Source organism: Micromonospora zhanjiangensis, from assembly GCF_042650605.1.
GTDB lineage: Bacteria > Actinomycetota > Actinomycetes > Mycobacteriales > Micromonosporaceae > Micromonospora_J > Micromonospora_J zhanjiangensis.
Map to the genome: position 1 here is coordinate 1 of NZ_JBHSBN010000027.1, position 56,128 is coordinate 56,128.

Annotated in this window: 55 protein-coding genes and 1 pseudogene (1 of these 56 cut by a window edge); 36 read left to right on the forward strand and 20 right to left on the reverse strand. The window is 71.6% G+C overall.

All coding sequences use genetic code 11. The features are described from left to right. The coding region (locus tag ACFOX0_RS27375; protein WP_377551284.1) for a hypothetical protein at positions 1-612 on the reverse strand (612 nt) is incomplete at its 3' end. Positions 613-706: 94 nt separating this feature from the next. Between ACFOX0_RS27375 and ACFOX0_RS27380 the strand changes: the two genes are divergently transcribed. Next, the gene (locus ACFOX0_RS27380; RefSeq protein WP_377551286.1) at positions 707-943 is read left to right on the forward strand and encodes a transposase; all 237 of its coding nucleotides are present in this window, start codon (positions 707-709) and stop codon (positions 941-943) included. Between the two features lie 116 nt (positions 944-1,059). Here ACFOX0_RS27380 and ACFOX0_RS27385 read toward each other — a convergent pair whose 3' ends face one another. The 4 genes from ACFOX0_RS27385 to ACFOX0_RS27400 all read right to left on the reverse strand — a co-directional run bounded on the left by ACFOX0_RS27385 (position 1,060) and on the right by ACFOX0_RS27400 (position 5,787). Next, the gene (locus ACFOX0_RS27385) at positions 1,060-2,274 is read right to left on the reverse strand and encodes a serine hydrolase domain-containing protein (RefSeq protein WP_377551288.1); all 1,215 of its coding nucleotides are present in this window, start codon (positions 2,272-2,274) and stop codon (positions 1,060-1,062) included. Between the two features lie 94 nt (positions 2,275-2,368). Then, complete coding sequence (locus ACFOX0_RS27390; RefSeq protein WP_377551290.1) at positions 2,369-3,931, reverse strand: AMP-binding protein; 1,563 nt, start codon at positions 3,929-3,931, stop codon at positions 2,369-2,371. Between the two features lie 187 nt (positions 3,932-4,118). Then, entirely contained in the window at positions 4,119-5,333 is a 1,215-nt protein-coding gene (locus tag ACFOX0_RS27395; protein WP_377551293.1) for an acyl-CoA dehydrogenase family protein, read from the reverse strand. A 1-nt stretch (position 5,334) separates the two neighbouring features. After that, complete coding sequence (locus tag ACFOX0_RS27400; protein WP_377551295.1) at positions 5,335-5,787, reverse strand: SCP2 sterol-binding domain-containing protein; 453 nt, start codon at positions 5,785-5,787, stop codon at positions 5,335-5,337. Positions 5,788-5,865: 78 nt separating this feature from the next. Between ACFOX0_RS27400 and ACFOX0_RS27405 the strand changes: the two genes are divergently transcribed. The 3 genes from ACFOX0_RS27405 to ACFOX0_RS27415 all read left to right on the forward strand — a co-directional run bounded on the left by ACFOX0_RS27405 (position 5,866) and on the right by ACFOX0_RS27415 (position 9,999). Then, on the forward strand, positions 5,866-6,501 hold the full coding sequence (locus ACFOX0_RS27405; protein WP_377551297.1) for a TetR/AcrR family transcriptional regulator: 636 nt from the start codon (positions 5,866-5,868) through the stop codon (positions 6,499-6,501). A gap of 63 nt (positions 6,502-6,564) precedes the next feature. Next, positions 6,565-7,533 (forward strand): zinc-binding dehydrogenase, encoded by a 969-nt coding sequence (locus ACFOX0_RS27410; protein WP_377551300.1) that lies wholly within the window; start codon positions 6,565-6,567, stop codon positions 7,531-7,533. A 1,158-nt stretch (positions 7,534-8,691) separates the two neighbouring features. Then, complete coding sequence (locus ACFOX0_RS27415; protein ID WP_377551303.1) at positions 8,692-9,999, forward strand: hypothetical protein; 1,308 nt, start codon at positions 8,692-8,694, stop codon at positions 9,997-9,999. A 109-nt stretch (positions 10,000-10,108) separates the two neighbouring features. Here ACFOX0_RS27415 and ACFOX0_RS27420 read toward each other — a convergent pair whose 3' ends face one another. Next, positions 10,109-10,981, reverse strand: coding sequence for a MaoC/PaaZ C-terminal domain-containing protein (locus ACFOX0_RS27420; RefSeq protein WP_377551305.1), 873 nt, complete (start codon positions 10,979-10,981; stop codon positions 10,109-10,111). Between the two features lie 60 nt (positions 10,982-11,041). Then, complete coding sequence (locus tag ACFOX0_RS27425; RefSeq protein WP_377551307.1) at positions 11,042-12,424, reverse strand: 3-oxoacyl-ACP reductase; 1,383 nt, start codon at positions 12,422-12,424, stop codon at positions 11,042-11,044. A gap of 61 nt (positions 12,425-12,485) precedes the next feature. Between ACFOX0_RS27425 and ACFOX0_RS27430 the strand changes: the two genes are divergently transcribed. From ACFOX0_RS27430 to purB, 4 genes are all read left to right on the forward strand, one after another. Next, positions 12,486-13,781 carry an acetyl-CoA C-acetyltransferase gene (locus ACFOX0_RS27430; RefSeq protein WP_377551310.1) on the forward strand — a complete coding sequence of 432 codons (1,296 nt, stop codon included), beginning with the start codon at positions 12,486-12,488 and terminating at the stop codon, positions 13,779-13,781. A 92-nt stretch (positions 13,782-13,873) separates the two neighbouring features. Further along, complete coding sequence (locus ACFOX0_RS27435) at positions 13,874-14,335, forward strand: helix-turn-helix domain-containing protein (RefSeq protein ID WP_377551312.1); 462 nt, start codon at positions 13,874-13,876, stop codon at positions 14,333-14,335. Positions 14,336-14,344: 9 nt separating this feature from the next. Further along, positions 14,345-14,770 carry a VOC family protein gene (locus ACFOX0_RS27440; RefSeq protein ID WP_377551314.1) on the forward strand — a complete coding sequence of 142 codons (426 nt, stop codon included), beginning with the start codon at positions 14,345-14,347 and terminating at the stop codon, positions 14,768-14,770. Between the two features lie 151 nt (positions 14,771-14,921). After that, positions 14,922-16,355 (forward strand): adenylosuccinate lyase, encoded by a 1,434-nt coding sequence (gene purB, locus ACFOX0_RS27445; protein ID WP_377551317.1) that lies wholly within the window; start codon positions 14,922-14,924, stop codon positions 16,353-16,355. 22 nt (positions 16,356-16,377) lie between these two features. Here purB and ACFOX0_RS27450 read toward each other — a convergent pair whose 3' ends face one another. Continuing rightward, positions 16,378-16,833 carry a YbjQ family protein gene (locus tag ACFOX0_RS27450; protein WP_377551319.1) on the reverse strand — a complete coding sequence of 152 codons (456 nt, stop codon included), beginning with the start codon at positions 16,831-16,833 and terminating at the stop codon, positions 16,378-16,380. A gap of 91 nt (positions 16,834-16,924) precedes the next feature. Here ACFOX0_RS27450 and ACFOX0_RS27455 point away from each other — a divergent pair, with 91 nt between their 5' ends. From ACFOX0_RS27455 to ACFOX0_RS27475, 5 genes and pseudogenes are all read left to right on the forward strand, one after another. Then, positions 16,925-17,530 (forward strand): TMEM165/GDT1 family protein, encoded by a 606-nt coding sequence (locus tag ACFOX0_RS27455; protein WP_377551321.1) that lies wholly within the window; start codon positions 16,925-16,927, stop codon positions 17,528-17,530. A gap of 153 nt (positions 17,531-17,683) precedes the next feature. Next, the gene (purS, locus tag ACFOX0_RS27460) at positions 17,684-17,947 is read left to right on the forward strand and encodes a phosphoribosylformylglycinamidine synthase subunit PurS (RefSeq protein ID WP_377551323.1); all 264 of its coding nucleotides are present in this window, start codon (positions 17,684-17,686) and stop codon (positions 17,945-17,947) included. Beyond that, positions 17,944-18,627, forward strand: coding sequence for a phosphoribosylformylglycinamidine synthase subunit PurQ (gene purQ, locus ACFOX0_RS27465; protein ID WP_377551326.1), 684 nt, complete (start codon positions 17,944-17,946; stop codon positions 18,625-18,627). Before purS ends, purQ begins: the two co-directional genes overlap by 4 nt. Then, positions 18,624-21,140: pseudogene (gene purL, locus ACFOX0_RS27470) on the forward strand (phosphoribosylformylglycinamidine synthase subunit PurL); the annotation flags it as partial. The gene purQ and the pseudogene purL, both read left to right, overlap by 4 nt. 415 nt (positions 21,141-21,555) lie before the next feature. Continuing rightward, positions 21,556-22,311, forward strand: coding sequence for a 2-phosphosulfolactate phosphatase (locus ACFOX0_RS27475; RefSeq protein ID WP_377551328.1), 756 nt, complete (start codon positions 21,556-21,558; stop codon positions 22,309-22,311). Between the two features lie 84 nt (positions 22,312-22,395). On the opposite strand, the gene ACFOX0_RS27480 is transcribed toward ACFOX0_RS27475, so the two are convergent. Next, positions 22,396-24,342, reverse strand: coding sequence for a carboxypeptidase regulatory-like domain-containing protein (locus tag ACFOX0_RS27480; RefSeq protein ID WP_377551331.1), 1,947 nt, complete (start codon positions 24,340-24,342; stop codon positions 22,396-22,398). Positions 24,343-24,503: 161 nt separating this feature from the next. Here ACFOX0_RS27480 and ACFOX0_RS27485 point away from each other — a divergent pair, with 161 nt between their 5' ends. The 5 genes from ACFOX0_RS27485 (at position 24,504) to amcA (ending at position 29,327) form a co-directional block, all read left to right on the forward strand. After that, positions 24,504-24,884 (forward strand): sterol carrier family protein, encoded by a 381-nt coding sequence (locus ACFOX0_RS27485; protein ID WP_377551334.1) that lies wholly within the window; start codon positions 24,504-24,506, stop codon positions 24,882-24,884. Positions 24,885-25,014: 130 nt separating this feature from the next. Then, entirely contained in the window at positions 25,015-26,586 is a 1,572-nt protein-coding gene (purF, locus tag ACFOX0_RS27490; RefSeq protein ID WP_377551336.1) for an amidophosphoribosyltransferase, read from the forward strand. A gap of 94 nt (positions 26,587-26,680) precedes the next feature. Continuing rightward, complete coding sequence (purM, locus tag ACFOX0_RS27495; RefSeq protein ID WP_377551338.1) at positions 26,681-27,847, forward strand: phosphoribosylformylglycinamidine cyclo-ligase; 1,167 nt, start codon at positions 26,681-26,683, stop codon at positions 27,845-27,847. Positions 27,848-28,009: 162 nt separating this feature from the next. Further along, positions 28,010-29,113 carry a cyclophane-forming radical SAM peptide maturase AmcB gene (gene amcB, locus ACFOX0_RS27500; protein ID WP_377551472.1) on the forward strand — a complete coding sequence of 368 codons (1,104 nt, stop codon included), beginning with the start codon at positions 28,010-28,012 and terminating at the stop codon, positions 29,111-29,113. Beyond that, complete coding sequence (amcA, locus tag ACFOX0_RS27505; protein ID WP_377551340.1) at positions 29,082-29,327, forward strand: multiple cyclophane-containing RiPP AmcA; 246 nt, start codon at positions 29,082-29,084, stop codon at positions 29,325-29,327. Before amcB ends, amcA begins: the two co-directional genes overlap by 32 nt. Before the next feature lie 189 nt (positions 29,328-29,516). Here amcA and ACFOX0_RS27510 read toward each other — a convergent pair whose 3' ends face one another. Together ACFOX0_RS27510 and ACFOX0_RS27515 are read right to left on the reverse strand one after the other, a co-directional pair. Continuing rightward, positions 29,517-29,732, reverse strand: coding sequence for a DUF3073 domain-containing protein (locus ACFOX0_RS27510; protein WP_377551342.1), 216 nt, complete (start codon positions 29,730-29,732; stop codon positions 29,517-29,519). 314 nt (positions 29,733-30,046) lie between these two features. Beyond that, positions 30,047-31,126, reverse strand: a complete 1,080-nt coding sequence (locus tag ACFOX0_RS27515) for a Glu/Leu/Phe/Val family dehydrogenase (RefSeq protein ID WP_377551345.1) — start codon at positions 31,124-31,126, stop codon at positions 30,047-30,049. Positions 31,127-31,306: 180 nt separating this feature from the next. On the opposite strand from ACFOX0_RS27515, the gene ACFOX0_RS27520 reads away from it, so the two are divergent. Both ACFOX0_RS27520 and ACFOX0_RS27525 read left to right on the forward strand, forming a co-directional pair. After that, positions 31,307-32,146, forward strand: coding sequence for a hypothetical protein (locus ACFOX0_RS27520; protein WP_377551347.1), 840 nt, complete (start codon positions 31,307-31,309; stop codon positions 32,144-32,146). 265 nt (positions 32,147-32,411) lie between these two features. Further along, a complete protein-coding gene (locus ACFOX0_RS27525) occupies positions 32,412-32,621 on the forward strand; it encodes a BldC family transcriptional regulator (protein WP_007073996.1) in 210 nt (69 codons plus the stop codon). Positions 32,622-32,716: 95 nt separating this feature from the next. On the opposite strand, the gene ACFOX0_RS27530 is transcribed toward ACFOX0_RS27525, so the two are convergent. After that, positions 32,717-33,100 (reverse strand): PPOX class F420-dependent oxidoreductase, encoded by a 384-nt coding sequence (locus ACFOX0_RS27530; RefSeq protein WP_377551349.1) that lies wholly within the window; start codon positions 33,098-33,100, stop codon positions 32,717-32,719. Between the two features lie 57 nt (positions 33,101-33,157). On the opposite strand from ACFOX0_RS27530, the gene ACFOX0_RS27535 reads away from it, so the two are divergent. After that, positions 33,158-33,934 carry a class I SAM-dependent methyltransferase gene (locus ACFOX0_RS27535; protein WP_377551352.1) on the forward strand — a complete coding sequence of 259 codons (777 nt, stop codon included), beginning with the start codon at positions 33,158-33,160 and terminating at the stop codon, positions 33,932-33,934. A 22-nt stretch (positions 33,935-33,956) separates the two neighbouring features. Here the strand turns inward: ACFOX0_RS27535 and ACFOX0_RS27540 are convergent, their stop codons facing one another. Beyond that, positions 33,957-34,598, reverse strand: a complete 642-nt coding sequence (locus ACFOX0_RS27540) for an acyl-CoA-like ligand-binding transcription factor (protein ID WP_377551355.1) — start codon at positions 34,596-34,598, stop codon at positions 33,957-33,959. 128 nt (positions 34,599-34,726) lie between these two features. Next, on the reverse strand, positions 34,727-34,999 hold the full coding sequence (locus ACFOX0_RS27545) for a hypothetical protein (protein WP_377551358.1): 273 nt from the start codon (positions 34,997-34,999) through the stop codon (positions 34,727-34,729). A 182-nt stretch (positions 35,000-35,181) separates the two neighbouring features. On the opposite strand from ACFOX0_RS27545, the gene ACFOX0_RS27550 reads away from it, so the two are divergent. Next, positions 35,182-36,039 (forward strand): 3-hydroxyacyl-CoA dehydrogenase family protein, encoded by an 858-nt coding sequence (locus tag ACFOX0_RS27550; RefSeq protein ID WP_377551474.1) that lies wholly within the window; start codon positions 35,182-35,184, stop codon positions 36,037-36,039. Next, positions 36,036-36,773, forward strand: coding sequence for an enoyl-CoA hydratase/isomerase family protein (locus tag ACFOX0_RS27555; protein WP_377551361.1), 738 nt, complete (start codon positions 36,036-36,038; stop codon positions 36,771-36,773). Before ACFOX0_RS27550 ends, ACFOX0_RS27555 begins: the two co-directional genes overlap by 4 nt. Before the next feature lie 113 nt (positions 36,774-36,886). Here the strand turns inward: ACFOX0_RS27555 and ACFOX0_RS27560 are convergent, their stop codons facing one another. Then, positions 36,887-38,239 carry an ABC transporter substrate-binding protein gene (locus ACFOX0_RS27560; protein ID WP_377551364.1) on the reverse strand — a complete coding sequence of 451 codons (1,353 nt, stop codon included), beginning with the start codon at positions 38,237-38,239 and terminating at the stop codon, positions 36,887-36,889. 168 nt (positions 38,240-38,407) lie between these two features. On the opposite strand from ACFOX0_RS27560, the gene ACFOX0_RS27565 reads away from it, so the two are divergent. From ACFOX0_RS27565 to ACFOX0_RS27575, 3 genes are all read left to right on the forward strand, one after another. After that, entirely contained in the window at positions 38,408-38,797 is a 390-nt protein-coding gene (locus tag ACFOX0_RS27565; protein WP_377551366.1) for a hypothetical protein, read from the forward strand. Between the two features lie 106 nt (positions 38,798-38,903). Continuing rightward, positions 38,904-39,626: a DUF2786 domain-containing protein gene (locus ACFOX0_RS27570; protein WP_377551369.1), complete on the forward strand. Its 723-nt coding sequence runs from the start codon at positions 38,904-38,906 to the stop codon at positions 39,624-39,626. Between the two features lie 33 nt (positions 39,627-39,659). Beyond that, on the forward strand, positions 39,660-40,073 hold the full coding sequence (locus tag ACFOX0_RS27575; protein WP_377551372.1) for a VOC family protein: 414 nt from the start codon (positions 39,660-39,662) through the stop codon (positions 40,071-40,073). 132 nt (positions 40,074-40,205) lie between these two features. Here ACFOX0_RS27575 and ACFOX0_RS27580 read toward each other — a convergent pair whose 3' ends face one another. The 4 genes from ACFOX0_RS27580 to ACFOX0_RS27595 all read right to left on the reverse strand — a co-directional run bounded on the left by ACFOX0_RS27580 (position 40,206) and on the right by ACFOX0_RS27595 (position 44,731). After that, complete coding sequence (locus ACFOX0_RS27580; RefSeq protein WP_377551374.1) at positions 40,206-41,564, reverse strand: hypothetical protein; 1,359 nt, start codon at positions 41,562-41,564, stop codon at positions 40,206-40,208. Positions 41,565-41,750: 186 nt separating this feature from the next. After that, positions 41,751-42,131 (reverse strand): DUF2203 domain-containing protein, encoded by a 381-nt coding sequence (locus ACFOX0_RS27585; RefSeq protein WP_377551377.1) that lies wholly within the window; start codon positions 42,129-42,131, stop codon positions 41,751-41,753. A gap of 183 nt (positions 42,132-42,314) precedes the next feature. Then, entirely contained in the window at positions 42,315-42,500 is a 186-nt protein-coding gene (locus ACFOX0_RS27590) for a hypothetical protein (protein ID WP_377551380.1), read from the reverse strand. 44 nt (positions 42,501-42,544) lie between these two features. After that, entirely contained in the window at positions 42,545-44,731 is a 2,187-nt protein-coding gene (locus ACFOX0_RS27595) for an MMPL family transporter (protein WP_377551382.1), read from the reverse strand. A gap of 298 nt (positions 44,732-45,029) precedes the next feature. Here ACFOX0_RS27595 and ACFOX0_RS27600 point away from each other — a divergent pair, with 298 nt between their 5' ends. The 5 genes from ACFOX0_RS27600 to ACFOX0_RS27620 all read left to right on the forward strand — a co-directional run bounded on the left by ACFOX0_RS27600 (position 45,030) and on the right by ACFOX0_RS27620 (position 51,795). Beyond that, positions 45,030-45,725, forward strand: coding sequence for an SDR family NAD(P)-dependent oxidoreductase (locus ACFOX0_RS27600; protein WP_377551385.1), 696 nt, complete (start codon positions 45,030-45,032; stop codon positions 45,723-45,725). Then, entirely contained in the window at positions 45,719-47,326 is a 1,608-nt protein-coding gene (locus tag ACFOX0_RS27605; RefSeq protein ID WP_377551387.1) for an MFS transporter, read from the forward strand. Before ACFOX0_RS27600 ends, ACFOX0_RS27605 begins: the two co-directional genes overlap by 7 nt. A gap of 223 nt (positions 47,327-47,549) precedes the next feature. Then, positions 47,550-48,236: a cyclase family protein gene (locus ACFOX0_RS27610; protein WP_377551389.1), complete on the forward strand. Its 687-nt coding sequence runs from the start codon at positions 47,550-47,552 to the stop codon at positions 48,234-48,236. After that, the gene (locus tag ACFOX0_RS27615) at positions 48,233-49,411 is read left to right on the forward strand and encodes a hypothetical protein (protein ID WP_377551391.1); all 1,179 of its coding nucleotides are present in this window, start codon (positions 48,233-48,235) and stop codon (positions 49,409-49,411) included. Before ACFOX0_RS27610 ends, ACFOX0_RS27615 begins: the two co-directional genes overlap by 4 nt. Positions 49,412-49,449: 38 nt before the next feature. Then, positions 49,450-51,795: an ATP-binding protein gene (locus ACFOX0_RS27620; RefSeq protein ID WP_377551394.1), complete on the forward strand. Its 2,346-nt coding sequence runs from the start codon at positions 49,450-49,452 to the stop codon at positions 51,793-51,795. A 124-nt stretch (positions 51,796-51,919) separates the two neighbouring features. On the opposite strand, the gene ACFOX0_RS27625 is transcribed toward ACFOX0_RS27620, so the two are convergent. Further along, positions 51,920-52,702, reverse strand: a complete 783-nt coding sequence (locus ACFOX0_RS27625; protein ID WP_377551396.1) for a prepilin peptidase — start codon at positions 52,700-52,702, stop codon at positions 51,920-51,922. 476 nt (positions 52,703-53,178) lie between these two features. Here ACFOX0_RS27625 and ACFOX0_RS27630 point away from each other — a divergent pair, with 476 nt between their 5' ends. The 5 genes in view from ACFOX0_RS27630 to ACFOX0_RS27650 are tightly spaced (at most 3 nt apart) and all read left to right on the forward strand, a layout consistent with a single transcriptional unit that may run on beyond the window. Continuing rightward, positions 53,179-53,745 (forward strand): hypothetical protein, encoded by a 567-nt coding sequence (locus tag ACFOX0_RS27630; protein ID WP_377551399.1) that lies wholly within the window; start codon positions 53,179-53,181, stop codon positions 53,743-53,745. Further along, on the forward strand, positions 53,739-54,635 hold the full coding sequence (locus ACFOX0_RS27635) for a hypothetical protein (RefSeq protein ID WP_377551401.1): 897 nt from the start codon (positions 53,739-53,741) through the stop codon (positions 54,633-54,635). The genes ACFOX0_RS27630 and ACFOX0_RS27635 overlap by 7 nt, the downstream gene beginning before the upstream one ends. Next, positions 54,632-55,300, forward strand: coding sequence for an SAF domain-containing protein (locus ACFOX0_RS27640; RefSeq protein ID WP_377551404.1), 669 nt, complete (start codon positions 54,632-54,634; stop codon positions 55,298-55,300). The genes ACFOX0_RS27635 and ACFOX0_RS27640 overlap by 4 nt, the downstream gene beginning before the upstream one ends. Before the next feature lie 3 nt (positions 55,301-55,303). Next, positions 55,304-56,104, forward strand: a complete 801-nt coding sequence (locus tag ACFOX0_RS27645) for a ParA family protein (RefSeq protein ID WP_377551407.1) — start codon at positions 55,304-55,306, stop codon at positions 56,102-56,104. Then, a protein-coding gene (locus ACFOX0_RS27650; RefSeq protein ID WP_377551410.1) for a CpaF family protein crosses the window boundary here: on the forward strand, positions 56,094-56,128 show its 5' portion. The gene runs 1,525 nt beyond the window's last position; the window shows 35 of its 1,560 coding nt (coding positions 1-35); it begins with the start codon at positions 56,094-56,096; its stop codon lies beyond the right edge, outside the window. The genes ACFOX0_RS27645 and ACFOX0_RS27650 overlap by 11 nt, the downstream gene beginning before the upstream one ends.

Consider the following 56,128-nt stretch of genomic DNA (forward strand, 5'->3'; position numbering starts at 1 on the left):
GGAGTCGTAGGCGATGTTGGCGATGCCCATGTCCACGCCGAGAAACCCGTCTGGGTCGATCAGTTCGGGTTCGGGCACGTCGATGGTGGCGTACAGGAACCACATGCCGTCGCGGTGTACCAGGTCGCACTCGCCGACCGGCAGGCTCGCGACGGCTTTGACCTGGTCGGGTGAGCCGGTGAAGGCAACACTTTTGACTCTGCCGTCGACCGTCCAGATCGACACGGTCCGGGCGTCGTGCTGCCAGGACAGCATCCGGGCGTCGTACGGCTGCGCGGCGTCCCACCGGAAGCTGATCGGGTTGGCCTCGACCCTGCGGCGGCGCCTGCTGCCGGGTTTGCCGTACCGGCCGGCCCGCAGGTTTGCCGCGAGGGTCGCGTACGCGTCGCACACCTTCTTGATCACGTGCTGGGCGGCCTGCGCGCCGAGAGCGTAGTTGGTCTTGATGCCCTGGTAGGTGTGCTTGCGCAGGTCGTAGTTGCGGTAGCAGTCGATCTGGCGGGCCGTCGCGGCGACCTCACAGGCGGCGGTGTTGCAGGCGCGCAGGGTGGACTCGAGTGCCGACGCCTGCTGCGGCGTCGGCAGGAGTTTCACCTGCACGACCAGCTTCACGCCGATCACCGTACCGAAGACCCACGACACCCGATGGACACCAGACCCAGACGTACGACGCGGGAAGAGTGTCCTCCACAACCTGCACGCACACGTGGTCTTCGCCACCACATACCGGCGTGACGCACTCACCGGCCAGATCCTCACCCGATGCAACGAGATCACGCGGGTCACTGCCCGGCGACTGCGACAAGAACACGACGCACACCTACCCCGCTACCTGCGGGGCGGCCACCCGTGGTCGCCGTCGTACTTCGCCGGATCATGCGACGGCCCACCCCTCACCGCCGTCCACGACTACATCGACAACCAGAAATATCCCAATTCGTGACGACGTTCCTCCCAGCCCTAAACAGCCGGAGTTCCCGCCTTATGGACTTCGGAAGCGGGCCGGCCCGGGAGGGCGGGGCCGCAGAAGGGCGACCCCGGCCTCCCGGGCCGAGGTGGTCAGCGCAGGGCGAAGGCCGCGTCGATGATGGCGTCGACGATCGGCGGCCGGCCGTCGAGCTTGGCGTCGGTCGAGGTCACCGAGTACGTCAGCCGGAACCGCCCGTCCCGGCTCGCCGCCACGGCGGCCAGGTAGCCGAACCGGGAGCCGGTCTTGATCCAGAGCACCTCGCCGGTCGGCAGCGGATACGCGGTAAGCCCGGCGCTGTAGTGGGCCGGCCCGCCGTCCACGTCGTGCACCGCCGGCAGTGTGAACATCTCCTCGAGCTGCGGCTGCGGCACCACCCGGCCGGCGAACAGCGCGGCCAGGAAGGCGTCCAGGTCGGCGGTGCTGGAGATGACGTTCCCGGCCGCCGGGGTGAAGGTCTGGCTCCACACGGTCGCGTCGACCAGTTCGGTCCGGCCGTCCCGGTCCACCGCCTGGTAGCCGTGCACGTGCCGACCGCGGATCGTCGGGTCGTCGCCGGGCGCGTAGGTGTCCCGCAGGCCGAGCGGCCGGGCGATCCGCCGGTCCAGCTCACGGGCGTACGAGTGGCCGGTGACCCGCTCGATCAGCAGGCCCGCGACGATCGGTCCCATGTTGCTGTAGCGCTGCTTCTCGCCGGGCTCGAACAGGCGCGGGTTGCGCAGGGCCGTCCGGACGATCTGCTCCGGGGTCCACCGGTCGTACCGGTGGGCGAGCTGCCACTCGATGTTGTCGGCGGCGGGCAGGTCGGGGTCGGGCAGCCCGTTGGTGTGGTTGAGCAGTTGGCGGACCGTCACGGTCGGGTAGTCGGCGGGCAGCAGGCCGGGCAGGTAGCGCCGCACCGGACCGTCGAGGTCGACCCGGCCCTCGGCGGCCAGTTGCAGCACCATCGCGGCGGTGAAGACCTTGGTCACGCTGCCGATCCGGAACCGGGCGTCCGGCGGTACCGGTCGGCCGGTACGCAGGTCGGCGACGCCGGAGGCGCCGGTCCAACAGCCGGCGGTGGTGACGATCCGGACCTGGGCGCTGGTCGCGGTCGCGGTGGGCAGTCCGGCGATCGCCTGCCGCATCGGGGCCGGGTCGAGGCTGCCGGGCCGGCAGGTCCGGTCCAGCCGGACGGCCGCGGCCGACCCCGCCCCGGCACGACCGGCCGCGGTGGCGGCGGGCGCGCCGACCCCGGTGACCAGTACGCCGCCCAGTGCGATCAGGGCGAGTAACCGGCTGGCATTTGTGATCTTCTTGGTCCCCATGGGGACACCCTGCCGGCCGGTCGATCCGAGCGGCATCCGGCGGATTCCCCGACCGGACCCGGCACCCGTCCACCTAGGGGGCTCGCCGGCCGGATCAGGGTTGGTGCCGGGGCAGGTCGCGGGCGACGATCTTGCCGGTCGCGTTGCGGGGCAGGAACGGCAGGAAGATGACGTCCCGGGGCACCGAGAAGCGCGCCCGGTACCTGCGGACGTACTCGCGGACGGCCTCGGCGTCGAGCTGCTCGCCCGGGTGCAGGACGAGGTACGCGGCGAGCCGCTGGCCGTACTCGTGGTCCGGTACGCCGATCACGGCGACCTCGCGTACCTGGGGCAGCTCCGCGAGCAGGTTCTCCACCTCGGACGGGAACACGTTCTCGCCGCCGGAGACGATCATGTCGTCCTGTCGCCCGTCGACGAAGAGCAGGCCGTCCGGGTCGATGTGCCCGAGGTCACCGGTGTCCATCAGGCCGCCCTGGCTCTCCCGGCTGGTGCCCGACGTGTAGCCCTCGAACAGCATCTCGTTGCCGACGAAGATCCGCCCCACCTTGCCGGGCGGGACGGGGTTGCCGTACCGGTCGAGGATGGACAGTTGGGTGCCGTGCGGCGGGCGACCGGCCGTGGTGGGCGCCCGGCGCAGGTCGGCCGGGGTCGCGATGGACGCCCAGGACACCTCCGTCGAGCCGTACAGGTTGTAGACGACCTCGCCGTACAGGTCCATGAACCGGGTGGCCAGCGCGCCGGGCAGGGCGGACCCGCTCACCGCGGCCACCTTCAGCGGCGGACGGTCGGCCGGCGGTGGCACCTCCAGGATCCGCTGCAGCATCACCGGTACGGCGAACAGGACGGTGCACCGGTGCCGGGTCAGGGCCCGCAGGACGTCCGCGGGGTCGAACCGCCGTTGCAGCACCACGGTCGACCGCATGGCGAAGGCGAACTGCAGGGCCGCGTACCCCCAGGTGTGGAAGATCGGGGCGGCGATCATCATCCGGTCCCCGACGTGCAGCGGGATCCGGTCGATGATGGACGCCAGCGGGCCGAACCCGCCCGGGACGCGGCGTTGGGCGCCCTTCGGTACGCCGGTGGTGCCGGAGGTGAGCACGATGGTCCGACCGTCCCGGGGCGGCGGGGTCAGCTCGGTGTCCGGCGCCCCGGCCACCAGCTCCTCGTGGCCCCGCTCGTCGACTCGGCGTACGTCCGCCGGCAGGCCGACCATCCGGTCGGTGAACTCGGTGTCGTGGATGACCACCCCGAGCTGTTGCTCCTCCGCGACGACGGCGAGCTGGGCGCCGGACAGACCGGTGTTGATCAGCACACTGTCGGCGCCGAGCAGGGCGATGGCGACGATCGCCTCGATCAGGCCGCAGTGGTTACGGGCCAGCACGCCGACCCGGTCACCGGACCGTACGCCGTGGGTCCGCTGGAGCGACCGGGCCAACCGCTCGGACCGGGTGAGCAGCAACTGGTAGCTGATCTCGCCGTACTGTTCGTCCACCAGGGCGATCCGGTCGGGATCGCGGGCGGCGGCCTGGCGCAGCTCCCCGGCCAGGTTGAAACCCCACCGGCGCAGGGCGTTGAGCTGGGAGACGAGTCGGATCGGCGACCCGGGCTTGAGCATCCCGCGACGGGTCAACGTGGCGACCATGAACGGCAGTTCCACGACTGACGCCCTTTCTGCTGGTCCGACGACCGGTCCGGTCCGGCGACCCGGTGTCGCCGGATCGCGGACCGGACCGGTCGTCCGGGGCGGCCCTGGTGGGGCCGCCGGGTTCCCCTTCCCGCTCCGTCTATCGGAATCGCTGATCAGAACGTTTCACGCCGGGCACGAACCGGTCGAGGAAAACCGGTCAGCGGATCTGGGTGCCGGAGACGGCCCGGGCGATGACCAGCCGCTGGATCTCCGACGTTCCCTCGAAGATGGTGTAGATCTTCGAGTCCCGGTACCACCGCTCGACCGGGTGTTCGCGCAGGAAACCGGCGCCGCCGAGGATCTGCACCGCCTTCTCGGTGACCGCGACGGCCACCTCGCCGGCCTTGAGCTTGGACATCGAACCCTCGCCCGCGGTGAACGGGCGGTTGTTGCGACCCATCCAGGCGGCCCGCCAGACCAGCAGTCGGGCGGCGTCGATCTCCATCTTCATGTCGGCCAGCGCGAAGGCGATCCCCTGGTTCTCGATGATCGGCCGGCCGAACTGGACCCGCCCCTTGGCGTATTCGAGGGCGTACTCGTAGGCGGCCCGGGCGATGCCGATCGCCTGTGCGCCCACGGTGGGTCGGGACAGCTCGAAGGTCCGCATGGCGGCCTGTGAGCTGGCCCGCTGGCCGGACCGGGCCCGGTCCAGCCGCTCCAGCAGGGCGTCCCGGCCGCCGAGCAGGCAGCTGCCCGGCAGGCGTACGTCGTCGAGGAAGATGTCGGCGGTGTGCGAGGCGCGCAGGCCGAGCTTCTTGAGCTTCTTCGTGGCGTTCAGGCCGGGGGTGCCCGGGGGTACCACGAACGCGGCCTGGCCGCGGGAGCCGAGGGACGGCTCCACCGACGCGGTGACCACGTGCACGCCGGCGATGCCGCCGTTGGTGGCGTACGCCTTCTGCCCGCTCAGCACCCACTCGTCGGTGGCCTCGTGGTAGACCGCCCGGGTCCGCATCGCGCCGACGTCCGAGCCGGCCTCCGGTTCGGTGGTGCAGAACGCGGCCACGGCCGGGGAGTCGATGCTGCCGAAACACTGCGGCACCCACTCGACGAGCTGGTCCGGCGTGCCGGAACCGTAGATCGCCGCGACCGCGAGCGAGGTGCCGAAGATGGCCATGCCGATGCCGGCGTCGCCCCAGAAGAGCTCCTCGCTGGCGATGGGCAGGGACAGCCCGGTGGGATCGGCCCAGCAGTTGGCGACGAACTCGAAACCGTACAGGCCGATCTTGGCCGCCTCCTGGATCACCGGCCAGGGGGTTTCCTCGCGGGCGTCCCAGTCGGCCGCGGCCGGGCGCACGACATCGGCGGCGAAGCCGTGCACCCAGTCCCGCAGGTCCCGCTGTTCCTCGTTCAGGTCTAGCGAGAACTCAGTCATGTCAGGCCTTGGGGATGTCGAACAGGTTGGCGATGTTCGCGGCCAGGCCGAGGTCGCCCTTGGCCTTGAGCTTGCCGGTCATGAACATCATCACCGGGTTGGCGCTGCCCGAGACGATCTTGAGGAACTCGACCGGGCCCATGGTCAGCGCGAGCTTGGGGTCGTGCTCGGGGGTCTCCGAGACGCGGCAGGTGCCGTTGTCGATGACCACCTCGTAGGTGTCGGTGCCGCCGTCCGGGCGTCCGGTGATGTTCCAGTGGATGACCGCGTTCGTGGAGCCGGCGCGATCGGCGCGGAACAGTGACGGCATGCGACCGAAGACCTCGCTGAGGATCTTGCCGCGGGCGTCGCCGGACATCACTTCGGCGATCTTGTCGTCCGGGGTGGACTTGACGAGCTGGGCGAACTGCTTGGGATCGACCGAGGCGAAATTGGCCGGATCGAAGTCAGTCATGAGCCATACCTTCCGGAGCGGCAGACGTAGTAGGTTACTGATGCGTAACCTTACGCACGGGTAGATAAGGTGGCAAGGGTGTCGACCACGCCAGCGTTCAAGCGCCTCCCGCGCGCCGTCCGTGAGCAGCAGATGCTCGACGCCGCCGTCCGGGTCTTCTCCCGGCGCGGCTTCCACGCGGCCAGCATGGACGAGATCGCCGACGACGCCGGCATCTCCAAGCCGATGGTCTACGCGTACCTGGGTGCCAAGGAGGAGGTGTTCATCGCCTGCCTGCACCGGGAGGGGACCAGGCTGATGGAGGCCATCGCCGCGGTCGTCGACCCCGACCTGCCGCCGGACGAGCAACTCTGGCGCGGGCTGCGGGCCTTCTTCGGCTTCGTCGGCGCGCACCGGGACGGCTGGGCGGTGCTCTACCGGCAGGCCCGTGGCGAACAGCCGTTCGCCGGCCAGCTCGCCCAGATGCGTACCCGGATGGTCGAGGTGGTCGCCGGGATGCTCGGCCGGGCGACCGCCGCCGAGGGCCGCGAGGTCCCGGCCACCGAGCTGGACGTCATGGCGTACGCCCTGGTCGGCGCGACCGAGTCGCTGGCCGACTGGTTGGCCGACCACCCGGAGGCCGACCCGGAGCGGACCGCCACCCGGATGATGAACGTCGCCTGGCTCGGCGCCGCCGAGTTACTCCGCGGCAACACCTGGCACCCGAGCGGTTGACCTGAACCTCGGTTGAGGTTGCAACCTGGTCCGGCGAACAGCGTTCGAGGATCGGGGGACGGCGTGCGGGCGGTGTGGCTGACGGCATTCGGTGGACCGGAGGTGCTGGTCGCGGGGGACGCGCCGGACCCGGTTCCGGGCCCTGGGCAGGTCGTGGTCGAGGTCGCGTTCGTGAACATCACCTTCGTGGAGACCCAGTTCCGGGCGACCGGTTTCGGGCCGTTCACCGGCGAGCTGCCGATGATCCCCGGCAACGGGGTGGGCGGCACGGTGGTCACCGCCGGTCCCGGGGTCGACCCGGCCGTCGTCGGCCGCCGGGTGGTCACCAGCACCGGCGGCTCCGGCGGGTACGCCGAGCGGGTCGCCGTACCCGCGGCCGGGCTCTTCGAGGTGACCGCCGGCCTGGACCTCGACACTGCGGTCGCGGTGCTCGCCGACGGCCGTACCGCGACGATGCTGGTGGCCGCGGCCGGTCTGCGCCCCGGCGAGCGGGTGTTGGTGGAGGCGGCGGCCGGTGGCGTGGGCACGCTGCTGGTGCAGTTGGCCCGGGCGGCCGGTGCGACGGTGGTGGGCGCGGCCGGTGGCCCGCGCAAGGGGCAACTGGTCCGCGATCTGCGGGCCGACCTGGTGGTCGACTACGCGGACCCCGATTGGACCGATCGGGTGCGGGCCGGAACAGGCGGCGTGGACGTGGTCTTCGACGGGGTCGGCGGGAACATCGGTCGAGCCGCCTTCGAGCTGCTGGACAAGGGCGGCCGGATGCTCAGCTACGGGCTGGCCAGTGGCGAGTGGGCGGGCATTCCGGAGGAGACGGCGGCGGCGCGCGAGGTCACGGTGCTCCGGCCGACACCGACACCGGAGCAACTGCGCGCCCACACGGAGAGCGCGCTGACCGAGGCCGCCGCCGGCCGCCTGCGCCCGGTGATCGGGCAGCGGTTCCCGCTGGACCGGGCCGCCGACGCGCACGCCGCGATCGGCTCCCGCTCCACCCTCGGAAAAACCCTCCTGGTCGTCGGCACGGCAGGACGGTGAACCCCGCGATCAGCAGCAGCGCCTCCCACTCGTTGGTGCTCGCCTGAATGGTCGTGTTCGCCACGGCCAAGGCGGAAGCGGGAACAACGATCATCAGTTCTCCGGCATCCGCCCTGTTCAAGAGGCTGAAGACGGGCGGATGGGCCTTGTGGAGGGCGATGATCGCGGAAGCGTCGAAGACGCGTGGCCTCCGCGGCTGCCCGGCCGGGGCGGCTGGATCGGTCACCGTAACGACTACGATCATCCCGTATCCTGATCAGCACGCTTTCGATCTCGGAGAGAACTCCGATCGTGTTGCCGGACAGGGGAACCCGAAGGTGGGACACCGGGCGGGGTCGGGTCATCAACTACGGCGCTCCGGACAGTGCGCGTCCGAGCGCAACGATTCTGTTGCACCACGGATGCCTCGTCGTGCTGACACGAGCCGACACAGAGGTAGCCGTTCCGGGGGTCGATCTGCAGTGACCAGCCACCCGGGAACGGTACGCTCACGGCCGCCACCAGGGCCGCGAGTAGAGATCGCCATTTCTTGACGCCGTGGGAGGCCGCTGTTTGGTGGAATTTCCATTCTTCGACATTCGGGCGTGCCGTTCCGGTTCGACGGTGCCGAGGGTGAGGGGTCATGGCCGTCGCTCCTGTTCAACGCCGACCCCGAGTGGACGGGCGTCGGGCGCGCCATCTGCGCTGCTGATTGAACGGTAGGGAGCCGGGTGGATCCCGGGAAGATCGATTGCAAGCGCCCTTGTGAGTTGCAACGGCGGTGTTGCGGGACGATCCAGATGGTGCCGGGTTCAATTTTGCGAGACCGGACGAGTGATAGTGAATGAGGATTGATTCATTGGGCTGTCGGCGCGGGTGAACCGATCATTGCGGAAACAACAAACCGGAGATCCTCAGCGAAGGTGACGTTAAGTGGTATCGAATTCACAGTACGTCGCATGGTTGCTACGGGTGAATCGTCGGCATTGCCTGGATCCCAAATTGCGGTCCGGAAAGGGTTTTGCCCAGGTGTACCGGCGGGACGGCGCACGCCCTCTCGCGGCGTCGCACATCACCAGGTGGGAAAACGGCGAGCTGACGCTGAAGCGGTCGACGGTACGCCGATACGAGCACCTACTCGGACTGCCGCCCGACTCCATCATGTCCGTCAGTGACTCCGTGACCCATCTGCTGGCCAATGCCGACACCCCACTGCGGCAGGGCTCGGTCGCTGATCCGGACAGTCAACTCGATCGCCTGTACGACCTGCTCGGACGGGCCGAGACGCCCGGTGCGATGAGTGGTCCGGCGTGGGGTGAGTTGACCGAAATCATCGCCGCCCGACCGCATCTGGTGCCGTACCCACCTCGTCTCTGGCAGACGCTCAGCGAGCAACTGCTCAATGAACTGGTCCTCGCCGAGGGGATCGCCTGGACGCAGCGTCAGTCGGCCATCAGTCGACTGCTCCAACATCCGGTCGGAGCTCGGTACGCGATCGCCACCTGTATCGCGCTCGCCGAGGATCAGTCCTCGGCCGCGGTGATCGAGCCGTTGTCTCTGCTGGACGCCAGCGGCCTGCCGGCGGCGAACCGCTACGTCCTGCAACAGATGGAACATCCCAGCAGCGGACGGGCACGGTTCGGGGCGATGTTGGCGGCTGTCCAGAAGGTGCGACGGGGACATTTCCTACCGGTCGAGCTACCGCGACTGGCGGTGATCATCGCGGAGTCGCTGGACGACGGAACCGTTGGGCAGGCCGAACGCCTGCTCGCGATTGAGGGGGCACGCACACTGCTTCGACGGCTGAGCCCGGACGCGAGGGTGCGGTTGTGCCGGCGGCTACCAGCATTGGCGGCCGCATACGACCGGCCGGACGTGGACCCGGCGACCACGGTGGCCAGCCGGCGGGTCGCGGCGCAGGCGCAGGCGCTGCTGCATGAGAAGCCCGGTCCGCCGGACGAGATCCTTTCCACGGCAATCTGGGAGGCGGTGTACGGCGGCAACCCGGACCGTCGACTGGCCGCCGCCTTGTTGCTCCAGGTTTCTCCGTACCGGGAGCCGGTGGGCCGGCTGTTGGTGGCCGACCTGAAGGAAGGGCTGGGCACGAGGGCCGGGGCGGCGTCCGCCAGCACCGTGTTCGAGACCCTGACCCGGATGGGGGTCGACAGCCACCGGCCACTGATCCGGGAGGTGCTCACCGGGCCGGGATTCGACGCGAAGGTCCGGCACGCGGCCGCTTGGGCCACGCCGCACTGCGCCGGCCGGCAATCCGCACCGGCCTGGCGGCGCATCCTCGCCGCCCAGCGCTCGACCTGGCACCGGGCACCCGGCGGGCTCGGCGAGCATACGTTGACCGGCATCATCTACGGCATCGGCACCGACGGGCACCGGGACCTGCTGACCGAGATCCGCGATTACTCCTGGCTACCTGCCTCGTCCCGAATCATGGCCGCCTGGATGCTGAACCACCGACCGCCCACGGTGTGAGCGGTACCTCGGAGGTCCAGCGGATCGGCTGGCCCGATCGCCCGCCGACGTCGCGATCGCCCGGTCGGGTTGCTCGGGTCGCCAGAAGCCGACCAGGGTGCCGCCGAGGTCAGACCACGGTGCCGGACAGGTGGGGTTTACCGGAGCGGGCGGCGTGTAGGGCGAACCTCCACGACCCGCCCTCGTCCGGCGCCGTCCGGGCCGCGCTGAAGGCGACCGTGGACGGCAGCGGCAGCGGCAGCTTGAAGGTCACGTCGACCGTGTGGGCGTCGGGCAGCCGGCCCTCCAGTGCGGCCAGGCAGCGGGCCTTGCTCCACATACCGTGCGCGATCGGGCGGGGGAAGCCGAGCAGCCGGGCGCCGATCCGGGAGGTGTGGATCGGGTTGTGGTCGCCGGAGACCCGGGCGTAGTCCGTACCGATGCGGGGCTCGACCCGCCAGTGGGCGGAAGCGGCCGGCGGCGCCGGCCGGTCACCCGCGCCGCGCCGCTCGCCGCCCGCGCCGGTGGGCTCCTTGCTCAGGTACGTCGAGACGCCGCGCCAGACCTCCGCCCCGTCGCAGGTGGCGGTGGCCACCACGTCGACCTGCCGACCCCGGTCGTGCGGGCGCAGGTCCTCGGCGCGCACGGTGAAGTCGAGGGTCTCCCCGGCCCGCACCGGGCGGGTCACGGTGATCCGGTTGGCCAGGTGCACCAGCCCCACCATCGGGAACGGGAAGTCCGGCGCGGTCATCAGCCGCAGCGCCAGCGGGAACACCATGATGTGCGGGTACGTCGTCGGCAGGACGTCGCCGAGCCGGAAACCGCAGACCCGGTCGTACGCGGCCAGGTGCGCCCGGTCGACGGTGACGCCGCGGACGGCCAGCTCGGTGTCGGGCAGTTCCCCGGCCCGGCGCCTGCCGCCCAGGCCGGGCACCATGCTCAGCGCCGCCCTGCGGTACAGCGGCCCGGCCGCCGGCATCCGGGGCAGCTCCATGACGGACATTGGCTGTTCTCCGTTCTCGATGTGGCCGGCGTTCCGATGTGGCCAGGACGCGGCGCCGGCTCAGGCGCCGAGCAGGCTCTGGCCGCAGACCCGGACGATGTTGCCGGTGATGCCGCCGGAGGCCGGGCTGGCGAACCAGGCGATGGTCTCCGCCACGTCCACCGGCAGGCCGCCCTGGGCCAGGCTGTTCATCCGCCGGCCCGCCTCGCGCAGCATGATCGGGATCCGGGCGGTCAGCCGGGTCTCGATGAAGCCGGGCGCCACCGCGTTGACCGTGATGTCCCGGTCGGCCAGCACCGGGGCCATCGACCGGACCAGGCCGATCACGCCGGCCTTGGAGGTGGCGTAGTTGGTCTGGCCGCGGTTGCCGGCGATGCCGGCGATCGAGGAGACGCCGATCAGTCGCCCGCCGGGCCGGATCAGGTCCCGCTCCAGCAGTACGTCGTTGATCCGTTCCTGGCTGGTGAGGTTGACCGACAGGACGGAGTCCCACCGCTCGGCGTCCATTCGGCCCAGGGTCTTGTCCCGAGTGATGCCGGCGTTGTGCACCACGACGTCGACCTGCCCGTGCCGGCCGGCGATGTGCTCGGCCAGCCGGTCCGGCGCCTTCTTGCCGGTCAGGTCGAGCTGCACGGCCTCGCCGCCGACGGCGTTGGCGACGGCGGCGAGTTCGGTGCCGGCGGCCGGGATGTCCAGCGCGATGACCGTGGCTCCGTCCCGGGCCAGCACCCGGGCCAGTTCGGCGCCGATGCCCCGGGCCGCCCCGGTGACCAGCGCGACCCGGCCGGCCAGTGGCCGGTCCCAGTCGTCCGGCGCGGTGGCCTTCCCGGGCCCGACCTCGATCACCTGGCCGGAGACGTACGCCGAGCGGCCGGAGAGCAGGAAGCGCAGCGTCGACTCCAGGCTGACCAGGGTGCCGTCGCCGGCCGGATCGGCGCCGGGTGCGACGTACACGAGTTGGGCGGTGCTGCCCCGGCCGAACTCCTTGCCGATGCTGCGGGTCAGACCCTCCAGCGCCCGCTGGGCGGTGGCCTCGCGCGGGCTGCCGCAGGATCCCGGCGGGGTGCCCAGCACGATCACCCGGCCGGACGGCCGCAGCGCCCGGGCCTGCGGATGGAAGAACTCCCAGAGGGCGTGCAGCTTCGTCGAGTCGGTGATCCCGGTCGCGTCGAAGACCAGCGCGGCGCCCTGCGGCGTCCGACCGGTGACCGGGTCGGCCCCGGCGGCGGCCGGGTCGCGCAGCTCGACGCCCATGCCGGTGAGCAGCGTGCCGACGGCGTCCCGGAGCCGGCCACCCGGTGCGGCGCCGAGCAGCACCGGGCCGTCGGTGACCGGGTCACCGGGCCGGTACCGGCGCAGGCGGGGCGGGTCGGGCAGGCCGAGCCGCTTGACGAGGGCCCGTCCGGGCCCGGAGTTGGCGAAGCTCGCGTACCGGTCGGTCATAGGCGTAGCCTACTGGCGAGTAGGTTGGACGCAAGCCCGAAATCAACCTGGAGGTGGCGGGATGGCGCAGGAAGTCCGGCGGGTCGCGGTCGTCGGGGGCAACCGGATCCCGTTCGCCCGTTCCAACGGTCGCTACGCCCACGCGTCCAACCAGGACATGCTCACGGCGGCGTTGGACGGCCTGGTGGCCCGGTTCGGCCTGGCCGGTGAGCGGCTCGGCGAGGTGGTGGCCGGGGCGGTGCTCAAGCACGCCCGGGACTTCAACCTGACCCGCGAGGTGGTGCTCGGCTCGAAACTCGACCCGCACACCCCGGCGTACGACATCCAGCAGGCCTGCGGCACCGGCCTGGAGGCCGCGATCCTGGTCGCCAACAAGATCGCCCTCGGCCAGATCGAGGTCGGCGTCGCCGGCGGTACGGACACCACCTCGGACGCCCCACTGGCACTCAACGAGGACCTGCGCCGGGCGCTGATCATGGTCAACAACGCGAAGACGCTGGGCGGCCGGCTGCGGGCGGCCATGATGATCCGGCCGTTGCAGCCGTTCAAGCCGGAGATCCCGCGCAACGCGGAACCGCGTACCGGGCTGTCGATGGGCGACCACGCGGCGGTCACGGCGCTGCGCTGGGGCGTCGACCGGCGGGCCCAGGACGAACTGGCCCTGGCGTCGCACCAGCGGCTCGCCGCGGCGTACCAGCGGGGCTTCTTCGACGACCTGGTCACGCCGTACCTGGGGTTGGAGCGGGATCAGAACCTGCGGCCGGACACCACGCTGGAGAAGCTGGGCTCGCTCAAGCCGGTCTTCGGCACCCGCGGCGCGGACGCCGACCGGGCCTCGATGACGGCCGGCAACTCGTCGCCGCTCACCGACGGCGCCTCCACCGTGCTGCTCGCCTCGCAGGACTGGGCCCGGCAGCGGAACCTGCCGGTCCTCGCCTGGTTCGCGCACTGCGAGACGGCCGCGGTCGACTTCGTCCACGGTGACGAGGGGCTGCTGATGGCGCCGACGTACGCGGTGCCACGGATGCTCGCCCGGGCCGGCCTGACCCTCCAGGACTTCGACTACTACGAGATCCATGAGGCGTTCGCCTCCCAGGTGTTGGCCACCCTGACCGCCTGGGAGTCGCCGGAGTTCTGCAAGGAGCGACTCGGCCTGGACGGGCCGCTGGGCGCGATCGACCGGTCGAAGCTCAACGTGAACGGCTCCTCGCTGGCGGCCGGGCACCCGTTCGCCGCCACCGGCGGCCGGATCGTGGCGACGCTGGCCAAGCTGCTCGCCGAGGGTGGCTCCGGGCGCGGCCTGATCTCGATCTGCGCGGCCGGCGGGCAGGGCGTCACGGCGATCCTGGAGCGGTGAGCGCGAGCGGGGCCGCGACAACAGCGGGGCTCAGCGGGCCGGTGACCGGTACGCCACGGCGTTGTCGGTCGCCGGTCCTAGACTCACCCACTGTGAGCGCCGCACCGCGTCGAGCCCCCGGCGACCTGCTGGTGCACCTGCGTCGGGCCCGCGACCACATCGACCGGCACTACACCGAGCCGTTGGACCTGGCGACGCTCGCCGCGGTCGCCGGGATCAGCAAGTTCCACTTCCAGCGGTTGTTCACCGTGACCTACGGCGTCTCGCCCGCCGCGCACCTGTCCCGGCGCCGGGTCGAGCGGGCCCAGGATCTGCTCCGGGCCACCAACCTCACCGTCACCGAGGTCTGCCACGCCGTCGGGTTCACCAGCCTCGGCTCGTTCAGCAGCCGGTTCCGGGAGGTGGTCGGCGAGTCGCCGAGCGAGTTCCAGCGCCGGTGGGCGGCGGCCGGTGCGCCGCACATCCCGGGCTGCTTCGTCTTCATGTGGGGCCTGGCCGAGCGGCGAAAGGGATCCGCAAGCGAGGAGAAGTCGCAGGTCAGCGGCGACTTTTAGGCTGCTCGCATGATTACCAACATCTCCATCGCCAGCGTTTTCGTCAAGGACGTCGATGCGTCCAAGGCGTTCTACATCGATGTTCTCGGGTTTGCCGAGCACACCGACATCACCCTCGGTGACTACCGCTGGTGCACCGTCAAGCACCCCAGCCAGCCGGAGTTGCAGGTGCACCTGACCATCCCCGGGCCGCCGATCTCGCCCGACATGGTGGCCGCGATCAACCGGGCCCAGGACGAGGGCGGCATGTTCGGCCTCGGCATGAACGTGGACGACTGTCGCAAGACCTGCGAGGACCTGCGGGCCAAGGGGGTCGATTTCGTCCAGGAGCCGGAGGACCGCCCGTACGGCGTGGAGGCCGTCGCCCGGGACAACTCGGGCAACTGGATGGTCCTGGTCGAGCCGCGGGAGTTCACCCCGGAGCCGCCGGCCTGACCCGGACCGGACCGGACCGCGCCGGGTCGGCGCCGCGCCGCGCCGCCGGCCCGCCGGGAAGCCGCCGACCGCCGGGACTCGGCCGGTCCGCTCGACGTGCGGGCCGGCCGGCCCGTGCGGGGCCGGGAACGCGGTACGGGAGAATGCCGGGGTGACCCAGCGCCCGCAGATCCCCAACGTGCTCGCCCACCGCTACGCGTCCCCGGAACTGGTCGCCCTCTGGTCGCCGGAGGAGAAGATCCGGATGGAACGCCGGTTGTGGCTCGCCGTCCTGCGCGCCCAGCGGGATCTCGGCGTGCCGGTGCCGGACGGCGTCGTCGAGGCGTACGAGCGGGTGCTGGACACCGTCGACCTGGCCTCGATCGCGGACCGCGAGCGGGTCACCCGGCACGACGTGAAGGCGCGGATCGAGGAGTTCAGCGCGCTGGCCGGGCACGAGCACGTGCACAAGGGCATGACCTCCCGCGACCTGACCGAGAACGTCGAGCAACTGCAGATCCGGGCCTCGTTGGAACTGGTCCGGGACCGGGTGGTGGCGACACTGGCCCGGCTGGGTCGGCTGGCGGCCGAACACGCCGACCTGGTGATGGCCGGCCGGTCGCACAACGTGGCGGCGCAGGCGACCACGCTGGGCAAGCGGTTCGCCTCGGCCGCCGAGGAGCTGCTCATCGCGTACGAGCGGCTGGTCGAGCTGATCGACCGCTACCCGCTGCGCGGCGTCAAGGGCCCGGTGGGTACGGCCGCCGACCAGCTCGACCTGTTCGACGGTGATCCGGACAAGGTGGCCGAGCTGGAGCGGCGGGTCGCCGCGCACCTGGGCTTCCGGCGGGTGCTGCACAGCGTCGGTCAGGTCTACCCGCGCTCGCTGGACCTGGACGTGGTGGCCGCGCTGGCGCAGACCGCCGCCGCGCCGTCCTCGCTGGCCACCACGATCCGGCTGATGGTCGGCCAGGAGTTGGCCACCGAGGGCTTCCGGCCGGGCCAGGTCGGCTCCAGCGCCATGCCGCACAAGATGAACACCCGGTCCAGCGAGCGGGTCAACGGCTTCGCGGTGATCCTGCGGGGCTACCTGTCGATGGTCGGCGAACTCGCCGGCGACCAGTGGAACGAGGGCGACGTGTCCTGTTCGGTGGTCCGCCGGGTGGCACTGCCGGACGCCTTCTTCGCCGCCGACGGGCTGTTCCAGACCTTCCTCACCGTGCTGGACGAGTTCGGCGCGTACCCGGCGGTCATCGCCCGGGAGCTGGACCGCTACCTCCCCTTCCTGGCCACCACGAAGATCCTGGTCGGCGCGGTCCGCCGGGGGGTCGGCCGGGAGCAGGCCCACGAGGCGATCAAGGAACACGCGGTCGCCGTCGCGTTGGGCATGCGGGAGAAGGGGCTGACCGACAACGACCTGTTCGACCGGCTGGCCGGGGACACCCGGCTGGGGCTGTCCCGGGGCGAGATCGACGCGCTGGTGGCCGACCGTACGGCCTTCGTCGGCGCGGCGGGCGCCCAGGTTCGCGCGGTGGTGGACCGGATCGCCGAGGTCCTGGCCGCGCACCCGGAAGCCGCCGCCTACCACCCGGAACCGATCCTCTGACCGGCGCGCGCGGCGGACGGACTCACGACCCCCGGGTGGGGGTTTCGCCCGCGGTGCGCAGGGTGGGGCCGGTGGGCGGTTCGGCGATGGCGCCGGAGTCGACCGGCTCCGCGCCGTGCGCCGTCTCGGCCGCCATCAGCGGTTGGTCCGGCGGGACGAGCGCGGGGCTCTGGTAGACGACCACCGCGGTGCCGTACGCGCAGACCTCCATCCACATCTCGCCCACCTCGCGGTGCTCGAACCGCATGCCGAGCACCGCGTTGGCGCCGAGCCGGCGGGCCTCCTCACCCAGCCGGGCCACCGCGTCGGTACGCCACCGGGTCAGGTTCTCCGGCGCCGCCGGGTCGTACGCGCCGCCGCGCAGGTTCTTCACCCCCTCGCGGTAGGGGTTGCGGGTACGGGCCTGGGAGGACACGACCTGGCCGAGGATCTGCCGGATTTCGTATCCAGGGAGACTGTCCGTCGTCACGACCAGCATGATGTTGATGCTGGCAGAGCGGGACCGGCGGCAATGCGAGGAGTGTTCACATCAGCGGATGCTGCGAAACGGTACGGCGGGGACGAGCGGGATGACAGCGGTCCTGGTCGCCCTGACCGCCTTCGTGCTGACCGTGCCGGTGGAACTGCCGGACAAGACCTTCGTGGCCACCCTGGTGCTCAGCACGCGTTACCCCGCGCTGCCGGTCTGGCTCGGCGTCATCGCCGCGTTCTTCGTCCAGTGCCTGGTCGCGGTGGCCGCCGGGGCCCTGCTGAGCAGGTTGCCCCGGCAGCCGGTGGCGCTGCTCGCCGCCGGGCTGTTCGCGATCGGCGCGGTGCTGCTGGTCCGCGGGGCGCGGCAGGCCGACGTCGCCGGGGCGGAGAACGAGCGGGAGTACGCCGACAAGGTGGCCGTGGGCCGCCGCGGCTGGCGGGCCGCCGGGGCCAGCTTCCTGGTGCTGTTCACCGCCGAGTGGGGCGACCTGTCGCAGTTGCTCACCGCCGGCCTGGTGGCCAGCGGCCGACCGGCGGTCCCGGTCTTCGTCGGGTCGTGGGCGGCGCTGGCGGTGGTCTCCGGCGCGGCGGTGCTGCTCGGGCGGTGGTTGCAGCGCCGGATCCGGCTCTCGGTGATCAGTTACCTGGGTGCCGCGGCGTGCGCGGTGCTGGCCGTGGTCACCACCGTCGCGGCGCTCGCCTGAGCCGGCCCGCCGAGCATCGACGACCACGGGTTGTCCACAGGGTTTTCCACAGGCGGGCGGTGCGCCGACCGGTCGCTCTGCCAGGTACGCTGGCTGCGCTCGCCCCGTACCCGGGGGCCGGCACCCAACTGCGTACACAGTCAGGAGTGCCCCGTGCCTCGCGTCGTAGTCGACGTCATGCTCAAGCCGGAGATCCTTGATCCTCAGGGCCAGGCCGTCGCGAATGCGCTGCCGCGGATGGGCGTGAGCGACGTCTCCGCCGTCCGGATCGGGCGCCGGATCGAGATCGAGTTCACCGGCGAACCGGACCTGGAGCGGGCTCGGGAGATCGCCGACAAGCTGCTCGCCAACCCGGTCATCGAGGACTTCACGGTCCGGCTGGTGAAGGCCGACGAACCGACGGAAGCGCATTCATGAGTGCCCGCATCGGGGTGGTGACCTTTCCGGGCTCCCTCGACGACGGCGACGCCGCCCGGGCCGTACGCCTGGCCGGGGCCGAGGCGGTCCGGCTCTGGCACGGCGACGCGGACCTGCGCGGGGTGGACGCCGTGGTGCTGCCCGGCGGCTTCTCCTACGGCGACTACCTCCGTTGCGGGGCGATCGCGCGTTTCGCCCCGGTGATGCAAACGATTGTCGGCGCCGCCCGTGACGGCCTGCCGGTGCTCGGCATCTGCAACGGCTTCCAGATCCTCTGCGAGGCGCACCTGCTGCCCGGGGCGCTGACCCGCAACGAGCACCTGCACTTCCGCAACCGGGACCAGGTGCTGCGGGTCGAGGCGACCGGCACCGCCTGGACCAACGCCTTCCAGCCGGGCCAGGAGATCCTCATCCCGGTCAAGAACGGCGAGGGCCGGTACGTGGCGGACCGGCACACCCTCGACCAACTGGAGGCGGAGGGCCGGGTCGTCGCCCGGTACGTCGATGGCAACCCGAACGGCTCGCAGCGGGACATCGCCGCGGTCAGCAACGCCGCCGGTAACGTGGTCGGCATCATGCCGCACCCCGAGCACGCCGTCGAGGCGCTGACCGGCCCGTCGCTGGACGGCCTCGGCTTCTTCACCTCGATCCTCAAGCACCTGGCGGGAGCGCCGGCATGACGACCCAGCCCGACACGGCCCCGGTGGGCGTACCGGCCCGCGCCGGCACGGACCTCTCGATCGACAGCTACCAGTCGGAGCCCGACACCGTCGAGCGGGCCGCGGCCACCCCGGACGAGCTGCAGCCGTACGCCGAACTCGGCCTCCGGGAGGACGAGTACGACCGGATCCGGCAGGTCCTCGGCCGCCGGCCGACCCAGTCCGAGTTGGCGATGTACTCGATCATGTGGAGCGAGCACTGCTCCTACAAGTCGAGCAAGGTGCACCTGCGGCAGTTCAGCGAGAAGGCGCCGCCGAGCGACCTGATGCTGGCCGGGATCGGCGAGAACGCCGGTGTCGTCCGGGTCTCCGACCGGCTCGCGGTCACCTTCAAGGTGGAGTCGCACAACCACCCGAGCTTCGTGGAGCCGTACCAGGGTGCGGCGACCGGCGTCGGCGGCATCGTCCGGGACATCCTGGCGATGGGCGCCCGACCGGTCGCGGTGATGGACCCGCTGCGGTTCGGCGCGGCCGACCACCCGGACACCGCCCGGGTGCTGCCCGGCGTGGTGGCCGGCGTCGGCGGCTACGGCAACTGCCTGGGCCTGCCGAACATCGGCGGCGAGGTGGTCTTCGACCCCTGCTACCAGGGCAACCCACTGGTCAACGCGCTGTGCCTGGGCGTGCTCCCGGTGGACCGGCTGCAGAACAAGGCGGCCGCCGGTCCCGGCAACGTCGTCGTGCTGATGGGCGCGAAGACCGGCCGAGACGGCATCGGCGGGGTCTCGGTGCTGGCCAGCGCCACCTTCGACGACGGGAGCGAGCAGCGCCGCCCGTCGGTCCAGGTGGGCGACCCGTTCACCGAGAAGCTGTTGATCGAGGCATGCCTGGAGCTGTACGACGCCGGCCTGGTGGTCGGCATCCAGGACCTCGGCGGCGCCGGCCTGACCTGCGCGCTGACCGAGACCGCCGACGCGGCCGGCACCGGCATGCGGGTCTGGCTGGAGCGGGTGCCGCTGCGCGAGCCGTCGATGCAGCCGCACGAGATCCTGGCCAGCGAGTCGCAGGAGCGGATGCTGCTGATCGTCTCGCCGGAGAAGCTGGACGCGGTGCTGGGCACCGCCGAGCGGTGGGGCGTGCTGGCCACGGCCATCGGCGAGGTCACCCCGGCGCCGGCGGAGGGCCAACGCGGCCGGCTCCTGATCACCTGGCGGGATCACGCGGTGGTCGACGTGCCGCCCGGATCGCTTGTCGACGACGGGCCGGTCTACGCCCGCCCGATGCGGGAGCCGGCCGACCTCATCCTGCTGCGGGCCGACCGGGCCGAGACGTTGCCGCGCCCGGTCACCCCGGACGCGCTCCGGGAGACCCTGCTGCGGATGGTCGCCTCGCCCAACCTGTGCGACAAGACCTGGGTCACCGAGCAGTACGACCGGTACGTCCTCGGCAACACCGTGCTGGCCCAGCCCGAGGACGCCGGCGTGATCCGGATCGACGAGCAGACCGGCCTCGGCGTGGCGCTCTCGGTCGACGGCAACGGCCGGTACGCGCGCCTGGACCCGTACAACGGGGCGAAGCTGGCGCTCGCCGAGTCGTACCGGAACGTGGCCGTGACCGGGGCGCGTCCGGTCGCCGTGACCAACTGCCTGAACTTCGGCTCGCCGGAGGACCCGACGGTGATGTGGCAGTTCGCCGAGGCCGTCCGCGGCCTCGCCGACGGCTGTGCCGAGTTGGGCATCCCGGTCACCGGCGGCAATGTCAGCTTCTACAACCAGACCGGCGCCGCGGCGATCCACCCGACGCCGGTGGTGGGCGTCCTGGGCATCCTGGACAACGTCGTCGAGCGGGTGCCGATGGGCTTCAGCCGCTCCGAGAACGGCGCCGAAGACGTGATCTTCCTGCTCGGTGAGACGCACGTCGAGCTGTCCGGGTCGGAGTGGGCCTGGGTGACGCACGAGCACCTGGGCGGCGAGCCGCCCCGGGTGGACCTGGCCCGCGAGCGTGCCCTGGGTGAGTTGATCGCCGAGGCGGCCCGGGTGGGACACGTCCGGGCCGCGCACGACGTGTCCGACGGCGGACTGGCCCAGACTCTGGTCGAGTCGTGCCTGCGGCGCGGCGTGGGGGCCCGGATCGTGCTCCCGGACGCGTTCGCCGGCGGTTCCATGCCGTTCGTGTTCCTGTTCAGCGAGTCCGCCGGTCGGGTCGTGGTGGCCGTGCCGCGTGGCCACGAGAAGGCCTTCACCGGCCTGTGTGCCGAGCGCGGCGTGCCGTGGACCCCGATCGGGGTCACCGACCCCGGCGCCGGCGAACTCGAGGTACGCGGGCAGTTCACCGTCGGCCTCGACGAGCTGCGGTCGGCGGCCACGTCGACCCTGCCGCGACTGTTCGGCGATATCGCCGCCCCGGTGGGGCCGGTTGACGGACCGACCGGACCGGCGACTCCGGCGGATGTTCAGGCCCCGGCTCCGGCCGGGGTTCATGCCTCGGCGCAGCCCTCGACCTCGGCCGAGGTTCCGACCCCGGCGGATGTCGCGGCTCCGGCACAGCCCTCGGCCTCCGCCGGGGTGGCGGACGAGCCGTCGGGCTCCCCGGCGGGGCCGGCTGTCGCCGAATCGACGACCGGGGAGACGCCGGAGCCGGCGGGACCGGCACCGGCCGAGGACGAGCCGGCGGCGGACCCCACCCAGCGGTCGACCGAGCCGGCGGCATCCGGCGAAGCCGGAACCGCGGTGCCCACCGGTGGGCCCGGGTCGGTCGAGCCGACCGGCGGGGCCGAACCGGTGGAGCCGACCGGCGAGGCCGGAGCCGTGGCGTCGGCCGCGCCGGGCACGGTGGGATCGTCGGACGACCCGGCGAAGCCCGTCCCATCGTCCGGCACCGACGCCGGTACCGGCACCGACGCCGGTACCGGCACCGACGCCGCGTCCGATCGAGATCCGGACTGACGCCTTGACCGAGGACGTCTTCGCTCAGCCCGGAGCCGGCGTCCGGTTCGACTGGGGTCCGGCCGGTGCGGCGGAACTCGGCCGGGTCTGCGCCGCCCTGGTGGTCGTCGACGTCCTGTCCTTCACCACCGCGGTCGACGTCGCGGTGGGCCGGGGGATCCGGGTGCACCCGTTCCCGTGGGGCGCACAGGCCGCCGAGTACGCCCTGCGGGTCGGGGCCGTCGCCGCGGTCGGGCGGAACGCGGTGACCGCCGACCATCCGTGGTCGCTGTCCCCGGCGGCGTTGTGGGCCGCGCCGGTCGTCCCCGACCTGGTGTTGCCGTCGCCGAACGGAGCCACGATCTGCGCCGCCGCCAGCGCCACCGGACTACCGGTGCTGGCGGCCGGCCTGCGCAACGCGGCCGCCGTTGGACGGTGGCTGCTCCGCCAGGGGTACGGCTCCGCCGACACGCCGATCGGTGTCGTCGCATCCGGGGAACGGTGGAGCGACGGGACGCTGCGACCGTGCGTGGAGGATCAGCTCGGTGCGGCCCTGGTGCTCGACGCGCTGGCCGTCGCCACCGGCGGCCTGTCGGTGGAGGCGGCGGTGGCGCTCGCCGCCCTCGCCGGCGTGCCGAGCGTGGTGCCGGCGGTCCGCGGTGGTGTCTCGGGCCGGGAACTGGCCGACCGGGGTTTCGCCGCAGACGTCGAGATCGCGACCCAGGTGGGTGCCTCCCGTACCGTCCCCCTGCTGCGCAACGGCGTGTTCACCCCGGCCTGACCGGCCTCGCCGGCCGGGCGGAACGACAGCGCCCCCGTCCGTCCGGAGACGGGATCGGGGGCGCCGCGGGCAGGTTCGTCGAGGTCAGTCGTCCAACCAGTCCAGGGACCGGCGGTTGTTGCCCCGGTTGGCCTGCTCCGGTCGTTCCTGGCGGGTGTGCCCGCCGCCGTCCCGGTCGCCGTAACCCTGCTGACCCTGGTCGTAGCCGCCCCGCTGGCCCTGGTCGTAACCCGACTGGCCGCCGTAGCCGTCACGCTGGTCGTAGCCCTCGTCGCGCTGACCGTAGCCGCCCTGCTGGCCGCCGTAGCCCTGCTGGTCGTAGCCGCCCGCGCCGTAACCGTCGCCGGCTTCGTAGCCGCCGCCCGCGTTCCGGTCGTCGTAGCCGCCGCGCTGGTCGTAGCCGCCCCGCTGACCCTGGTCGTAACCGGGCTGCTGTTGCCCGCCACCGTAGCCACCGCCGGACGGCTGGTAGGCGCCCGTCTCGTACGGGTCGGCCGGCTGACCGTAGTCGTCGCCACCCGCGCCCCCGCCGCCGGTGTAGCGGCCGGTCGGCTCGTCGTACCGCTGGTCGTAGCCGCCCGTCCCGCGGGTCGGGTAACCAGGGGCACCGGCCGAGTTGTAGTCCCGGCCGCCGTAGCCCGCGCCGGAGCCGGGCCGGTTGTCGTATCCGCTGCCGGACGACGGCGCGTTGCCGCCGTAGCCGGCACCGGAGCCCGGCGCGTTGCCGCCGTAGCCGGCACCCGAGCCCGGCGCGTTGCCGTAGCCGTCGGCGCCGTATCCGGCGATCTGGGTGGGTGCGTCGGCGGACGGGCCGTAACCGTCGCCGGCCCAGTCCTGGCCCCCGGCGGCGCCGTAGCCCGGTCGCTGGTTGGGCAGCGGCGCGCCGTACGGGTCGGGGAACTCGTCGACCAGGGGCTGGTTGTGCATCATCGTCGGGGCGTCGGCGAGGGCCGCGCCGCCGACCATCGTCGGATCGGGGCCCATGCCGGCCCGGTTGGCCACCCGGGTCGCGTCGCCGCCGTAACCCCCGCCGCCCGGCGGTACGGCGCCACGCGGGCCACCGGCGCCGGCTCCCGGGCCGTCCGGCTCGTCGTCGTTGTTCTCCTTGCGGCGCATCACCAGCAGCACGATGGCCCCGACACCCAGGGCGACGAGCAGACCGCCGACGATGATCAGCAGCCAGGAACTGAATCCGCCCTCGTCCGACTTCTTGTCGCTCGCGGCCGGCTGGCCGGTGGCGTCGCCGGGCGTCTCGTTGGCGTCACCCGGCGTCTCGGGCGGCTCCTCGGTCGGCGGCTCCGACGCCGACGGGGTGGCGCTCGGGGTGGCCGCGGTGAGCTTCAGGGTGATCTTCTGGTTGTTCAGCACCTGCCCCGCGTTGGCGGAGACGGTCTTCGTGTTGGTGACGTTGCCCTTCGCCGCGCCGATCCTGATCTGGCCCGGGGCGATCGGCTGGCCGCTCGAACCGGTGAACCGGTAGGCGCCGTTGCTGTTGGTCCTGGCCGGGTAGTTGTGCCCGGCCGAGTCCTGCAGGCCCACGTCCGCGTCGGCGACCGGGTCGCCGGTCGCGGCGTCGACGACCCGCCCGGAGACCTCCTTGACCGTCTGGGCCTCCGGCGGCGCCGCACCCTTGACGATCAGGGTGAAGTCGCCGGTGTCCGGCCCGCCGGGGTTGGCCTCGGCGCGCACCGTCACGCGCGAGTTCGCGTCCGGCGCGTTCGCTGCCGCCTTGAGGGTCAGCAACTGGGTGGTGGTGCCCACGTTCGGCGGGACGGTCCCACAGCCGCTGGCGCAGCTCACCCCGTTCGGCAGGCCGGTGAGGCTGATCGTGACCGGCCCGTCGCCGGCACTGCCGTTGATCCGCACCGTCACCGTCGCGTCGCTGCCGGCCTGGAGCGTCACCGAGCCGGGCGAGACGTCGATGCGGGGCTGGGCCGATGCGGCCACGGCCGGCAGAGCGAGCAGGGCACTGGTCGCCAGCGCCACGACCACACCGGCCCGCTGCAGCCAGGCATGTCGGTGTGTTGTCACGGCCACCGCCTTCCGGGTCTGACCTGTCCGGTCGATACGTGGAGACCGGATCGAGTTGCCACCGTACGAATACACCGTCGGCAACTATGCCTTGTCTGGCCGGATCTGCGCGACCCAGGGGCAGCGGCCGTCGTCAACACGACGGGTCGTATCGTCCCGTCGTGTCCTCTCCGTACAGTAAGTCCGCGGCGGTGGCCGCGGTGATCGCGGCGCTCGACGACGGCCGGACTCCCCAGGCCGACGCGTTGCGGGCTGCGGTCCGGGCCTTGTTGACCGAGTTCGCCCGGCGGGTACCCGGCCGAACGGTGGAGGTCCGCGTCCCACCTTATGGCGCAGTTCAATGCGTGGCCGGTCCCCGGCACACCCGGGGCAACCCGCCGAACGTGGTCCAGCTGGATCCGGTGACCTGGGTCGAGCTGGTCACCGGGCGGCTGAGCTGGGCCGACGCGCTGGCTGCCGGTCGGGTGTCGGCCAGTGGGAACCGGGCCGACCTGTCCGCCTACCTGCCGCTGCCGGAGCTGGACCGGATCGACGACCGGTGACGTGGCGGCCGTCGGCTCACACCAGGTGCCGCCCGGTGTTCGCGTACACTGACGGCGACGGTGGTCCCGGTGTCGAGCACTACCCATCCCGCGACTCGACGGCCGGGTTGATCAGCAGAGGGAGCGTCAGGTGCCCCGAGGCGACGGCCGCTTGAACCACGACCTTGATCCCGAACGGCCCGGCCCGCAGGACGCGTGTGGCGTGTTCGGTGTCTGGGCGCCCGGCGAGGATGTGGCCAAGCTCACCTATTTCGGTCTCTACGCTCTGCAGCACCGGGGGCAGGAGGCGGCCGGCATCGCCGTCAGCGACGGTACGGGCGTGGTGGTCTTCAAGGACCTCGGCCTGGTGGCGCAGGTTTTCGACGAGCCGACCCTGGCCAGCCTGCGCGGGCATCTCGCCATCGGGCACGCCCGCTACTCCACCACCGGTGCATCGACGTGGGAAAACGCCCAACCGACCATCCGGGCCACCAATGCCGGCACCACGATCGCGTTGGCGCACAACGGAAATTTGGTCAACACGGCCGAACTCGCCCAGGAGGTCACCGAGCGGGACGTCGAGTCGGACGGTTCCACCTCGGACACCGCGCTGGTGACGGCGCTGCTGGCCAGCCGGCCGGACCTGTCGGTCGAGGCGGCGGCGGTCGAGGTGCTGCCGATGCTGCGCGGGGCGTTCAGCTTCGTCTTCATGGATGAGCACACCCTCTACGCGGCGCGCGATCCGCACGGCGTACGGCCGCTGGTGCTGGGCCGGTTGGAGCGCGGCTGGGTGGTGGCGAGCGAGACCGCCGCGTTGGACATCGTCGGCGCCAGCGTGGTCCGCGAGGTGGAGCCGGGCGAGTTGCTGGCGATCGACGAGAACGGCCTGCGGTCCGTCCGGTTCGCCGCTCCGGAGCCGAAGGGCTGCCTCTTCGAGTACGTGTACATCGCCCGGCCGGACACCACCATCGCCGGCCGGAACATCCACGCCGCCCGGGTGGCCATCGGCCGGCAACTGGCCAAGGAGCACCCGGTGGAGGCCGACCTGGTGATCCCGGTGCCGGAGTCCGGTACGCCCGCCGCGATCGGTTACGCCGAGGCGTCGGGCATCACCTACGGCGCCGGCCTGCTGAAGAACGGGTACGTCGGGCGCACCTTCATCCAGCCGTCCCAGACGCTGCGTCAACTCGGCATCCGGCTCAAGTTGAACCCGCTGCGGGAAAACGTGCGGGGCAAGCGGCTGGTCGTGGTGGACGACTCGATCGTGCGGGGCAACACCCAGCGGGCGATCGTCCGGATGCTGCGGGAGGCCGGGGCGTTGGAGGTGCACGTACGCATCTCCTCGCCGCCGGTCAGCTGGCCGTGTTTCTACGGCATCGACTTCGCCACCCGTGCCGAGTTGCTGGCCCACGGGTTGGACAACGAGGGCGTCCGGCGCTCCATCGGCGCCGACACGCTGGGCTACGTCTCGCTCGGCGGGCTGATCGCGGCCACCGAACAACCGAAGACCCGGTTGTGTCGGGCGTGCTTCGACGGGGAGTATCCGATCGAGCTTCCGGCTGGCAACCTGATCGGCAAGCACGTGCTCGAAGGGGTGGGTCGCCGGGTCACCGACCCGGCCGCCCGATCCGGAGAGGGCGGCGCCGGGACCGACCGGTCCGGCACCGCGACCCGGCCGCTCGTCGCCACTCCCGGCGGCGTCGAGGCACCGCACCGTCAATAGCACCGACCGCCCGGCCAGCAGTGGCAGCCCCGAGTGTCGGGCCACCCCCGACCGCTACCCGACCGGCCGTCCGCGAGAACCAAAGGGGAGAACCGTGACGCACGTGACCGAGCGCAGTGGCGCAGGAGGCGGCCCGACCGGTGGTCAGGGTTCCGGAGGCGGCGACCGCCGGCCCTGGACCGCGGGAACGGGTCGAACCGGCCGTAAGCGCAGCGTGTCGTACGCGGACGCGGGCGTCTCGATCGACGCCGGCGACCGGGCCGTGGAGCTGCTCAAGTCGAAGGTGCGCGGCACCCGACGACCGGAGGTGCTGGGCGACCTCGGCGGCTTCGCCGGGTTGTTCCGGCTGGACACCAAGAAGTACCGCAATCCGATCCTGGCCTCGTCCACCGACGGGGTGGGCACCAAGCTGGTGATCGCCCAACAGCTCAACATCCACGACACGGTCGGCATCGACCTGGTGGCGATGGTCGTGGACGACCTGGTGGCGTGCGGTGCCGAGCCGCTCTTCCTGCTGGACTACATCGCCTGCGGCGAGGTGGTGCCGGACAAGGTCGCCGAGATCGGCGCGGGCATCGCCGACGGTTGCCGGTACGCCGGCTGTGCGCTGCTGGGCGGCGAGACGGCCGAGCACCCGGGTGTGCTGCGTCCCGACGAGTACGACGTGTCGGCCACCGGCGTCGGTGTGGTCGAGGAGAGCGAGCTGCTCAGCCCGGAGCGGGTCGAGGTCGGTGACGTGGTCATCGCGATGCGCTCGTCCGGGCTGCACTCCAACGGTTACTCCCTGGTCCGGCACGTGCTGCTCGGTGCGGGACGGATGCGGCTGGACACGGTGATCGAGGATTTCGGCGACCAGCGCACCCTCGGTGAGGAACTGCTGACCCCGACCGAGATCTACGCCCAGCACTGCCTCAAGCTGATCGCCGAGGCCGAGGTCCGGGCGCTCGCCCACGTCACCGGCGGCGGGATCCCGGGCAACCTGGTGCGGGTCCTGCCCGAGAACGTCGACGCGGTGGTCAACCGGGCGACGTGGAAGCCGCAGCCGATTTTCGACCTGATCCAGGCCAAGGGTCGGATCGAGGACCACGAGATGGAGTCGACCTTCAACATGGGGGTCGGCATGTTCGCCGTCGTGTCGGCCGAGGACGCCGACCGGGCGTTGGCGACTCTCACCGGTCGCGGCGTGGACGCGTGGCAGGCCGGCGAGATCATCGAGGGCACCGGAACGGTCCAGATGATCGGTCAGCACACCCGGGGTTGATCGCAATCTGTTGATCATTTTCCTACCCCTTCGGACTTCACCCGGATAGCCGTCGCCACCTAGCCTGGAGAGAACCGAGGCACGGGGGAAGGTCCGATGGCGGTTGTCCGTTCGGCACGTTCCGCGGCGCAGGTGCGTCCGGAGGCGTACGAGCCTGCCGGGATGCGGGGCATCGCCGACGTGCCGTCGTACGTCGTGATGCAGCCGACCACCCTGTGCAACCTCGACTGCGCGTACTGTTACCTGCCGCTGCGGGCGGTCGACCGGCGGATGCCGGTCGAGGTCGCCGAGGCGGTGGCCGGCCCGGTGAACCGGTGGGCCGGTGCCGGCCGGTTCTCGGTGGTCTGGCACGGTGGCGAGCCGTTGGCGGCGGGGCGGGAGCATCTGGCCGCGCTGGTCGCCCCGTTCGACGACGCGGTCGAGCACCACGTGCAGACCAACGCGACCCTGATCGACGACGACTGGTGCGACTTCTTCACCGAGCACCGGATCCGGGTGAGCGTCAGCGTCGACGGGCCCCGGGAGCGCAACGACGCCCGGGTGACCCGGGGTGGCCACCCGTCGTACGACCGGGTCCTGCGGGGGGTGGAGGCGCTGCGGCGGCACGGGATCGGCTTCTCCGCGCTCTGCGTGGTGTCCCGGCCGGAGCCCGGCCTGGCGGCCGAGCTCTATTCCTACTTTCTCGACCTTGGCTGCGACGTGCTCGGGCTGAACATCGAGGAGATGGAGGGGGTGAACACCCGGGGGAACCGCCATCCGGCGCCGGCCGTGACCGCGTTCTGGTCGGAGTTGACCGCGGCCTGGCGCAGCGACCCGCGGATCCATCTCCGGGAAATCGAGTGGAGCCTGCGGTACGCCGCCGCCGTGCTGGACGGCACCGAGGACGACCTGCTGCCGCGTCACCTGGATCCGATCCCGACCGTCGGTCACGACGGTTCGGTGGTCCTGCTCTCACCCGAGCTGGCCGGTTTCTCCGACCCGCGCTACGGCGACTTCAGCAGCGGCAACGTGCTGACCGACGGGCTGGCGCAGATCCTGGCCCGTCCCGGTGGCACGCCCTGGGTGGCCGAGTTCCTGGCCGGGGTGCAGGCGTGCCGGGTGAAGTGTCCGTATTTCAGCTTCTGCGGAGGTGGCCACGCGGCCAACCGGTACTTCGAGCACGGGCGGTTCGACGGTACGGAGACCGACCACTGCCGGAACAGCAAGATCCGCCTATTGGAGGGAGTGTTGGCGCATGCCCGAGACCACCAGCCGACAGTGGCCTGACCGCCCGTACGGGATCGACGTCGAGGAGTCCACCGGCAATCACGTGGCCGCGCGCGTGCGCGGGGCCAGGACCGGATTCGAGGCGCTGCTGCGCGAGGCCGACGACGCGCGCCGGCATCGGGCCGAGGCGACCGGTGACGGCACGGCGGTGTGTGCCTGGAACCACTTCGAGAACATCCCGACGTTCTACAACTGGAACAACCGGCCGCGCTGACCGGATCGCCCGCAGCATGAGGCGTGGAGTGAGCTCAGGGACCTGCCGTGCCAGGTGGAATCGGACGATCCACCCCGGTCAGGTCCCTGACCTCGCTTCGGGGATGTAAGACGGTTCGACGGTGCGCGTCGCACCACTCGGACATGCGTGAGCACGCGGGTGTTACCGCGTGCTCAAATATGCCTGAGGTCAGCGGGCCGGAGGAGCCCAGTGTCCTGGGCCGTCCTCATCATGATCCTCGTCATCGTCGTCGACATACTCTTTGTAGTCGTCGTCGAAGTCGTGGTCCGACTTGCCGCTGCCGCCGAGTTCTCGCTGCAAGGCGGCGAGGTCGGTGTTCGGGGAGTGGTACTTCAACTCCCGGGCCACCTTTGTCTGCTTGGCCTTAGCACGGCCGCGCCCCATGGCTCGACCCCCTCGCACAGAATTCGGGGCAGCCCAAAGGCGGGCCCCGATGACGTTAGGCATCTCTCGTGGCTCTTACGGTACATGGGGAGGCCCCGGTTCGGCACCTCGGGTTCCGGTCGACCGCGCGTCCGCGTTTCGCGGCGCCCGGTCGTAACAGATTGTAGCCGGTAACGAACTGTTCGCCAATCAACCGTTACCTGTCCGCGCCGGTCCGGGCACCCGCCGGTGCCGGTGATCGACGCGATCAAGGACTCTTCCGTCGTAAATGACCCAAACCACCGCGAAGAGCCCTTGATCAGCGTCGGTGCGGCTCAGCTCAGCCGGATCGTCCGGAGCCGCCCCACCTCGGCCATCCGCCGCTCGGCCAGCCGGTCGGCGGCGACCGCCGGCGGCACACCCTCGGCGTCGGCCAGCCGGAGGATCTGCCGGGTGGTGTCGAAGATCCGGGTGGCCCGCAGCTTGGCCCGCTCGAAGTTGAAGCCCTCGATCTCGTCCGCGACCTGGATCACGCCGCCGGCGTTGACCACGTAGTCCGGCGCGTAGAGCACGCCCCGCTCGGCCAGCAGCTTCTCGATGCCCGGGTGGGCCAGCTGGTTGTTGGCCGCCCCGGCGACGATCTTGGCGCGCAGGGCCGGGACCGTGTCGTCGTTGAGGGCGCCGCCGAGCGCACACGGCGCGTAGACGTCGATGTCGGCGGCGACCAGCGCGGTGGCGTCCTGCACGAGGTCGACCTCGGGGTGGTTGCTCCGGACCCAGTCCACCGCCCGCTCGTTGACGTCGGTGGCCACCACCGCGGCGCCGTCGGCGAGCAGGTGGGCGGTCAGGTGCTTGCCGACCTTGCCCAGACCGGCGACGCCGACCCGGCGGCCGGACAGGGTGGGGGAGCCCCAGAGGTGCTCGGCCGCCGCCCGCATGCCCTGGAACACGCCCCAGGCGGTCAGGATCGACGAGTCACCGGCCCCGCCGTGCTCCACGCTGCGGCCGGTGACGTACCGGGTCTCGCGGGCGATCACGTCCATGTCCTGCACGTACGTGCCCACGTCGCAGGCGGTGTAGTACCGGCCGCCCAGCGACTGCACGAACCGGCCGTACGCGCGCAGCAGCGCCTCGCTCTTGATCTGCTCCGGGTCGCCCCAGATGACCGCCTTGCCGCCGCCGAGGTCCAGATCGGCGAGCGCGTTCTTGTAGGCCATCCCCCGGGACAGGTCGAGGACGTCGTGCAGCGCGTCCTCTTCGGTCGCGTACGGGTAGAACCGGGTGCCGCCGAGTGCCGGACCGAGCGCGGTCGAGTAGATGCCGATGATCGCCTTCAGGCCGGAGTGCTTGTCCTGGCAGAAGACGACCTGCTCATGCCCGGTGGCGGGTGCGTCGGTGTTGGCGAAAACGCCCATGGCTGCTCCTGTTTTGGATGCGCCCTTGTGGGGTGCGGACCTGCGTCTGGCCGGCGGGGTCCTGCCGGTGCTGGTGAGCCTAGTCTCGATCGTTCGCGACCGGCTGCCACGCACCTGTCGATCCCAGATGATCGGACCCGCTGCTGGGAGGTGGCATCCGTTTCGTGGGAGGATCGCGCCGTGCCGTCGCTTTTCGCTTCCTACCTGCGGGTGTACGAGCCCCTGGCCGCCTTCGACCGGGACCGTCAGGTCTACTGGCGGCAGTACGTCACCGAAGGGCGGCCGATCGCCCCCTCCGAAGGTCCCGGCCGGCAACGTACGTCGGTGATCGAGGCCCTCGGCGCCGGCTGGACCCGGCTGCCCGACCTGCCCGAGGAGGCGTACGTCCTGGAGGCGGACGAGACGCTGCTGGTCTGCCCGTGGAACCTGCGGATCCGGGTGGCCGAGGCGGCGCTCAGTGCCCGGGACGGGGTGCCCTCGGTGCTGGCCGACGCGTTCGTGCCGCCGGTGCTGGCCGGACAGGCCAAGGCGGTGGTGGAGGACTGGCGCAGCGGCGCCCGGGTGCTCGAACACGGCGTGCCCAGGCTGCACGAGCAGGTCTCCACCTGGGGCGTACCGCTGCGGTGGTTCGTCTTCGTGGCCGCCGAGGAGCGGGAGCTGACCACCCGACCGGACCGGCGGGTGCTGCGCTACCGCACCGAGATCTCCAAGGCCCGGCGGCGGGCCTCCCGCGGCCTGGCCGTGCTGCGCAAGTCGGTGGGCGACGCGCCGATCACCGAGGCGGTGGAGGAGGGCGCGCGGTGGCTGGAGGAGTTCCACCCGCGCTCGGTGCTGGAGCTGGACTACGGCGGTCTGGTCGACCTGTTGTCGGACGATGCGCTGGCCGAGGACGACTCCCCGGAGCTGGTCGCGACCGGGCTGGCCGGGCTTTCCCGGGGCGACGCCGAGGCCGCCACCGAGGCCTACGAGAAGCTGGTCGCTCGCTGGCGGGCGGTCCAGTTGCTGGAGCGGTGCAATTAGGGCAGACCTGCCGTTCCAGCCTCTGGGAACGTTTCCAAGGCGAGGCCTGCTCGTAGCCACCGGGTCACCAAACGCGATCATGAGTCCGAATAAGGCCGGTTGTGGCGTACAAAATAGCCATAAATCGGTCTTAGTTCATCCGTCTATCCAGGGACGTTCGGCCGTTCGGCCCATGTCGGACATCGGGGACTAGCCGGACCATGGGAGACGCGTCGGCCGGCGGGACCCCGGCCGATGTCTATAGGTACCTGTGGAGGAGTGACCGATGGCATCGCGTACGCACGAACCTGAGCCGCTACTCACACCGGCCGAGGTGGCGTCGATGTTCCGCGTCGACCCGAAGACCGTGACCCGGTGGGCGAAGGCGGGCAAGCTGAGCGCCATTCGCACGCTGGGCGGCCACCGCCGCTATCGCGAGTCGGAGGTTCGCGCTCTGCTGCAGGGGCAGATTCCCCAGCAGCGTCAAGGCGACTGAGCACCGCAGCAATACGTTAGATCAGGGGCGGAGCAACCCGGACGACCGGGCGGCTCCGCCCCTGATCCGTGCCCGCCGGTCCGTCTCGGCGCGGGTCAGTCGGTCAGCTCGATCCGGATCCCCACCGTGCCGGCGGATCCGCGCCGCAGCCGGCTGCCCAGCAGGGTCAGCCGGCCGATCAGGCCGTACTTGCGGCGCAGCAGCGCGCGGGCCCGCTCGGTGGTCTCCGGATCGCAGATCGCCGCCCGACCCTCCACCGGCGGGTCGCCGAGCGGCCGGCCCCGCACGTCGCAGGCGGCCACGCTCACCCGGCCGTCCCGGCGGATCCGCTTGACCTTGCCGGCGTCCGCGGCGGACCAGGCCATCAGTGCCGCACCCTCGCGTACCACCCAGACCGGCGTGGCCACCGCCCGACCGTCCCGGCGGTACGTGGTGAGGAGAAGGTACTTCCCGGCGCCGAGTCGATCGAGGTCGGACATGCGGACCAGGGTACGGCCGGTGCGCGCCCGGTGGCACCGCCGGATAGCGTCTGCCGCATGCTGGGAGAGCCGCGGATCGGCGACGTGTTCGGTGAACTGCTGCGGGACGCGTACGCCGTCGAGACCGGGATCGGGCCGCGCCCGTTGGTCGGTGGCCGGCTGCCCCGACCGGTCATCGAGATCATCGAACGGGACGACGGACTGATCAACGGGGCGCCGGCCGCGCACTACCTCGCCGGCCCGGACGACTGGCAGCCGTACGACCATCGGGCCGTGGACCGGGTGACCGGCAGCGTCCTCGACATCGGTGTCGGCGGTGGCCGGATCGCGCTGCACCTGCAGGCGCGCGGGGTGCCGGTGACCGGCCTGGACGTGTCGCCGGGCGCGCTCGCGGTGTGCCGTCGGCGCGGCGTACGCGATCTGGTGCTCGGCACCGTCGACGAGCACGCGACCGGCGACCGGCGGTACGACACCCTGTTGTTGCTCGGCAACAACCTGGGACTGATCGAGGGGCGGCACCGGGCCGCCGGGTTCCTCGGCGCGCTGGCGGCGCTGGCCCGGCCGGGCGCCCGGATCATCGCGCACGGCACCGACCCGTACGGCACGACCGATCCGGTGCACGTCGGCTACCACGAGTCGAACCGGCGCCGGGGCCGGCTCGGCGGCCAGTTGCGGTTGCGGCTGCGCTACCGGGAACTGGGCACCGACTGGTTCGACTACCTGGTCTGCACGCCGGAGGAACTCGCCGAGCTGGTGCACGGCACCCCGTGGCGGCTGACCGACGTGGACACCGCCGACGCCCCGTACTACCTGGCGACCCTGCGGCTGGCCTGACGGGTCCGGCTGACCCGACCGGTCAGCCGGACGGGAACGGCGGTTCGGCGGGAATGCCGGCGGTCAGCGCGGCGAACGCGCGCCGGCGCAGCGCGGCCAGCGAGCCGGTGCCGTCGCCGGCCGACCAGGCCTGCAACGCCACGTCCCAGGAGGAGACGGCGGCCGTGGCGACCAGCAACGGGTACGGGTCGGTGGCGGGCAGCCCGGTGCGTTCGGCGACGAAATCCTGGAAGACCTGGCGCAGCTCGTTGTTGAGCAACAGGTACATGCCCGTCAGCGACGGCTGGCGGTCCATCAGCCGGAGCCGGGTGATGATCTGCACCTGCTCGTCCTGGTCGAAGTCGAGCGCGTCCAGCACCGCGCCGACGGCCAACAACGGTGACTCGTCGGGCGGACTGGCGGCCAACGCGGCGCGCAGGTGGTTGATCCGCTGGTGCGCCACGTCACCGAAGAGCACGTGCTGCTTGGACGAGAAGTACCGGAAGAAGGTGCGGACGGCGACGTCGGCGGTCTCCGCGATCTCCTCGACGGTGGTGTGTTCGTACCCCTTCTCCGCGAACAGGCGCAGCGCCGCCCGCTCCAGCGCCGCCCGGGTCTCCTGCTTCTTGCGTTCCCGGCGGCTGGTGGGCAACTCGACGGAGACGCCGATCTCGGACGTCGTCACCTGGTCATCGTCTCACGGGGCGACGCCCGGCCGTACCGGTCGGGCACCCGATGTGACGGTGCGCGCACGCCGGCCGACCGCCCGGTCGGCCGGCTGCGCGACCGACCGGGCACGCGACCGTACGGGGTTCAGGCGGTCGGCGGCAGCGGAGCCGGCGGTAGTCCGCCGTCCCCGTCGACCACCTCGTCCGGAGTGCCGTCCTCGTCGATGTCCACCATCGTGATGTCGACCTTGCCGTCGCCGTCGGTGTCGAACTGGAACAGGTCGGCCTTGCCGTCCCCGTCGGTGTCGGTCACCCACACGTCGGTCTTGCCGTCGTTGTTGGTGTCCATCCGGATCAGGTCGACGCGCTCGTCGCCACGGGTCTCGACGGTCTCCTGGGACTCCGGTGCCTCGGTCATCGGCTGGCCTTTCTCTGCGGGGGGTCTGATCGTTGGCGGAAGGTTTGGCAGGCGTTGCTTACTACCCGGTGCGGCCGCACCGGGAACACGCGTCCCGACGGCCGACCCGGGACCCATGCAAACAGGTGCGCGGGCCGCTGCATAGGGTCGGCGGCATGAACGAGCGAAGCGGAATGCCGATGGTGGGCGAGCGGTTCGTCGTCGTCGGCGCCGGCACCATGGGCCTCGGCATCGCGTACGTGGCGGCCGGTGCCGGGTACGGGGTCGACCTGGTCGAGGTCGACGTGGCCCGCGCCGAATCGGCCGCGGTGACGCTCGACGGGCTGTGGGACAAGGCCGTCCGGCGCGGGAAGCTGACGCCGGGCGAGGCGGCGGAGAGTCGTACCCGGGTGGTGGTCCGGACCGACCTGGCCGCGGTGGCCGACGGCCCGGACGTGGTCGTCGAGGCCGTGCCCGAGCGTGCGGACCTGAAGCGGACCGTGCTGGCCGCCGCCGAGGCGCTGCGGCCCGCCCTGCTGGCCAGCAACACCTCCAGCATCCCCATCGCCGAGCTGGCGACCGGCCTGGCCCGACCGGAACGGTTCGTGGGGTTGCACTTCTTCAACCCGGTCTGGGCGATGGCGCTGATCGAGGTGGTGGTCGGGCCGGCCACCACCGAGGAGACCACCGGGGCTGCGGTCGCCCTCGCCGGCCGGCTCGGCAAGGATCCGATCGTGGTCCGCGACCTGCCCGGCTTCGCCACCTCGCGGCTGGGGGTGACGCTCGGGCTGGAGGCGATCCGGATGGTCGCCGACGGGGTGGCCAGCCCGGCCGACATCGACAAGGCGATGGTGCTCGGCTACCGGCACCCGGTCGGCCCGTTGGAGTTGACCGACCTGGTCGGGCTGGACGTCCGGCTGGACATCGCGCGGACCCTGCAACGCGCCTACGGAGACCGGTTCGCCCCGCCGCCGCTGCTGGAGTCGATGGTCGAACAGGGCCGGCTGGGCAAGAAGTCGGGCCGGGGCTTCTACCACTGGGAAGGCGGCGTACGGCGGTGAGCCTGCGGATCGAACACCGCGCCGACCGGGTCGTGGTGACCCTGGACCGGCCGGAGAAGCGCAACGCGATCGACGCCGAGATGATCACCGCGTTGCACGACCTGTGCGGCGCGCTGGAGCGCGAGCCCCGGTTGCTGCTGCTCACCGGCGGCACCGACGGGATCTTCGCGGCCGGGGCGGACATCGCCCAGTTGCGGGAGCGGGACCGGTCGGACGCCCTCGCGGCGATCAACTCGGCGTTGTTCGCCCGCGTCCGGGCACTGCCGCTGCCCACCGTGGCCGCCGTGGACGGCCCGGCGCTGGGTGGCGGCGCCGAGCTGTCGTACGCCTGTGACCTGCGGGTCTGCACCGGGCGGGCGTTCTTCGGCCAGCCGGAGGTACGGCTCGGCATCATCGCCGGCGCGGGGGCAACTCACCGGCTGCCGGCGCTGGTGGGTGAGGCGCGCGCCAAGGAACTGCTGTTCACCGGCCGGCGGGTGGACGCCGCCGAGGCGCTGCGCATCGGACTGGTCAACCGGGTGGTGGACGAGCCCGGCGAGTTGCTCGGCGCCGCGCACGAGCTGCTCGACGACATCGCCAAGGGGTCCCCGCTGGCGCTGCGGCTGACCAAGCTCGCGGTGGACGCGCCCGCAGCGGCGCACCCGCAACTCGACCTGGTCAGCCAGGCGGTGCTGTTCGAGGACGAGGAGAAGCGCCGGCGGATGACCGCGTTCCTGGACCGTTCCGGACGGTGAGCACTGCCGGACGGTGAGCACTGCCGGACGGTGAGCCGGTCCGGGCGGTGAGCCGGGACGACGCCGGCCGGGCACCCCGCGGATGCCCGGCCGGTACGGAAGCCCGTCGTCGGTCAGCTCACGAACTCCACCTTGGCCGCGGCGAGCGCCTTGATCACCTCGGTCGACTCGGCGAAGCCGATGACCAGTACGGCGTCGGCGCCATAGTTCCTGATCTCCTCGGCGCCGGCGGTGAAGTTGACCGGTGGGGCCTTCGAGTCGGCCGGCGGGTCGTAGGTCAGCAGCTTCACCCGGTCGCCGCCGACACCCACCCGTTCCAGCTCGGAGCGGACGTTGCCCTGCAGACCCTCGCCATAGGAGTCCTTCCGGGCCACGATGGCGATCTTCTTCGGCCCGTCCCGCAGGATCACGTCGGCCAGGGCCCGGCCCTGCAGGATGTCCGACGGGGCGGTCCGGAAGTAGAGACCCTTGTCCTCGACCGTGCTGAGCCCGGCGTCCGTGTTGGACGGGGAGAACATGATCAGACCGGCGGCCACCACGTCCGGCAGCACCGCCCGGCTGATGCCGGACGCGGCGGCACCGATGATCACGCTGACCCCGGCGCCGACGTGCTTCGCGACGGTCGCCTTCGCGACCGCCGGGTTGGTACCGTCGTCGCCGTCGACCCACTGCACCGGATCGCCCAGTGCGCCGCCCGCGGCGTTGATGTCCTTGATCGCCAGGTCGGCGGCGGTCTTCATCGGCGGGTAGGCGAACGCCAGGTCGCCGGTCTGCGGCAGCAGCCCACCGATCTTCAGCGGTGAGCCGTCCTTCTTGTCGTTCTTGCCGCCCTGCTGCTTCTTGGCCGGCGGCGGAGCCTTCTTGCTGGCGGCGGACTCGTCACCGGCCCCGACGAACTCGGTCTTGCCGTCGTCGATCTGCCCGTTCAGGTTGAAGTGCAGGGTGGCGTAGCTGGCCGTGGACGGCTCGCCGGCGTCGGTGAAGCCACCCCGGGTGAGGGACGGCCCGCGGTACTCGATGTCGACGCCCTCCCGGGCCAGCTCCAGGCACGTCGCCGCGCTCTCGCAGCGCTCACCGCCGTTGGTGACCCCGTCGATCTGGGCGGCGATGTCCGCCGGCGCGGTCGAGCCGGCCAACTGTGCCGCGAGCGCGCTGATCACGACGGCGTCGTAGGTCTCGCCCGCGTACAGGTAGTCGGTGAGCTTGTTGTTGAGCGCCACCATCCGACTCTTGAAGCTCTGGGGCAGCTGGGTGAGCGGGATCGTCCCCTTCATGCCGTTCAGCAGGCCGGCCTGGTCCTTCAACTCCTTACCGAAGCCGTTCTGCATGTTGCCGTCGCTGCCGTAGAGCCGCACCGCGATGGGTGTTTCCGGCTGCGCCGTGTCGTTACCGCAGGCACTGACGGTGAACAGCAGCGCCGTGCAGGCGGCCAGTGCAACGCCGCGCGGGCCGCGTGATACGAGCATGGGGTCTGTCCTCTCTCCCCGAGGGTCCGTGCGCACCCTAACGTGCCGGCCCTCACCCTGGCGATGGCCGGGCCGCTGTTCAGGGCCGTACGACCGGTTCAGGGCCAGGTCAGGACGGATCCGCGGACTTTGAGATGTCTCTTGACCTGGCGGCATACGCTCTGGCACGTGACGGACGTTCCGCAGCAGATCCTCGACGACGCGACCGCGGTGTTGCACTGTGCGCTGGCCGGTGACAGCGACGCGGTGGTCGACACCTTCGACGCCGTCCTCGACCGGTCGGGCATGGTGGGGGCGTACGACGTCGCCTGGTGCCTGGCCGCAGCGATGGTCGGCGACAACGCCTCCCGGGGTGGTTGCACACTGGACTTTCCGGGAATCGACGAGGCCGACTACGACGCGCGGTGGGTGGCCCGCTTCGTCAGCGCGTACGCCAACTCCGACGTCGACACCGCCGAGGCGTTGTTCGGTGCGGCCCTGGCCGACGGGCAACTGCCCGACTGTCTGCTGACCCTCGCCGGCTCGGCGGTGGCGACGCTGCGCAACCGCCGGACGTGACCCGGCGGCTCTCCCGCGTGGCCGGCGGGACAATTCGCGATCGCGGCGGCCCGGCCGGGCGGGGCGCTGCCGCCGAGCGTAGGCCAGGTGTGATAGCTCTGTCGGCATGTCCGACGCGATCCTGAGTAAGGTCCGCAAACTGCTGGCCAAGGCCGAGGACCCGGCCTGTACGCCGGCCGAGGCCGAGGCGTTCACCGCCAAGGCGACCGAGCTGATCGCGCGGTACGGGGTCGACCGGGCGCTGCTGGCGGCCCGGGAACCGACCAGCGACCCGATCGGCGACCGGGTGATCGACGTGGTCGCACCGTACGCACTGGACAAGACCGGCCTGCTCGCCGGGATCGCCGACGCGCTGCGCTGCCGGTCGGTCCGCCGGCGCGACGGCTCGGGATTCGCCGTGCACCTGTTCGGCTTCGCGAGCGACCTCGAACGGGTCGAGTTGTTGTTCACCTCGTTGCTGGTCCAGGCCGCGCACGGGATCGCCGGCACACCGGTGCCTTCGGGCGAGCACCCGGCGGCGTTCCGGCGGTCGTGGCTGGCCGGCTTCGCCGCCGCGGTGGCCCACCGGCTGCGGGCCGCCGAGGCAGCGGCGGCGGATTCGGCGGGTACGGCCCCGTCGACCGGCGTCCCGTCGGTGGCCCTGGTCCTCGCCGACCGGTCGGACCGGGTCGATCGCCGGGTGGCCGAGGTCTACCCGCGGCTGCGCACCGCCGGCCCGCGCCGGCTGCTCGGGCGGGGCCTGGGGCTGGGCGCCGCCGCGGGCCGCCGCGCCGATCTGGGCGGTACCGGCCTGCGGACCGGCCGAGCCACCCCGCTGACCGGGGGTTGACCTGGACCGGAGTCGACGTCCTAGCCTGCGCCCATGGTCACCCTGAGCGGCGCCGCGCCGCACATCCGGATCGCCCGCCCGTCCCGCGACCTCGCCGCCGCCGAACGGTTCTGGTCCGACGGCCTCGGATTGGACGTGTTGTTCCGCGCATCCGCCGACGGGCCCGGCGAACACGACCTGCTCATGCTGGGCTGGCGGGACGCCGGGTGGCATCTCGAACTGGTCGGTGGCCGGCAGCTCACCGCCGAACCCAGTCCCACCGCCGAGGATCTTCTCGTCGTGTACCTCGACGCTCCGGTGGACGGGCAGCTCGTGGCCCGGCTCGAACGGGCCGGTGGCACCCTGGTCTCGGGCGGTCCGTACTGGGACCGATGGGGTGTCACCCTGGCCGACCCGGACGGGTACCGGTTGGTGCTGAGCACCCGCGGCTGGACCAACGCGCCCTGACCGTACCGGGCGTGGCGCCGCCCCGACCGGCGGTCCGGCGGTGGCGAGTTCGAGCCCACAGCGAAGACGTAGAGCCACTACGTTTTCGCTGTGGGCCCGAAACAGTGACGTCAGCCGGCGGCGCCGCTGGCGTCAGCCGCCGGCCGCGGTGTTCCGCAGCATGGTGCGAATCCACGCCTGCGCGGTGTGCCGGGGTACGTCGTAGTGCGCGGCCACCGCCGTGGCGTTACCGACCCGCTGGTACACCGGCGCCAGGTCGGCCGGTGCCCGCCGGTACGCCCGCTGCTGCCCGCTGGCCGGGGCGGCCTTCTCGGCGGCGCCGGCCTTCCGAGCCGTGGCCGACCGTCCGGTCGTCGCCAGCTTGCTGGTGGCCTTCTTCCGGGCGGGCGCCACCTTGGTCGCGGCGGCCGGCCCGGCGGCGGCCTTCCTGGCCGGGGCGGTCTCGACCTTCTTGATCGGTCCGGTCTTCTTGGTCGCGGCGGTCTCGGCCTTCTTGGTCGGTCCGGCCTTCGCGACCACGGCGGTTCCCGCCTTCTTGGCCACGGCGGTCTTCCTGGCCGGCCCGGCCTTTGGCGCCGGCCCGGCCTTCCTGGCTACGGCGGTCTTGGCCGCAGCGGTCTTCTTGGCCGGGGCCTTTGTGGTCTTCGCCGGCCGGGTGCCGGTGGCCTTCGTCGCGGTGCCCGGCCTACGTGTGGTCGGACTGGCCGCGCCGCCCGCCTTCCTGGCCGTGCGCTTCGTAACGGCGGCCTTCGTGGCCTTCTCCGCGCTTGCCTTCGCTGCCTTCGTGGTACTCGCCTTCGCTGCGCTCGCCTTCGCTGGCTTCACGGCGCTGGCGTCGGCAGCCTTCGCCGCGCTCGCCCTCGTGGCCTTGCCGGCATTTGCCTTCGTGGACCTGGCCGCTGTCGGTGCGGTGTTCTTCGAGCCGGTGTTCTTCCTGGTAGCGGCCCTCGGCGCGGCGGCCTTTGGAGCGGTCGCCTTCGCCGCCCGCGCCGAACCGACCCTCCTGGTGGCCGCCTTGGTGGGCACCGTCACCGCGGCCTCGACCGGGTCGCTGCCGGTCACCGCGGCCTCGACCGGCGCGGCCTCGACCGACGCCGCCGCGTGCGCCGGGGCCTCGACCGGCAGGGCTTCGGTGGGCCGCGGAGCGACGCGCTCGTCGTCGACGGCGTCCACGGACTCGATCGCGGCATCGGCGGCGTCGACGGACCGGGCGGGACCGTCGACCGGGTCGACGGTGGCCTGGATCGGTTGGCCGTCCTCGGAACGGGGCGCACCGGCGAGTTCGTGCTGGACGGGGGACGCCGGGATGACCGCCCGCAGCAACTGGTTGAGGTCGACGGCCGGGAGTTGGTTCACGCCCAGGCCCTCGCCGTCACCGGCGCGGACCAGCAGCTCGGTGATCCGGGTGCCGGTGTCGGTGCTTTCCACCCGTAGCGTGGTGGTGGCCTGACTGGAATCGTCGGGAGCGATGGTGATGGTGTAGGAACTCACGGGGTTTCCGCCTTACGTGTGTCGCCGTCGCCCGGTGACCAGCCCCGCCGAGGTCATGTCGGAATGACGGACATGAGGATGTCGGGCCAACATACCCGCAGGTCAACTCATTTTTCAAAATCTGGATACGGCGTCCACTCCGGACCGGCCGGACCGACTCGCGGATCGGTGCGCCTCGGCGTCCGTCTACACCGGACGATTGTCGTCCGGCAATCGGCGGCGTCCGGCGAAGCCGGGATCCGGGCGGTGGTACCAGGACAGTTCCGGATCGCCCTCCAGCCAGCAGAGCAGCACCGGCGAGCCGTCGAGTTCGGCGGGGAAGTCGACCAGCAGCGGGGCGAGTCCCCGCAACTCGGCTCCGGTCTGCTGGACCAGGGTCATCAGCTCGTCCAGCCGCGCCTGCGCGGCCTTCCACTCGGGCACGCCGCCGAGCGCCGTCGGTGGTCCGCCGGGTCGCAGGGCCGCCGCCAGCTCCGCCGCGTCGGCACGGACCGCGACGATCCGGTCCAGCACCGGCCGGAGCCGGTCCAACTCCGCGCGCGCCTGCGCCGTCGTGAACAGTCCCACCGGCCCAGCCTGCCATCCCCGAGGGCGGGCTGGGCCGGTGGGCGGGACATCGTCAGTTCCGGGCCAGGCCGGCACTCGGCCTCTCGTCGGGTACCGGTCGGTCCGGTGCGACCCGGCGCCGGGTGGTCCGGCCGGCTCGCCAGACGAACAGCGCCGCACCGATCGCCGCCACGGTGCAGGGGGTCAGAGCAGGCGCGGTGCGACGTCGTAGACGAATGCGCCGACCGGCGGTGCCAGGATGGTGCCGCTGGTGAGGTAGAGAAAGAGGAAGAATCCGATGAAGGAGCCGGCGGCGTTGACGAACCGGCCGGCGGCGAGGATCCAGACGACCCGAGGGGCAGCGGCACTGACTCGCGTGAATCTCCCCATGGCGGGAGGTTAGTGGTACCTCCCGCCGCTGGCCAGAGCCCCGATCAGCCGGGTCGACCGGCCAGTGCCGGCTCCGGCTCCGCGTCTGCCGGCTCGACGTCGTCGGACTCCTGCAGCCCGGCGCGCTGTTGGAGGCGCTTGAGCGGGCCGGGTGCCCACCAGACCGCGTCGCCGAGCAGCCGCATCACCGCCGGCACCAGCAGCATCCGGACCACGGTGGCGTCCAGCAGCAGCGCGATGATCATGCCGACGCCGATGAACCGCATCATCGCCACGGTGGCGAAGGCGAAGGCGCCGGTGACCACGATGAGCAGCAACGCGGCGGCGCTGATCACCCGGCCGGTGCGACCCAGCCCGGTGGTCACCGCCTCGGCGGTGGTCGCGCCCTTGGCCCGGGCCTCGACCATCCGGGACAGCAGGAACACCTCGTAGTCGGTGGACAACCCGAAGACCAGGGCGGCCATCAGGATGACGATGCCGATCTCCAGCGGTGCCGGGGTGACGCCGAGCAGGCCGGACGCGTGGCCCTCCTGGAACATCCAGACCAGGAGCCCGAACGTCGCGGAGAGGCTCAGCGCGCTCATCAGCACCGCCTTGACCGGCAGCAGGATCGAGCCGAAGGCCAGGAACATCAGCAGCAGGGTCGCGCCGACCAGCAGCGACACCATCAGTGGCAACCGGTCGACGGTGGCGGTCAGGCTGTCCACGTTCCGGGCGGTGGTGCCGCCGACCAGCAGTTCGGTCCCGGCCGGCGGGTCGAGGGCGCGGATGTCCTCGACCGTGGTGCGGGCCGCGTCGGCGAGCGGGTCGGTGCCGGTCAGGGTGGCGGTGAAGGCGACCACGTCGCCCCCGGCGCCGGCCGGCGTGACGTCGGCGACGCCGCCGACGCCCTTCACCCGGGCCGCGAACGCCTGCGCGGCGGCCCGGTCCGGGGCGCCGCCGCCGGTGCCGCGCAACACCACCTGTACGCCGGTGCCGCTCATCGCGGGGAAGTCCGCCTTGAGGGTCTCGATCGCCTGCCGGGCGGGGTCGCTCTTGGGCAGCACCCGTTGGTCCACCTCGCCGAACCGGACCTGGCCGATCGGCAGGGCGAGCAGCACCAGGCCGGCCACGATCGGGGCGGCCACCAGGATCGGGCGGCGCATGGTGAACCGGGCCAGCCGGGCCCAGCCGCCGGTGACCGGACCGGCCACCTGACCGACCGGGCGGCGACGGCGTACCGAGAGCTTGTCGATGCGCGGGCCGAGGATGCCGAGCAGAGCCGGCAGCAGGGTCAGCGAGATGATCGCGGCCAGCGCCACGGCGGCCATTCCGCCGTACGACAGTGACTTGAGGAAGCCCTGCCGGAACAGCAGCAGGCCGGCGAGCGCGATGATCAGCAGGGTGGCGGAGAACGCCACGGTCCGGCCGGCGGTGGCCACCGTGTTGCGGACCGCCGCCTCCCGGGACCGGCCGGCCGCCAACTCCTCGCGGAATCGGCCCACCATGAACAGCCCGTAGTCGATCGCCATGCCGAGGCCGAGCAGGCTGGCCACGTTGACGGCGAACGAGTTGACGTTGGTGGTCAGGGCGATCGCGTGCAGCACGCCGAGCGAGCCGAACACCGCCAGGCCGCCGACCAGCACCGGCAGGGCCGCCGACACCAGGGAACCGAAGATCACCACGAGCAGGACCAGCACCACCGGCAGGGAGACCGCCTCGGCCCGGGTCAGGTCGGTCTTGGAGCGCTGCGAGGTGGAGTCCTGCAACGCGGCGCTGCCGGCCATCTCGGTGTCCACCCCGGCCACCGACAGCCGGTCCTTGATCTCCCGGTACGACGTCAGCTTGTCGCCGTCGTCGGCCCCGGTCAGGTTGACCACGGCGATGGCGCTGCGCTTGTCCGGCGTACTGAACTGCGGGGCCTTGGTCCGCCAGTACGAGTTGACGCTGCGCACCGCGTCGGGCGGCAGGGCGGCGAGGCTGGCGTCGACCTTGGCGGCCAGCGCCGGGTCGTCCACGGTGCCGGTCTGCGGCGTGTAGATGACCACCAGGTCGCCGCCCTGCGGACCGAGCGCGGCCTGTACCGCGGCGGCGGCCTTGCTGGACTGGCTGCCCGGATCCTCGTAGCCGCCCTCGGTCAACTGGCCGAAGACCCCGAGTCCCCACAACCCCGCGGCCACGATGGCCGTGGTGAGCACCGCGAGAATGCCCCATCGCAGGCGGAAGGCAAGAGATCCCCAGGAAGCGAACACGCCAGGTCCCTTGGTCGTGGTGATTTCGGGTCACCAAGTGGCTTCTGGCAGCGACTGCCGGAAGTGAACGATGTTCACTAACACAGTAGGGCCAACCCGCCGGCCCGCCGTCCGGTGGTGGCCCCGGGTGAGTGAACTAACAATCCGGCGCGGCGATCAGGACGGGTCGAACCGGGACAAGGTGAACGCCGTCAGGAATCCCGCGCCCGAACGTCGATTGGCCGATCATGGCCGCATCGCGCCCGCCGGGGTGACAACCTCGAAGCAGAGGGGACTTCCGGCAGGAAGGGCGGACGGCATGGGCGGGCGGACCTTCGTGGTGGACGGCGGGACCAGCGGCTTGGGGCTCGAGGTGGCCCGCCTGCTCGCCCGGGAGTACCGGACAGTGGTGCTCGGCGACGTGCCGGAGGAGGTGGCGCTCACCGCCGACGCGCTGGACTGCGAGGGGCAGGTCTGCGACGTCTCGCAACCCGACCAGATCGCCCGGGTGCTCGGCGGCGTACGGGCCCGCTACGGCGTGATCGACGGGCTGGCGCACTGCGCCGGTGTCTGGGCCGGCGGGGCATTGCAGGACAACTCGCCGGAGACCATCCAACGTACCGTGACGGTGAACGTGCTGGGCACCGCGTACTTCCTGCACGAGGCGATCGCGCTGCTGCGCGACCAGGGCCGGGGCAACCTGGTTTACATCGGCGCCATCGCCACCGAGATCCCCCGGCCCGGCATCCCGCTCTACCGGGCCACCAAGAGCTTCGGCAGCAGCCTGGTCGAGTCGCTGGCCGAGGCGCAGGGGTCGAACAGCATCAAGGTGATGGAGATCCACCCCGGTCCGATGCACACCCGGCTGCAGGAGCGGGTGGGCGCCGAGTTCCTCGACCAGGTCTACGCGCTGCCGGAGCAGGTGGCGCCCGAGGTGGTACGGCTGTTGACGCTTCAGCCCGAGGATCTGTACGTCTCGGGGCAGAAGGTGCTGCGCGCCGACGGCAGATGGTAAGCGCCGGACCGGCCGCCGCCGAGCCGCCACCCTCGGCCTGGGCGCCGTTGCGGGTGGCCGCGTACCGCAGTCTCTGGTTGGCGATGCTGGCGGCGAACCTGGGCACCTGGATGCAGACCGTCGGCGCCCAGTGGCTGCTGATCAACGAGCCGGGCGCGTCCACCCTGGTGGCCCTGGTGCAGACCGCCAGCATGCTGCCCATCCTGCTGCTCGCCCTGCCGGCCGGTGCGCTGGCCGACACCTTCGACCGGCGGCACCTGCTGATCGTGGTCCAGCTCTTCGTGGCCGGGGTGGCCGTCCTGCTGACCCTGCTGACCGCGGCCGGCCGGATGCCGCCGGCCCTGCTGCTCACCCTGACCTTCGCGTTCGGCGTCGGGCAGGCGTTGACCCTGCCCGCCTGGGCTGCGGTGATCCCGGACCTGGTGCCCCGGTCGCAGTTGCAGTCCGCCTCGGCGCTCGGCGCGATCAGCGTCAACGCCGCCCGGTCGATCGGCCCGGCGGTGGCCGGCGTGCTGATCGCCCGTACCGGGGTGCCGGTGGTTTTCGCGCTGAACGCGGTGGCCTTCGTGATCTTCGCGGTGGCGCTGTGGCGGTGGCGGCCCGCCACCGCCGAGGCGGCCGGCGTGCCGGAGCGGTTCACCGCCGCGCTGCGGGCCGGTGGCCGGTACGTCCGGCACTCGCCGACGGTCCAGCGCCTGCTGCTGCGGGCGCTGGTCTTCATCCTGCCGGCCAGCGCGCTGTGGGCCCTGCTGCCGTTGATCGCCAACAAGCGACTGGGCCTGGGCTCCGGCGGGTACGGCGTCCTGCTCGGCGCGCTGGGCGTCGGCGCCATCGTCGGCGGGTTGCTGCTGCCGACCGTACGGGCGAAGCTGTCACCCACCTGGTTCGTGCTCCTGGCCGGCGTCCTGTACGGCCTGGCGATGCTGGTCGTCGCCCTGGTGCGCAGCGAGGCGCTGGTCCTGCTGGCGCTGGTGCCGGCCGGCGCGGCCTGGGTGACCACGCTGTCCAACCTGAACGCCGAGATCCAGCTCTTCCTGCCCGGTTGGGTACGCGCCCGCGGGCTCGCCGTCTACCAGGTCGTCTTCGCCGGTAGCCAGGCGATCGGCGCGCTGGTCTGGGGGGTGGTGGCGGACCTGGCCGGCCTGGTCGTCGCGCACCTGGTCGCGGCGGCGCTGATGGTGGTGGGCGCGTTGACCGCGTGGCTGTGGCCGCTGCCCGACCTGCGCAGCGTGGAACGGGACCCGGCCACCTTCTGGCCGGACCTGCAGGTGGTGCACGAACCGGACCCCACCGTCGGCCCGATCCTGGTCACCATCACCTTCACCGTGCCGCCCGAACGGCAGGAGGAGTTCGTGGCGGCGATGGAGGCGGTCCGGGCGGCCCGGCAGCGGACCGGCGCGATGCGCTGGGGCCTGTTCCGCAAGGGCGAGGCGCCGGACTGCTTCGTCGAGGTCTATCAGGTCCCGTCCTGGGACGAGCACCTGCGCCAGCACCGGGGCCGGCTGACCAGGGCTGACCAGGTGGCGGAGGAACGGGCCTGGACGCTGGCCTCCGGCACCCCCGAGGTCAACCATCTCGTCCCGGCCGAGGCCGCCCCGTAGCCGGCCCACCGGTGCGGGCTCAGGGGCAGCGTCCGCCCCGGCCACCGCGTCCGGCTCGTCCGCCGCCGGGTGGCCGGCCGCGTCGGCCGGGGCGGCGGCCCTAAGGCATCCGATCCGTCGATGTCAGCCCTTGGACACGTTGAGTAGTGTGCTAGCTGCGTCTGGTAAGTCGTCGCGAAGGGACGCGATCAGACCAGCCCAGCTGGCCACGAATGGAGAACGGATGAACGCCTCCCACTCGTACAGCATGATCGACATTTCGGGACCGATCCATCCGCGTATGTGGCACTACCCGGATCCCTATTTCGCGCCCGAGATCTTCGATCTTCCTCCCGTTGCGTGGCTACCCGAACCGATCTATTCCGAAGCGGTGCGCATGCCGTTGCAGACCGGCACCTATATAGAGACGGCAGCGCATGTACGTCCGGACGGTATGCGGTTCGACCATGTCCCGCTGGAGCGCACGGTGCTGTTGCCCGTCGTCTGCGTACAGGTGCCGAAAGGGCCGGCGGAAGCGGTGGGAGCAGATGAGGTCCGTGCGGTGCTCGCCGGCATCGGACCAGGTCCCTGGGAGGGGTACGGGCTACTGATTTCGACCGGCTGGGACACCCACTGGGACGAGCCGGACTACCTGGACGCCTGCCCGTACTTCGACGACGACGTCATCGACGAGGCCCTTGCTCAGCGCTTCAGCCTGCTCGGCGGTGACACCCCACGTTTCGAGAACCCGGCTGCGCCGTCGGGGCATCTGCGGAGATTCTTCCAGGCGGACGCGTTGTTGCTGGCGCCGTTGGCCAACCTCGGAGCGGTCGGCTCGACCCGCGGTCATCTGATCGCGGCACCATTGCCGATCCGGGGGATCTCGGCGTCCCCAGTGCGTGCCGTCTGGGTGCGAGGACTCGACTCGTGAACCGAGACCGGATGCCCAGACCTCGCCGGACCGTAGGCTCCCCGCGCGCTCTCGGCTGGCTGTCGACCCCGGACAACCTCACGTCGCCCCGGGTTCGCCTCGGCTGGCACATCGCCGGCTGGATCGTCCTGGCGGCTGTCGTGGCCTTCGCCGCCGGGCTGCTGCTGTGGTGGGAGATCGGTGCACCGGCCTTCCGGGGCGGCGAGGCCGTTCCCTTACAGGATCGGCTTGAGCTGACCAAGATCTCGCTCGCGGTGACAGGTGGGGTCGGCGGCATCGTGGCCCTTGTGGTCGCGTACCGCAAGCAGCATTTCAGCGAGATGGAGGAGCAGCGGGAGAAGGTCAAGCTGAGCATGGAGCGCTTCTCGACCGCAGCGCGGCAGCTCGGCGACCCGGCCGCCGCGGTACGTCTGGCCGGTGCATACGCGATGGCGTCACTGGCGGACGACTGGCCGGCGGGCAGACAGACCTGCGTTGACGTGTTGTGCGCATACCTGCGGATGTTCTATGCCGTCGACCCTCCCGACCAGCCCGACATGCAGGCGGCATGGCATGGTGAGCGGCAGGTCCGCCAGACGATCATCAGATTGATCTCATCGCACCTGCGTCGCAACGCGCGTGTCGGCTGGTGGGGCCACGACCTCGACTTCACCGGGGCGGTGTTCGACGACGGCGAGTTCGACGGCGCGGTGTTCAGTGCCGGCCGGGTCTGTTTCCGCAACGCGCGATTTACCGGCGGTTACCTGTCACTGCGTGACGTGACCATGTCCGGTGCTTATGTGTCGTTTCAGGATGCGCAGTTCGTCGACTGTGTGGTCACCTTCGCCGGCGCCGCGGTGACCGCCGGGACGCTGTCGTTCGACGGTGCGGAGTTCGCCAGCGGCGAAGTCGCGTTTACCGACGTGACATTTACCGGCGGTGCTGTCGATTTCGGCGCGATCTTCTGCGGGTCGTCGGTCACCTTCACCGGCGCCCGCCTCGTCGCGGGGCCGCTGGACTTCGCAAACGCGCATTTCCAGAGTGGAACTGTCGATCTTCGCCATATCCACAGCGAGCGATCGGTCGCGTTGCCCGGCACGCTGCCCGCGAACTCGGCGGTGCTGCTCCTGCCGGACTCCGCTACCGGAGACGATCGATCCAGAGCGGCGATAGCCGGCTTCCGCCCGATGACGTAGGGTGCGCTTGAGGTCACGTAGCGCTGGAAAGGTCTCTGATGGACTCGTCGTCGGCCTCCGGTGGCGCTCGGGAGCCCGTACCGGACCCCGGTGGCGCCCAGTCGCCGAAGGAGTTCGGGCAGGCTCTGCGGACGCTGCGGGAACGATGGGCGAAGCTGGCCATCGACCGCATGCGCGATCCCCGCTCGAAGCAGTGCTGGAAGGAGCTACGCCGTGAGTCCATCCAGGCATTCGAATGCGGGATCCGGCAGCCCGCTACGGAAGCAGAGGTGTACGAATTCATTCGCTGCTTCGTCTGCGCGTGTCTCCGCGGCGAGCCGGAGGTCGAGGTGAGTGCTCAGGTCACCCGATGGCAGAACGCCTGGCGGCAGATTGCGCAGTTACCCACACCCATCACCCGGCCGCACGTGCCGCATGAGGTGCCCGCGCCGTCCGCCCGGGTGTTCGCCGGCCGAACCGCCGAACTGGCGACGCTCGAACAACTCCTGCCCGGCGCCCCGGGCGGGTTCCTCTCGGTCGTCATCACCGGGACCGCCGGCATCGGCAAGACCACTCTGGCTCTCTACTGGGCGCATCTTGCCGCCCGCTGGTTCCCTGATGGTCAGCTGTATGTCGACCTGCACGGCTACGGTGACGCGGCCGAGCCGCTCACGCCCGCCGCGGCCTTGAGCCAACTCCTACGCAGCCTCGACGTTCCAGACGAGGAGATCCCGACCGGTCAGGCGGAACTCGAGGTGCGGTTCCGCACCGAAACAGCGGACCGCCAGCTGCTGCTCATCCTCGACAACGCCCGCGATGCCAGCCACGTACGCTCGTTGCTGCCCGGCGTTTCCAACAGCCGGGCGATCATCACCAGTCGACGCGTCCTGCCCGGGCTGGGCGCGCACCTGTTGCAACTCGGGCTCCTGGACCGAGAGGACGCGGCTTCGCTGCTGACCGGAACCATCGGTGTCCAACGTGCGGCCGCCGAGCCGGAAGCGGTGGTGGCGCTCGCCGACCTCTGCGCACGCCTTCCGCTGGCGTTGTCCGTCGCCGGTGACGGCCTGGCCGCCAGGCCTGCGATTCCCGTCTCCGACGCGGTCGCCGAGCTCGCCGACGAACGCGAACGGCTAGATGGTCTCGCCGCCGGCGACCACGCCGACATCCGGCGGGTCCTGGACTGGTCATTCGGGTCACTGGCCCCCGAGCAGGCACAACTGTTGACCCTGCTCGGTCTGCACGAGGCTCCGGAGCTGAGCAGCACCATCGCGGCCGTCATCGCCCGAGTTCACCCGGCGACGGCCCGTCGATTGCTGCGCGGCCTCGTTGACGCGAGTATGATCGAACAACTGCCAGGCGGTCGGTTCCGTTTCCACGACCTGCTGCGCATCTACGCCGGTGAACTTGCCGAGCGGCACATCGACGCTGACGAGCGCAACGCGGCGGTACGCGGGCTGCTGCAGTGGTATCTTGCCGCCGCTGACACTACGGATCGTCTGTTCGCCCCGGAGCGGCGACGGGTTCCGGTCCAGGTTGACCAGGACATCCCCCTCCCGGCGATGACCAACGCGACCGACGCGTTCGCGTGGTGCGACACCGAGCGTCCAAACTTCATCCCGATCGCGCGCCAAGCCGTCCGGCACGGCTTCGACGACGTTGCCTGGCAACTGGCCGCCACCCTCGGCGAATACTTTTACCTGCGCAATCGGTGGTCGGAGCTGCTCGCCGTCCACGAGGTCGTCCTGCCGTCCGCGCAACGCCTCGGCGGCCAAGCCGAGTGCTGGATTCTCATCAACCTGGGACTGGCATGCGTCGAGGCCGACCGACCGTTGGACGCGATCACATACTGCGCACAGGCCATCGCCGCCACCCAGCGTGAGCACGATTTCTTCGGCGAAGCCCTCGCCGGCAACAACCTCGGGCTGGCATATCTGAAGCTGCATCGCTGGGACGAGGCGAAGGACGCGCTCGATCGCTCGCTCACCCTCTTCCGTGAGATCGACGTGAAGTGGGGAGAAGCCCATGCCCTTCGCAACCTGGGCCGCGTCCAGTCGGCGCGTGGCCAGTGGCAGGAGGCTGTCGATCTGTTGACCCGGGCCGGTGTGCTGCATCGCGAGACGGGCAACCGGGCGGTCGAGGGATGGGCGCTACACGACGTTGGGCTGGCGCATGCTGCGGCCGGCGACTGGTCAAGCGCCGTGGCCACCTATCGCGAATCACTCACCCTGCACGATGAAGTCGGCGACCGGCTCGCAGCCGCGATCACGTTGGACGACATGGGTACGGCGCTTCAGCGGCTCGGCGAGTCCACCGAAGCGGTCCACCGATGGCAGCAGGCGTTGGCCATCTTCGAGACGCTTGCCCACCCTCGGGCGACCGGCGTACGTGAGCGGCTCGGCACCTGACGCCAGCCGCGCTGGTCGACAGGCCGTTCACCGGCGCTGGAGCCAGTGAAGCTCGCTGGTCGCCGACGCCGCCCGGCGGGCTCGACGCGTCCAGCCGACCTCGGCCACCGGATTCCGTGCCGGGTCATGGGAATCCCACGGAAGTCAGGGCCAGGGTGACCAGGGTGCCGAGGGCCAGGAACGGACCGAACGGCAGGTGGCCGGACCAGCGCACCCGGCCCGCCGCCAGTAGCACCACGGCGCACACCGCCGCCCCGAGGAAGGCCAGCAGCAGGCCGAACAGCACGGCGCCCCAACCGAGCCAGCCCAGCACGGCCACCGCGCCGAGGGCCAGCTTGGCGTCGCCCAGGCCGAAGCCCCGGCGGCCGAGCAGCAGGGTCGAACCGGCGAACAGCAGCGCGACCGCCCACGCGGCGAGCAGCGCGCGCACCCAGGCGGGACCGTCCCCGGCGACGGTCGCCGCGACGCCGAGCAGCGCCCAGGTGCCGACCGCCGCCGGCCAGGTGAGCCGGTCCGGCAGCCGGTGTACGGCGAGGTCGACGAAGGCCAGCGGCACCGCGCACACCGCCCACCAGGCGAAGGCGACCGTCTCGGCGACCGGTCGCCCGGCCAGGGCCACCGCCCCGAGGGCCGCCACCAGCGCCAGCTCGACGGTGAACGGCGGCGCCCCGACCCGGCCGCCGCAGTGCCCGCACCGGGCCAGCGGCGACAGGGGGGATCGGAGGCTCGACCCGATCGGTGTCCCGCAATCGGGGCAGCCCGATCGCCGGGCCGTCCCGGCCGGCACCGACCAGGCGGCGACCAACCGGCGCAGCACGGGGGTGACCGCCAGTGCAGCCAGGCCGGGTGCCGGCCGGACCGGTGCCGGCCGGGTGGGCGGGGGCGGTACGGATTCGACGTCGGACATCGGACCTTCCGAGGGGTGGGCGCGGATCAGGAGATCAAAGCCGAATACTGTGAGTGACAAGCCTGCCGCAAGATGGCGGCGAGAATCCACGGTATGAAAGATTCGGATTCTTGACGGACGATTCGCCGGGCACGATTCGATCAATTGCCTGACCCGTCGTCGTCGGTCGGCCGGGATGCGGTCGGTCAATTGTGGAGGTCGGCCGCGTGACAGGGCCCGACTCCGTACCAAGATTCGCACGCCGAAAAGATGACGCATCCTTCATGACTCCGCCTTGATCAATTATGGGTGGAAATATCAATGGAGCGAGATCATCGAACGATCGTAACGGTGAGTACTGGCGAAAATTGCCCCCTGTCGCATTACCGGCGGTCAGCCTATGCTCGCCCCCTGGACGATGTACAACCGCCTTGAGCTGCTTGTGGTGACGGAAATGGGATCGGGCAGATCCTTCTCCGGAAGGGGAGGTCGTGCCGTTGCGAGCACAGCGTAGGTGCCGGCGCACAGCGGTCCCCGTCGCCATTCTGGCGCTCGGTCTCGGTGCCGGCTGTTCGACCCCACCCGGGCCGGACGACACGGCACCCGTCGCCGATGGCGCCGCCGACCGGTCCAACGTCGGACCGGCCGCCGACGCCGCCCGGAAATCGGCGCTCGACGCGTACGCCGGATATCTCGCCGCCTCCCGGGAAGCGGAAAGATCAGCCGATCCGCTGCACCCGGAACTCAAGAAATACCTCGCGGATCCGTTGCTCACCCGGGTCCGGCTCGCCATTCGCGACGCGAAGGAGCACGGTGCGATGCGTACCGGAACGCTCAGGTCCGACCCGACGGTGACCGAGGTCAACCTCGACGCCGTCCCCCCGACGGTGGCGATCCAGGACTGCCTCGACGCCACCGGCTACCGGCTGGTCTACCGCAAGACCAAGGCTGTGGTACCGGGCTCGGAGAACGGGCGGTTCCTGGCCACCGCCACGGCCACCCGCTACCCGGACGGTCGCTGGCTGATCAGCGCCGGCGCCGCGCACCCGGACCAGCCATGTTGATCCGGGCGGCCGTACTGGTGCTCCTGCTCGCCGTCGGCGTGGTCGGGCCGGCCGGCGCCGCGGCGGCCGACGGTCCGGGGGCGGACTGCCCGCCGGGACAGACCAACTGCGACGTCTGGGACGGCCGGCCCGGCACGCCGGGCAAGCCGGGGAACCCCGGCAACCCCGGCGGCGGTGGCGGCGGCAGCGCCGCCAAGTGCACCCGCGCCGGCCAGCCGGTGCCCTGCTACGACGAACTGCTCGGCTGGTTCAACCCCAGCGACGGCTGCTACTACAAGCTCGCCGAGCCGCAGCCGGCCGACGTGCCGCCGGGCAAGCAGATGTACCTGCGCAGCTGCGCGGGCGACGGGATCGGCTCCCAGGAGCCGGTCCTGCTGGACGGGCCGCCCGACGGGTTCGGCGCGCCGCCCGACCCGGGCGAGATCGCCGCCCGGCTGCTGGCCAGCATCACCCTGGAGGAACCGCCGGTGGGCATCGCGCCGCACGCCCGGGACGGCGCGGCCGGCCTGGTCGGCCTGCCGGTCTGGCTGTGGACCAGCGGCGACCGGGGGCACTGGGGGCCGATCAGCAGGAGCGCCAGCGACCGAGGGCTCACCGTGACCATCACCGCCGCCGTGGTCAAGGCCGTCTGGGACATGGGCAACGGCGACACGGTCGAGTGCGACAACCCCGGTACGAAGCACACCGGCCAGGCCGGCCGCTCACCGACCTGCGGCTACGACGGGTACGGCAGGGCCAGCGGCCCGGGCGGCTACCGGGTCACCGCCACCACCCACTGGCAGGTGACCTGGGTGACCGGCAGCGGGGTGACCGGCGGCTTCCCCGACATCACCCGGACCAGTCCCACCGTTCCGATCCGAATCACCGAACTCCAGGTGGTGACCCAGTGACCGTATCCACCACCCGTGCCGGCTCCGGGCCGGTCGACGCGCCGGTCGCGCCGCCCAAGGTCGTCCGGCAGCGACGGATGCGGCCCGGCCTGCTCGGGCTGGCCGTCCTGCTGGTCGCGCTCGGCGGCCTCGGCTCGGCGTTCGCCGTCGCGTCGGTCCGGGCCACCGGCAGCTATCTGGCCGTGGCCCGGGCCGTACCGGTCGGCACCGCGCTCACCGCCGACGACCTGTCCCGGGTGCAGGTGGCCGGCGGTCAGGGCCTCAGCCCGGTCAAGGCGGCCGACCTCGACAAGGTGATCGGCAAGCGCGCGGCGGTGGCGCTGGTCCCCGGCACGCTGCTGACCATGCGGCAGCTCACCGACAAGCCGCTGCTCGGCCCGGGCCAGCAGCAGGTCGCGGTGGGCCTCAAGCCGAGTCAGGTGCCGGCCCGGAAACTCAACCCGGGCGACCGGGTGCTGCTGATCAGCACCCCGCAGCGCAACGCCACCGGCGGCGGCAACGGCAGCACGACGAGCACCCGGTTCGACGGCGTCGTCATCGACGCGGTCAACCCGGACAAGACCAGTGTGGTGGTCTACGTCGCGCTCGCCGTGCGGGACGTGCCGGCCGTGGTGGCGCTCGCCGCGGACAATCGGCTCGCCGTCGTCCTCGTCGGATCGGCCTGACCGGTGGCCGTCATCGCCCTGGTCTCCGCGAAGGGGTCGCCCGGTGTCACCACCGCCGCGCTCGCCTGCACGCTGTCCTGGCACCACCGGGTGGTGCTCGCCGAGTGCGACCCGGCCGGCGGCTCGGTCCTGGCCGGCTACCTGGGCGGGGTGCTGGACGGCCCGCGCGGCATCGGTGAACTGGCCGTCGGCGAACTGCGGGACGGCAACCTGGAGACGGCGTTCTGGTCCCAACTGGTCGACCTGGACGCGCCCAGGCGGGAACGGCTGCTGTTGCCGGGCGTGGTCGACCCGGTCCAGGCGGGCAGCGTCAGCCCGCTCTGGCAGCGGTTCGCCGACTTCTTCGCCGGCCTGGGCCGGGGCCGACCGGCGTACGACGTGATCGTCGACTGTGGCCGGTTGCACGTCGTCGGGCCGCCGTGGCCGCTGCTGCGGGCGGCGGACGTGGTGCTGGTGGTCACCGCCGCCCACCTGCCGGACCTGTCCAGCGCCCGGGCCACGGTCCGGGCCATCGAACGCGACTTCACCGAGCACCGGGTGCCGCCCGGGTCGCTGCGCCTGCTGCTGGTGGGTGACGGGCACGGCCGGGGCGAGGTGAGCAAGGCGCTGCGGCTGCCGGTGATCGCGCACCTGCCGCACGACCCGCGTACCGCCGAGGTGCTCAGCCACGGCGGGACCGTGCGCGGCGGGCGGCCGTTGATGCGCGCGGCCGGCGCGTTGGAGGTGCCGGTGCGGTCGCTGCTGGACCGGCAACGGGCCCGGTTGACCTGGCCGACCGACGCGGAGGCGCCCCATGCGGTTTGAACCGGTGTCCCACGACCCGCGCGG

Bases quoted from the DNA above. Each gene is read 5' to 3' on its own strand.
- amcA (WP_377551340.1), top strand. From the start codon at position 29,082: ATGCCCGAGACCACCAGCCGACAGTGGCCTGACCGCCCGTACGGGATC.
- ACFOX0_RS27400 (WP_377551295.1), bottom strand. From the start codon at position 5,787: ATGACTGACTTCGATCCGGCCAATTTCGCCTCGGTCGATCCCAAGCAG.
- ACFOX0_RS27440 (WP_377551314.1), top strand. From the start codon at position 14,345: ATGATTACCAACATCTCCATCGCCAGCGTTTTCGTCAAGGACGTCGAT.
- ACFOX0_RS27610 (WP_377551389.1), top strand. From the start codon at position 47,550: ATGAACGCCTCCCACTCGTACAGCATGATCGACATTTCGGGACCGATC.
- purQ (WP_377551326.1), top strand. From the start codon at position 17,944: ATGAGTGCCCGCATCGGGGTGGTGACCTTTCCGGGCTCCCTCGACGAC.
- ACFOX0_RS27560 (WP_377551364.1), bottom strand. From the start codon at position 38,239: ATGCTCGTATCACGCGGCCCGCGCGGCGTTGCACTGGCCGCCTGCACG.
- ACFOX0_RS27530 (WP_377551349.1), bottom strand. From the start codon at position 33,100: ATGTCCGACCTCGATCGACTCGGCGCCGGGAAGTACCTTCTCCTCACC.
- ACFOX0_RS27545 (WP_377551358.1), bottom strand. From the start codon at position 34,999: ATGACCGAGGCACCGGAGTCCCAGGAGACCGTCGAGACCCGTGGCGAC.
- ACFOX0_RS27575 (WP_377551372.1), top strand. From the start codon at position 39,660: ATGGTCACCCTGAGCGGCGCCGCGCCGCACATCCGGATCGCCCGCCCG.
- ACFOX0_RS27450 (WP_377551319.1), bottom strand. From the start codon at position 16,833: ATGCTGGTCGTGACGACGGACAGTCTCCCTGGATACGAAATCCGGCAG.
- ACFOX0_RS27420 (WP_377551305.1), bottom strand. From the start codon at position 10,981: ATGTCCGTCATGGAGCTGCCCCGGATGCCGGCGGCCGGGCCGCTGTAC.
- ACFOX0_RS27570 (WP_377551369.1), top strand. From the start codon at position 38,904: ATGTCCGACGCGATCCTGAGTAAGGTCCGCAAACTGCTGGCCAAGGCC.
- ACFOX0_RS27425 (WP_377551307.1), bottom strand. From the start codon at position 12,424: ATGACCGACCGGTACGCGAGCTTCGCCAACTCCGGGCCCGGACGGGCC.
- ACFOX0_RS27625 (WP_377551396.1), bottom strand. From the start codon at position 52,702: ATGTCCGACGTCGAATCCGTACCGCCCCCGCCCACCCGGCCGGCACCG.
- ACFOX0_RS27395 (WP_377551293.1), bottom strand. From the start codon at position 5,333: ATGACTGAGTTCTCGCTAGACCTGAACGAGGAACAGCGGGACCTGCGG.
- ACFOX0_RS27430 (WP_377551310.1), top strand. From the start codon at position 12,486: ATGGCGCAGGAAGTCCGGCGGGTCGCGGTCGTCGGGGGCAACCGGATC.
- ACFOX0_RS27635 (WP_377551401.1), top strand. From the start codon at position 53,739: ATGTTGATCCGGGCGGCCGTACTGGTGCTCCTGCTCGCCGTCGGCGTG.
- ACFOX0_RS27515 (WP_377551345.1), bottom strand. From the start codon at position 31,126: ATGGGCGTTTTCGCCAACACCGACGCACCCGCCACCGGGCATGAGCAG.
- ACFOX0_RS27455 (WP_377551321.1), top strand. From the start codon at position 16,925: ATGACAGCGGTCCTGGTCGCCCTGACCGCCTTCGTGCTGACCGTGCCG.
- ACFOX0_RS27620 (WP_377551394.1), top strand. From the start codon at position 49,450: ATGGACTCGTCGTCGGCCTCCGGTGGCGCTCGGGAGCCCGTACCGGAC.
- ACFOX0_RS27600 (WP_377551385.1), top strand. From the start codon at position 45,030: ATGGGCGGGCGGACCTTCGTGGTGGACGGCGGGACCAGCGGCTTGGGG.
- ACFOX0_RS27385 (WP_377551288.1), bottom strand. From the start codon at position 2,274: ATGGGGACCAAGAAGATCACAAATGCCAGCCGGTTACTCGCCCTGATC.
- ACFOX0_RS27510 (WP_377551342.1), bottom strand. From the start codon at position 29,732: ATGGGGCGCGGCCGTGCTAAGGCCAAGCAGACAAAGGTGGCCCGGGAG.
- ACFOX0_RS27605 (WP_377551387.1), top strand. From the start codon at position 45,719: ATGGTAAGCGCCGGACCGGCCGCCGCCGAGCCGCCACCCTCGGCCTGG.
- ACFOX0_RS27525 (WP_007073996.1), top strand. From the start codon at position 32,412: ATGGCATCGCGTACGCACGAACCTGAGCCGCTACTCACACCGGCCGAG.
- amcB (WP_377551472.1), top strand. From the start codon at position 28,010: ATGCGGGGCATCGCCGACGTGCCGTCGTACGTCGTGATGCAGCCGACC.
- ACFOX0_RS27535 (WP_377551352.1), top strand. From the start codon at position 33,158: ATGCTGGGAGAGCCGCGGATCGGCGACGTGTTCGGTGAACTGCTGCGG.
- ACFOX0_RS27590 (WP_377551380.1), bottom strand. From the start codon at position 42,500: ATGGGGAGATTCACGCGAGTCAGTGCCGCTGCCCCTCGGGTCGTCTGG.